General features: G+C 68.3%; 34 protein-coding genes. 19 read left to right on the top strand and 15 right to left on the bottom strand.

Translation table 11 applies throughout. The features are described 5' to 3' along the window. The 5 genes from HUX88_RS31000 to HUX88_RS30980 all read right to left on the bottom strand — a co-directional run. Positions 1-1,177 (bottom strand): methyl-accepting chemotaxis protein (locus HUX88_RS31000; RefSeq protein WP_176364257.1); only part of this gene is annotated, 1,177 nt, incomplete at its 3' end. Between the two features lie 216 nt (positions 1,178-1,393). Then, the gene (locus HUX88_RS30995; protein WP_176364256.1) at positions 1,394-1,909 is read right to left on the bottom strand and encodes a GNAT family N-acetyltransferase; all 516 of its coding nucleotides are present in this window, start codon (positions 1,907-1,909) and stop codon (positions 1,394-1,396) included. Then, positions 1,906-2,427, bottom strand: a complete 522-nt coding sequence (locus tag HUX88_RS30990) for a GNAT family N-acetyltransferase (protein WP_117011830.1) — start codon at positions 2,425-2,427, stop codon at positions 1,906-1,908. Before HUX88_RS30990 ends, HUX88_RS30995 begins: the two co-directional genes overlap by 4 nt. Positions 2,428-2,489: 62 nt before the next feature. Further along, positions 2,490-3,764 carry an amidohydrolase family protein gene (locus HUX88_RS30985; protein ID WP_176364261.1) on the bottom strand — a complete coding sequence of 425 codons (1,275 nt, stop codon included), beginning with the start codon at positions 3,762-3,764 and terminating at the stop codon, positions 2,490-2,492. Between the two features lie 25 nt (positions 3,765-3,789). After that, complete coding sequence (locus HUX88_RS30980; RefSeq protein ID WP_116990587.1) at positions 3,790-4,041, bottom strand: DUF2164 domain-containing protein; 252 nt, start codon at positions 4,039-4,041, stop codon at positions 3,790-3,792. Between the two features lie 259 nt (positions 4,042-4,300). Here HUX88_RS30980 and HUX88_RS30975 point away from each other — a divergent pair, with 259 nt between their 5' ends. From HUX88_RS30975 to HUX88_RS30950, 7 genes are all read left to right on the top strand, one after another. Continuing rightward, positions 4,301-4,855, top strand: a complete 555-nt coding sequence (locus tag HUX88_RS30975) for a phasin family protein (protein WP_229219627.1) — start codon at positions 4,301-4,303, stop codon at positions 4,853-4,855. Further along, positions 4,776-5,036: a hypothetical protein gene (locus tag HUX88_RS32870; protein WP_229219626.1), complete on the top strand. Its 261-nt coding sequence runs from the start codon at positions 4,776-4,778 to the stop codon at positions 5,034-5,036. The genes HUX88_RS30975 and HUX88_RS32870 overlap by 80 nt, the downstream gene beginning before the upstream one ends. 75 nt (positions 5,037-5,111) lie before the next feature. After that, positions 5,112-6,866: an ABC transporter ATP-binding protein gene (locus tag HUX88_RS30970; RefSeq protein WP_176364255.1), complete on the top strand. Its 1,755-nt coding sequence runs from the start codon at positions 5,112-5,114 to the stop codon at positions 6,864-6,866. Further along, entirely contained in the window at positions 6,856-8,658 is a 1,803-nt protein-coding gene (locus HUX88_RS30965) for an ABC transporter ATP-binding protein (RefSeq protein WP_176364254.1), read from the top strand. Before HUX88_RS30970 ends, HUX88_RS30965 begins: the two co-directional genes overlap by 11 nt. Positions 8,659-8,829: 171 nt before the next feature. Then, positions 8,830-10,995 carry a GGDEF domain-containing protein gene (locus HUX88_RS30960; protein WP_176364253.1) on the top strand — a complete coding sequence of 722 codons (2,166 nt, stop codon included), beginning with the start codon at positions 8,830-8,832 and terminating at the stop codon, positions 10,993-10,995. 43 nt (positions 10,996-11,038) lie between these two features. Beyond that, a complete protein-coding gene (locus HUX88_RS30955) occupies positions 11,039-13,450 on the top strand; it encodes a diguanylate cyclase domain-containing protein (RefSeq protein ID WP_373886863.1) in 2,412 nt (803 codons plus the stop codon). Positions 13,451-14,669: 1,219 nt separating this feature from the next. After that, positions 14,670-15,284: a GGDEF domain-containing protein gene (locus tag HUX88_RS30950; RefSeq protein ID WP_176364252.1), complete on the top strand. Its 615-nt coding sequence runs from the start codon at positions 14,670-14,672 to the stop codon at positions 15,282-15,284. A 6-nt stretch (positions 15,285-15,290) separates the two neighbouring features. Here the strand turns inward: HUX88_RS30950 and HUX88_RS30945 are convergent, their stop codons facing one another. From HUX88_RS30945 to HUX88_RS30935, 3 genes are all read right to left on the bottom strand, one after another. After that, positions 15,291-15,644, bottom strand: coding sequence for an apolipophorin (locus HUX88_RS30945; protein WP_229213040.1), 354 nt, complete (start codon positions 15,642-15,644; stop codon positions 15,291-15,293). 76 nt (positions 15,645-15,720) lie between these two features. Then, entirely contained in the window at positions 15,721-16,188 is a 468-nt protein-coding gene (locus HUX88_RS30940) for a cache domain-containing protein (RefSeq protein WP_117011836.1), read from the bottom strand. Positions 16,189-16,228: 40 nt separating this feature from the next. Next, the gene (locus HUX88_RS30935) at positions 16,229-16,675 is read right to left on the bottom strand and encodes a hypothetical protein (RefSeq protein WP_117011837.1); all 447 of its coding nucleotides are present in this window, start codon (positions 16,673-16,675) and stop codon (positions 16,229-16,231) included. Positions 16,676-16,838: 163 nt separating this feature from the next. On the opposite strand from HUX88_RS30935, the gene HUX88_RS30930 reads away from it, so the two are divergent. Together HUX88_RS30930 and HUX88_RS30925 are read left to right on the top strand one after the other, a co-directional pair. Further along, on the top strand, positions 16,839-17,915 hold the full coding sequence (locus tag HUX88_RS30930) for a hypothetical protein (protein ID WP_117011838.1): 1,077 nt from the start codon (positions 16,839-16,841) through the stop codon (positions 17,913-17,915). A 55-nt stretch (positions 17,916-17,970) separates the two neighbouring features. Beyond that, positions 17,971-19,677, top strand: coding sequence for an Ig-like domain-containing protein (locus HUX88_RS30925; protein ID WP_176364251.1), 1,707 nt, complete (start codon positions 17,971-17,973; stop codon positions 19,675-19,677). Here HUX88_RS30925 and HUX88_RS30920 read toward each other — a convergent pair. Continuing rightward, complete coding sequence (locus HUX88_RS30920; protein WP_229213041.1) at positions 19,674-20,615, bottom strand: LysR family transcriptional regulator; 942 nt, start codon at positions 20,613-20,615, stop codon at positions 19,674-19,676. The genes HUX88_RS30925 and HUX88_RS30920 overlap by 4 nt on opposite strands. Before the next feature lie 107 nt (positions 20,616-20,722). On the opposite strand from HUX88_RS30920, the gene HUX88_RS30915 reads away from it, so the two are divergent. After that, the gene (locus tag HUX88_RS30915; protein WP_176364250.1) at positions 20,723-21,562 is read left to right on the top strand and encodes a phytanoyl-CoA dioxygenase family protein; all 840 of its coding nucleotides are present in this window, start codon (positions 20,723-20,725) and stop codon (positions 21,560-21,562) included. Next, complete coding sequence (locus tag HUX88_RS30910; protein WP_176364249.1) at positions 21,562-22,380, top strand: TIM barrel protein; 819 nt, start codon at positions 21,562-21,564, stop codon at positions 22,378-22,380. The genes HUX88_RS30915 and HUX88_RS30910 overlap by 1 nt, the downstream gene beginning before the upstream one ends. Here the strand turns inward: HUX88_RS30910 and HUX88_RS30905 are convergent. Continuing rightward, complete coding sequence (locus HUX88_RS30905) at positions 22,368-24,302, bottom strand: CHASE domain-containing protein (protein WP_176364248.1); 1,935 nt, start codon at positions 24,300-24,302, stop codon at positions 22,368-22,370. The genes HUX88_RS30910 and HUX88_RS30905 overlap by 13 nt on opposite strands. A 16-nt stretch (positions 24,303-24,318) precedes the next feature. Next, complete coding sequence (locus tag HUX88_RS30900) at positions 24,319-25,434, bottom strand: HD-GYP domain-containing protein (RefSeq protein WP_176364247.1); 1,116 nt, start codon at positions 25,432-25,434, stop codon at positions 24,319-24,321. Positions 25,435-25,551: 117 nt separating this feature from the next. On the opposite strand from HUX88_RS30900, the gene HUX88_RS30895 reads away from it, so the two are divergent. From HUX88_RS30895 to HUX88_RS30885, 3 genes are read left to right on the top strand one after another with little or no spacing between them, the layout of a single operon-like run. Next, positions 25,552-26,013 (top strand): MarR family winged helix-turn-helix transcriptional regulator, encoded by a 462-nt coding sequence (locus HUX88_RS30895; protein ID WP_117011845.1) that lies wholly within the window; start codon positions 25,552-25,554, stop codon positions 26,011-26,013. Between the two features lie 8 nt (positions 26,014-26,021). Continuing rightward, a complete protein-coding gene (locus tag HUX88_RS30890; RefSeq protein WP_176364246.1) occupies positions 26,022-26,768 on the top strand; it encodes a 2OG-Fe dioxygenase family protein in 747 nt (248 codons plus the stop codon). Positions 26,769-26,823: 55 nt separating this feature from the next. After that, a complete protein-coding gene (locus HUX88_RS30885; protein WP_117011847.1) occupies positions 26,824-28,179 on the top strand; it encodes a hybrid sensor histidine kinase/response regulator in 1,356 nt (451 codons plus the stop codon). Positions 28,180-28,337: 158 nt separating this feature from the next. On the opposite strand, the gene HUX88_RS30880 is transcribed toward HUX88_RS30885, so the two are convergent. After that, positions 28,338-29,609: a DUF1501 domain-containing protein gene (locus HUX88_RS30880; protein ID WP_176364245.1), complete on the bottom strand. Its 1,272-nt coding sequence runs from the start codon at positions 29,607-29,609 to the stop codon at positions 28,338-28,340. A gap of 19 nt (positions 29,610-29,628) precedes the next feature. Beyond that, positions 29,629-31,083 (bottom strand): DUF1800 family protein, encoded by a 1,455-nt coding sequence (locus HUX88_RS30875; protein ID WP_176364244.1) that lies wholly within the window; start codon positions 31,081-31,083, stop codon positions 29,629-29,631. A 167-nt stretch (positions 31,084-31,250) separates the two neighbouring features. On the opposite strand from HUX88_RS30875, the gene HUX88_RS30870 reads away from it, so the two are divergent. From HUX88_RS30870 to HUX88_RS30850, 5 genes are read left to right on the top strand one after another with little or no spacing between them, the layout of a single operon-like run. Further along, a complete protein-coding gene (locus HUX88_RS30870) occupies positions 31,251-31,943 on the top strand; it encodes a CerR family C-terminal domain-containing protein (protein ID WP_176364243.1) in 693 nt (230 codons plus the stop codon). 2 nt (positions 31,944-31,945) lie between these two features. Next, on the top strand, positions 31,946-33,376 hold the full coding sequence (locus tag HUX88_RS30865) for an efflux transporter outer membrane subunit (protein WP_176364242.1): 1,431 nt from the start codon (positions 31,946-31,948) through the stop codon (positions 33,374-33,376). 12 nt (positions 33,377-33,388) lie between these two features. Next, positions 33,389-34,552 carry an efflux RND transporter periplasmic adaptor subunit gene (locus tag HUX88_RS30860; RefSeq protein ID WP_176364241.1) on the top strand — a complete coding sequence of 388 codons (1,164 nt, stop codon included), beginning with the start codon at positions 33,389-33,391 and terminating at the stop codon, positions 34,550-34,552. A 9-nt stretch (positions 34,553-34,561) separates the two neighbouring features. Beyond that, complete coding sequence (locus HUX88_RS30855; RefSeq protein ID WP_176364240.1) at positions 34,562-37,696, top strand: efflux RND transporter permease subunit; 3,135 nt, start codon at positions 34,562-34,564, stop codon at positions 37,694-37,696. A 15-nt stretch (positions 37,697-37,711) separates the two neighbouring features. Then, positions 37,712-38,170, top strand: coding sequence for a GyrI-like domain-containing protein (locus HUX88_RS30850; protein ID WP_117011854.1), 459 nt, complete (start codon positions 37,712-37,714; stop codon positions 38,168-38,170). Positions 38,171-38,180: 10 nt separating this feature from the next. On the opposite strand, the gene HUX88_RS30845 is transcribed toward HUX88_RS30850, so the two are convergent. Next, positions 38,181-39,560, bottom strand: coding sequence for an efflux transporter outer membrane subunit (locus HUX88_RS30845; protein ID WP_373886862.1), 1,380 nt, complete (start codon positions 39,558-39,560; stop codon positions 38,181-38,183). Positions 39,561-39,577: 17 nt separating this feature from the next. Further along, the coding region (locus tag HUX88_RS30840) for an HlyD family secretion protein (RefSeq protein WP_229219625.1) at positions 39,578-40,717 on the bottom strand (1,140 nt) is incomplete at its 5' end.

Raw genomic sequence — 40,717 nt, 5'->3', positions numbered from 1 at the left:
CGCGCGCCGCCTCCACCGCCGCGTTCAGCGCCAGGATGTTGGTCTGGAAGGCGATGCCGTCGATCACGCCGATGATGTCGACAATCTTGCGCGACGATTCGTTGATCGACCCCATGGTCCGCACCATCTGCTCGACCGCGTCGCCGCCCTTGGCCGCCACGCTGGAGGCGGTGTCGGCCAGCTTGCAGGCCTCGGCCGCGTTGGCATTGTTCTGCTGCACGGTGGTGGTCAGTTGCACCATGGCGGCCGCCGTTTCCTCCAGCGAGCTGGCCTGCTCCTCGGTGCGGCCCGACAGATCGAGATTGCCGGCGGCGATGTCCACCGCCGCGCCATGAATGGCATCGGTGCCGACGCGCACCTGGCCGACGATGTGGCTCAGGTTGCCCTGCATGCGCTTGAGCGCGCCCAGCAAGGCCCCGATCTCGTCGGTGCTGCGGACGTGCACCTCGCTGCTCAGATCGCCGGAAGCCACGATCTCCGCCACGCTGACCGCCTCGTGCAGCGGCACCGTGATGCTCTTGATCAGCCACAGCACCGTGACGCAGCCGACCACCAGCGTGACCAGCAGCGTCACGCCCATGGCCAGCATCGCCCGCGCATGCTCCGCCTGGTTCTCGGCCTCCATCTCGACGATCATGCGCTGCGACTCCTTGCCGATGAAGGCGACGATGTCATCGATCTTCCTGGTCGGCTCGCGGTCCATGCCCTTCACCAGCGCGTCGACCACGTGGGCGCTGTCCTGGCTGGCGGGATCGTATTTTTCCAAGGCCCCCATATAGCGCTTCACCAGCTCGTTCTGGGTGGCGATCGCCTCGTCCATCAGCGGCGTTTTCAGGTCCAGTTTGGCCAACAGCGCGTTCAGCTTCTGCAATTCTCCGCGGGTGGTCTCGCCGCCCTTGACGAAGGCCTTGCTGTACTTGTCGAAGTTGGCCGGATCGTTGCCGCGCAACAGAGTGTTCTTCCACTCCTGCACCTGGATCTTGAATTCGACCTGGGCGCTGCGCGCCATGTCGACGGCCTGCGTCAGCGCTTGCATGCGTTGCATGGCGACGGCATTGGCCGCGTTGCTGGAATCCAGCGCACGCCAGCCGCCGGTGGCGACCACCAGCAGCGCGATGAAAAAGAAGGCTCCCAGCAAACCCAGTCGCACGCCTATCTTCAGGTTGGCGAGTTTCATAAGTTTCCCTTTCGGTAAAAATTCAATCCGTACAAGACTCACGCGACGGTACGACCGCCGCGGATGTGTGACTTATATTGTTTGAATTGCCGCCGTTTTTTGGGGACCAAGCAACCTTTAGTTCTTTAAATCCATCATGCGCCCACGCGCCGAAAAATCCAAGCCACGCCTCTCAAAAAATCTATCGAATTCCCACCGGTGCAACAGATCAAGTGATCAGTCCCGCAACTCGATGCGGTAAATATTGGTGGGACGCTCATGCGGCGGCAGCTTGCGCAGCTCGACAAATTCCAGCCCCAGCTTTTGCAGCAGCCGGATGGAATTGACGTTGCCCGGGTCGGTCAGGCCCAGCAGGCGCTTCATGCGCAGCCGGTCGCGCGCGTAGGCCACCACGGCCACCGCCGCCTCGTAGGTGTAGCCCTGGCCGAACCAGGCCGGGCGGATGGCGTAGCCGATGTCGACGTCGTCCAGGCCGTCGCGCTTGATCAGGCCGCACAAGCCCAGCGGCACGCCGTCGCTCTTGCGCTCCATCACGTACAGCGAATGGCCGCGCTGCTCCTGCATCGCGCGCGGCCCTTCGACGATGGCCTTGCGCGCATCGTCGATGCTACGGATGCCCTTGTCGCCGATAAATTCCAGCCAGGTCGGATCGTTGACCAGCTCGTAGTAAAACGCCGCGTCGTCGATGGTGATGGTGCGCAGGCTGAGGCGTTCGGTGTCCAGTATCTTCATGCATCGGGCCAATGGGAGGGATCGTCCAGCAGCTGGTACATGACGTACACGTCGACATACCCGAGATGGGCGTGATAGTAAGCGCGCGGCAAGGTGCCGACGATGGTGAAGCCCAGCTTCTTCCACAGCAGCACGGCGGGAACGTTGGAGCTGACCACGTAGTTGAACTGCATCGCCAGGTAGCCCTGCGCGCGGGCCCGGTCCAGGCAGTCGCCGCCCAGCAGCTTGCCCACGCCGACGCCCTGCGCCGCCGGGCTGACCATGAAGGAGGCGTTGGCCACGTGCGAGCCGCGGTCGCGCTGGTTGGGGATCAGGCGGTACATGCCGACCAGCCGTTCGCCGTTCAGGACGGCCACATACGATTGCACGCCGGGACCGAACCAGTATGCGTGGCAATCCTCGCGGCTGGTGTCGGCGGCGAAATAATAAGTGTCGCCGGTGGCGATCAGTTCCTGGAAAATTTCCCACATGGCGCCGAAGTCAGCTTCCGAGGCGGGACGGATGGCGATTTCTTTCAAGTCGGCTCCAGGCGGGTTAAACAGTGTTCGATTGTCATGTATTTCCGATGGCAAGTCCAGCCTCAGCGCCCCAGGCGGAAATCGACCGTGGCCGGCCGCCCCGGCAGGCTCAGGCGCGCCTGCGCGCGCGGCGCCTCGGCGATCACCTTCCCGCGCCGCATCACCATGCGCCGCGCCGCGCGCAGGCGGATCGCCTCCACCGGATCGGCCGCGTCCAGCAGCACCAGGTCGGCGTGGCAGCCCACCGCCACGCCGTAGTCGCGCAGGCCGAGGATGCGGGCCGGCGCCGCCGTCACTGCCTGGTAGCAGGCGCGCATGGCGTCCTGCCCGGTCATCTGCGCCACGTGCAGGCCCATGTGCGCGACCTCCAGCATGTCGCCCGAGCCCAGGCTGTACCACGGGTCCATCACGCAGTCGTGGCCGAACGCGACCTCGATGCCGGCCGCCAGCAGCTCCGGCACCCGCGTCATGCCGCGCCGCTTCGGATAGCTGTCGTGGCGGCCCTGCAGCGTGATGTTGATCAGCGGGTTGGCGATCGCCGCCACGCCCGCCTCGCGGATCAGCGGCAGCAGCTTGCTGACGTAGTAGTTGTCCATCGAATGCATGGACGTCAAATGCGAGCCGGCCACGCGGCCGTGCAGGCCGAGCCGGTGGCTGTGGTAGGCCAGCGTTTCGATGTGGCGCGACAGCGGATCGTCCGACTCGTCGCAATGCATGTCCACCATCAGGCCCTGCTCGGCGGCGAACTCGCACAGGATACGCACCGACTCGGCGCCGTCGGCCATGGTGCGCTCGAAGTGCGGGATGCCGCCCACCACGTCCACGCCCATGCCGACCGCGCGCTTGAGGTTGGCCAGCGCGGTCGGGCTGCGCAGCACGCCGTCCTGCGGGAAGGCCACCAGCTGCAGGTCCAGGTAGGGCGCGACCAGGCGCTTGACCTCGAGCAGCGCTTCCACCGCCAGCAGGCGGTCGTCGCAGATGTCGACGTGGGTGCGGATCGCCAGCAGGCCGCGCGCGGCGGCCCAGTCGCAATACTGCAGCGCGCGCCCGACCAGCGCCTGCTGGGTCAGCTCGGGCTTGAGCTCGCCCCACAGCGCGATGCCTTCCAGCAGCGTGCCGGAGGCGTTGACGCGCGGCAGGCCGTAGCTGAGCGTGGCGTCCATGTGGAAGTGGGCGTCGACGAACGGTGCGCTGAGCAGGTCGCCGCCGGCGTCGATTTCCTGCGCGCCCCTGAGCGGCAGCGCCGGGCCCACGGCGGCGATGCGGCCGTGCTCGATGGCGACGTCGATGCCGCGTTGTCCATCGGCCAGGCTGGCGTTCCGTATTACCGTCTCGATCACCGCATCCATCCGCGCTCCCGGTTTATTTTTTGGTCCAGTATGAAAATTCCGACTCGTAGCAGATCGTTTCGATCTCCGCGATCTTGTCCTGCATCGCCGCCTGGGCGTCGAGGATGGCCTGATTGTAGACAGACGGGCCGATTTCACGCAAACAATAATCGAGCAGCAAACGCGCCTTCAGCTCGCCGACCTCCTCGTCCATGTTCTCCGCGCAGTAGCGCTGGATGGAACCCAGCAGGCGTTGCTCGACTTCCTTGTTCAGTTTGATGGCCATGCGTTTCCTTTTTCATTGAATTCGATAATTTGTTGCGGCGCAGTAATTCAGACTTTTTTTCCTGTCTGCATTGCGATAGATCAATATCCGTGCGGGTAGTATCCATGCGGCATGTTTCCTTGTTGCCGGCTTTGCGACATGGCAGATAAAATAACTTTCCAAGCCCGGCTTTCGCCGCTAGAATGGGCATATTGCAATGCATCATAACGCACCCCGCGTGCGCAGCTTGACCGACATTCTAATCGTCTCAGGAGAAACCATGTCTTCGATCACCGAACAGTTTTCCGCAGCTACGAAGTCCCAGTTGGAAGCCCAATTCAAGATCTTCAACACGTTTGCCAGCACCGCCGTCGAGAGCGCGGAAAAGGTCATCGCGCTGAACATCAGCACCACCAAGGCTTCGGTGGAAAAATCGTCGGCAGCGGCGAAAAAACTGCTCGGCGCCAAGGATCCGCGCGAATTCTTCAGCCTGAGCACCGCCGAACCGGCCAGCTTCGACAACCTGCTGGCCTATGGCCGTGAGCTGTACAGCATCGCTTCCGGCGTCCAGAACGAGTTGATCCAGAGCGCGCAGTCCACCATCAAGCAAGTCTCCGACCTGGCCGCCGCGCCGGTCACCGCGCTGAAGGCCGGCGTCAAGGCGGTTGCGCCTGCCGCCGCGCCGGTTGCCGCAGCTCCCGCGGTTGCCGCGCCAAAGCCGGCCGCCGCCGCGCCGGTCGTGGTTGGAGCCGCCGGTGGTCGTCACCACGGCGGCCGCCAACGAGCCGGTCGCCACGCCGGAAGCCAAGCCCGCCAAGGCCGCGGTCAAGCCTAAGGCCGAGGAAGCACCGGTGCAGGAAGAAACCAAGGCCGCCGCCAAGCCGTCGTTCCCCGCGCCGCCGGCCAAACCGGTCGCCGCCGCCGACAGCAAGCCGGAACTGAAATCCGTGCCATCCGCCAAAGCCAAGCCGACCGGCAAGCAGCTCGACATGTTGGGCAGCAAAACCAAGAAATAAGCCGATCGCGGTGACGCCGGGCACGTCCGGCGGGCATGTTGTATCCTAGCGGACTACGCGCTAATCCGAGTCAACATGTCTACACTTTCCGGGCTGATCGGCGGCTTCGTCCGCCAGCACAGCCGTGCCTACGCCCTGTCCGGCGCCATGCTGGCCGGCGTGGCCATCCTCACCATCTGGGTGCCGCGCAAGGTCGGCGCCATGATCGACGGCCTGGCCGCCCACACCCTCGGCGGCAACGCGCTGCTGATGGAGCTCGGCGCGCTGCTGCTGATCGGCGCCGGCATCTATTTCCTGCGCGTGGCCTGGCGCCAGATCCTGTACGGCGCCGCCTACCAGCTCGGCGTGTCGCTGCGCACCCGCCTGTACAACCGCCTCACCGTGCAGGGCGCCGCGTTCTACCAGCGCCAGCGCACCGGCGACCTGATGGCGCTGGCCACCAACGATATCGACGCCATCGAGATGGCCGCCGGCGAAGCCATGCTGGCCGGCTTCGACGGCGCGCTGACGCTGGTGATGGTGCTGGGCGTGATGCTGCTCGGCGTCGACTGGCGCCTGGCCTGCATCGCGCTGCTGCCGTTCCCGCTGATGGGCTGGGCGTTCTGGTACATCTCCGGCCACATCCACACCGCCTCCACCGATTCGCTCAAGCGCTTCAGCGCCCTCAACGACCACGTGCAGGAAACCCTGTCCGGCGTGCGTACCCTGCGCGCGCTGGGCCTGGAGCAGCGCAGCGCGCGCCAGTTCGGCGAGCTGGCGCAAAAGGCGTCCGACGCCAGCCTGCGCGCCCAGGTGTGGGAGGCGGCCTACGAACCGGCCGTCGGCCTGACGCTGACCGCCGCCGGCGGCCTGACCCTGGGCCTGGGCGGCTACCTGGTCTGGCAAAACCAGCTGACCATCGGCGCGCTGACCAGCTTCACCATGTACCTCGGGCAGCTGATCTGGCCGATGTTCGCGGCCGGCTGGGTGCTGTCGCTGATCGAGCGCGGCCGCGCCGCCTGGCAGCGCCTGCACCCGATGCTGGACGCGCCGCTGGCCATCGCCGACCACGGCACGCTGGCCGCCGTGGCGCCGGGCGCGCTGTCGCTGCACAACGTCACCTACGCCTATCCCGAACAGGGCGCGCCGGCGCTGGGCGGCATCACGCTCGAACTCAAGCCGGGCCAGACGCTCGGCCTGGTCGGCCCCACCGGCTGCGGCAAGTCGACCCTGCTGCGCGTGCTGCTGCGCCAGCTGACGCCGCAAACGGGCAGCGTGCGCTGGAGCGGCCACGCGCTCGACGAATACACGCTGCACGCGCTGCGCGCCGCCATCAGCTGGGTGCCGCAGGAGTCCTTCCTGTTCTCCGCCTCGATCGCCGACAACATCGCGCTGGCGCGTCCCGGCGCCACGCGCGCGCAGGTCGAGCACGCGGCCACGCTGGCCGCCATCCACGACGACATCCTGCAATTCCCGCAAGGGTACGAGACCGAGGTGGGCGAGAAAGGCATCACCTTGTCCGGCGGCCAGCGCCAGCGCGTCGCCATCGCCCGCGCGCTGCTGGCCGACAACGACCTGCTGCTGCTGGACGACGCCCTGTCCGCCGTCGACACCGGCACCGAAACGCGCATCCTGCAGCACCTGGAGCAGCTGCGCCAGGCGCGCCACGGCCGCAGCGCCGTCATCGCCAGCCACCGCCTGAGCGCGGTGGTCAACGCCGACCTGATCGTCGTGCTGCGCGACGGCCGCGTCAGCGAAACCGGCAGCCACGAACAACTGCTGGAGCAGGATGGCTGGTACGCCAGCCAGTGGCGCTATCAACAATTGGAAGCCAGCCTCAATGCCCTTTAAGCCCGAACCCACCTCCGCGCGCCGCCAGACCTGGCAGGCGTTCTCCCTGCTGCGCCGGGCCGCCCTGCCCGACCAGCGCCACCTGGGCTGGGCCGTGCTGTGGCTGGTGCTGGCCGCGCTGCTGGAAGTGTCCGGCCCGATCATGGGCAAGGCGCTGATCGACGAGCACCTGCTGCCGCACCACCTGGACTGGCCGCGCATGGCCGCGCTGCTGGGCGGCATGGTGCTGACCGGCTGGATCGCCAGCGGCCTGCGCTACCTGCAGCTGGTGCGCCTGTCCGGCCTGGCGATGCGCTCGGTGATGCGGCTGCGCGAGATGGTCTACACCCACGTGCTGCTGCTGCCGATGGCCTTCTTCGACCGCGCCATCACCGGCCAGCTGGTCTCGCGCGTGACCAACGACACCGAGGCCGTCAAGACCTTGTACATCCAGGTGCTGTTCGTGATGCTGGACTCGACCATCGTGCTGGTCGGCACGGTGGCGGCCATGGCCTGGCTGGACTGGCACCTGATGCTGATCGTGCTGGCGCTGCTGCCGGCGGTGCTGCTGATCGTCTGGCTGTACCAGCGCTGGAGCGCGCCGGCCGTCACCCGCGCCCGCGCGCTGCGCAGCGACATCAACGGCCAGATGGCCGAGTCGATCGGCGGCATGAGCGTGCTGCAGGCGAACAACGCCGAGGCGCGCTTCAGCCAGCGCTTCGCCGCCACCAACCAGGACCACTACACCGCCCGCCTGGCCGAGCTGCGCGCCAACGCCTGGCTGCTGCGCCCGGCGCTGGACCTGTTCAACATCATCCTGCTGGCGGCGGTGATCTACCTGTTCGGCCAGCGCGCCATGACCGCCGCCGAGGTGGGCGTGCTGTACGCCTTCATCAGCTACCTGGCGCGCGTGATCGAGCCGCTGATCCAGATCACCATGCAGTTCAGCCAGTTGCAGCAATCGGTGGTGGCCACCGCGCGCGTGGCCACGCTGCTGGACGAGGCCACCGCCACCGAGCACGCCGCCCACGGCCACGACGCCGGCCTGGCCACGGCCCGCACCGCCGCCAACGACGCCGACGCGCCGGCGGTCGCCATCCGCCACCTGAGCTTTGCCTACAACGAAGGCCATCCGGTGCTGCACGACCTGTCGCTGGAGATTCCGCAAGGCGCCTTCGTCGGCATCGTCGGCCACACCGGCAGCGGCAAGTCCACGCTGCTGTCGCTGCTGCTGCGCTTTTATCCGGTCAAGCACGGCGGCATCGCCATCCACGGCATGCCGCTGGACGCCATCGCCAACGAGCGCTTCCGCGCCGACGTCGGCCTGGTGCCGCAAGACCCCTTCCTGCTGGCCGCCTCGGCGCGCGAGAACATCGACATGGGCCGCGGCCTGACGCAGGCGCAAATCGAGACCGCCGCGCGCGCCGCCCACGCGCACGACTTCATCGCCGCGCTGGACCAGGGCTACGACACTCCGCTGGGCGAAGGCGGCTCGCGCCTGTCGGTCGGCCAGAAGCAGCTGATCGCCATCGCCCGCGCGCTGGCCGGATCGCCGCGCATCCTGCTGCTCGACGAGGCCACCTCGCACATCGATTCGCAGACCGAGCAGATCGTGCAGACCGCGCTCGACGAGCTGCGCGGCACGGTGACGGTGATCGCCATCGCACACCGCCTCTCGACCATCCGCGACGCCGACCGCATCATCGTGCTCAACCACGGCCGCATCGCCGAGACCGGCCCGCACGAGCAGCTGATGCGGATCGACGGCGGCCTGTACCAGCGCCTCTACCTGCTGCAACAGCTGGCCGCCTAGCTTTCATGTTCTGACAACTTTGTAAAAAACATTGCTATTCAACTGGCAATATCGACCATTTTCTTGCCATTTCCGCCACGAATAGTGTGCATTTTCGGGTGAAAAATCACGGTTTCGCGGGCTTTCTCGTCTGCAACAAGAATATAATTGTCTAGACACTTTGCACGTGCAATGGACAACCGGGAGCGTCAGTTGGCGGGTATCAGAAATGGCTGGTGGCTAGTCCACGCGGGACCGCGTGCCCTCGCGGCCGCCGTGGCACTCGCCCTGACGCCGGCGGCGCCCCACGCCGAACCCGCCTCGCTGTATGCCCGCATCCTCGAAGTACGCGAACAAAGCCGCTTCGTGCCGGACAAGGCCTTGACGCAGCTGCTCAAGCTGCGGGCCGAGGCGGTCGACGCGCCGCCGGCCACCCAGGCCGAGCTGCTCAACCAGCTGAGCGTGGCCAATATGCGCGCCGGCCACAGCGACGCCGCCCTGGCCGCCGCCAACCAGTTGATCGCCTACGGCAAGTCGCTGCGCGACGACGCCATCGTCGCCAAGGGCCAGATGGCCAAGGGCTACGTGCTGTTCGACCGCGCCGAGGTCGAGGCCTCGCACCAGCTGTCCTTCGACGCCGAGAAGACCGCCGCCACCAGCAGCAACCTGGCCCTGCGCTCGCAGGTGGCGGTCACGGTCGGCCAGACCTATGCCGAGATGGGCAACTTCCCGGCCGCGCTGGTCAAGCTGCAGAACGGCGTCGACATGGCGCGCCAGGTGAACGACGATCCGGTGATGCTGGTCGGCGCGCTCAACGCGCTGGTCACGCTGTACACGCAGATGAAGGAATACGACAAGGCCTCGGCCGCGCTGGAGGAACTGCTGACCGAGACCGAGAAGCTGCGCTCGCCGGGCCGCATGGCGATCGCCAAGAACACCGAGTACGGCCTGGCCATCGACTCGGGCCAGCCCAAGCGCGCGCTGCGCGCGCTGCTGCAAAGCCTGGACCTGGAGCGCAAGCTGGGCGCCGAGCGCATGATAGGCGTGACCCTGGTCAACCTGTCCGACAGCTACCTGAAGGAGCACGACTACCCGCGCGCGGCCCAGTACGCGAACGAGTCGCTGCGCTCGACCCAGCTGACCAACGACAAGTCGGTGGAGGCCACCGCGCGCGTCAACCTCGGCCAGGCCTACCTGGGCATGGGCCGGGTCGCCGAGGGCAAGAAGCAGTACGAGGCCGGCATGGCGCGCTACGAGCAGGAGAACAACAAGCCCGACCTGCAGGCGGCCCTGCGCGAATACGGCGAGGCGCTGGAGCGGGTGGGCGACCTGGGCGGCGCGGTGTCGGCCTACCACCGCGAGCGCGCGCTGTCGAACGAGCTGTTCGAGAAGCAGCGCCGCCAGGCGATGCTGGAGCTGCAGGAAAAATACGAGACCGAAAAGAAGCAGCGCCAGATCCAACTGCTGCGCCAGGAGAACCAGGTCAAGGGCGCCGAGATCGACAACCGCCGCCTGCAGCAGCGCGTGTGGTGGCTGCTGGCCCTGGTGTTCGCGCTGGCGTCGGTGGTGGTCGGGCTGTTGTACCGCAAGGTGCGCCACGCCAACGCCCAGCTGGAGGTGAAGAACCTGGAGCTCAAGGCGCAGTCCACCCTCGATCCCCTGACCTCGCTGTACAACCGCCGCCACTTCCAGGACTTCATGCGCGAGCGGCCGCACGCCGACCAGCCGCCGGAGAAGCGCGCGCCGCACGGCGACGACGTGGTCGGCGCGCTGTTCCTGCTGGACGTCGACCACTTCAAGCACATCAACGACCGCTACGGCCACGCCGCCGGCGACGCCGTGCTCAGGATGATCGCCGAGAACCTGCGCGTGGTGCTGCGCGAGACCGACATGATCGTGCGCTGGGGCGGCGAGGAATTCCTGGCCTTCCTGCCGGCGATCCCGCGCCACGGCGTCGACGAGGTGGCGCGCCGCATCCTGTCCGGCATCTCGTCGCAGGTGATCCGCTACCAGGAGCACCAGATTTCGGTGAACGTGTCGGTCGGCTTCTCGCCGTATCCGCTGGCGCCGGCCAACGAGGCGCTGCCGTGGGAGCGCGCGGTCAACCTGATCGACATGGCGCTGTACCTGGCCAAGGCCCACGGACGCAACCGCGCCTACGGCGTGCGCGGCTTCAACAACTTCCAGCGCACCTCGATGGAGCAGATCGAGCAAGACCTGGAGGGCGCGTGGCGGGCCGGCTTCGTCGAGTTGAGCGTGGTGCTGGGCGGCGACCAGGAACCGCGGCCGCCCGGGCACAGCAACGTGGTCCCACTCAAGCGCCCGTCGCCGGAAGCCGCGCAGAACTCCCCCCTATAATGCGTATCTCGGGAAATTTTCAAGTCGGGGGGCGGAGTTGGCGGTGACGACACAAAGCGGTTGCTTGACATGGGTGCGGGCGCGCGGGCGGCTCGCCGCCGCCTTGCTGGCGGTGGCGCTGGCGCCGGCGCCGGCGCTGGCGCTGTCCGAGCTGGACCAGCGCATCGCGGACTTGCACGAGCAAAGCCGCTTCGATCCCGAGAAGGCGCTGGCGCAGCTGCTCGAACTGCAGCCGCGCATGGAGGCGGCGCCTGCGGCCACCCGCGCCGGGCGGCTGGTCCAGATCAGCGCCGCCCAGGAGTTCCTGCGCCGGCACGACGCGGCGCTGGCCACGGCCGACGAGCTGATCGCCTACGGCCGCGCGCAACATGACGACGTCATCGTCGCCCAGGGCATGCGGGCCAGGACGATCGCGCTGAACGGCAGCGGCAAGGCCGCCGAGGCCTACCAGCTGGCGCTGCAGACCGAGAGGCTGGCCGCCACCGCCGGCAACAAGAGCGTGCAGGCGCAGGCCGCCACGACCGCCGGCACGCTGAGCGCGGCCCAGGGAAATTTCCTGACCGCGCAGGACCAGCTGCAGGCGGCGGTCCTGCTGGCGCGCCAGGTGCAGGACGAGCCGTCGCTGCTGGCCGCCGCGCTGCAGCAGCTGGCCTATCTCCAGGTCCGCACCGGCGAGCGCGACAAGGCCTACGCCGTGCTGGGCGAACTGCAGAAGGCGACCGCGGCGCGGCCCTCGCCGGCGCTGTCGTTCGACAGCAGGCTGGTGGAGTACGAGGTGGCGCACCGCTTCGGCCAGCCCCGGCGCGCGCTGCAGGCGCTGCTGGACAACCTGGAGCTGCTGCACAAGCTGGGCGCGCGGCGCCTGCTGGTCTCCACCCAGGTCAACATCTCCAACCTCTACCTGCAGCAGCAGGACTACGCCGCCGCCGCGCACCACGCGTCCGAGGCCTTGGGCGAGGCGCTCGCCAACCAGTCCGCGCTGGGCGCGGCGAAGGCGCGCATGAACCTCGGCCACGCCTATCTGGGCCAGGGGCGCGTCGCCGAGGGCAAGAAGACCTATGAGGCCGGGCTGTCCGCGCTCGACCACATCGGCCGCAACGCCGACCTGCAGGAAGCGCTGATGGAATACGGCCAGGCGCTGGAACAGGCCGGCGACATGGCGGCGGCGGTGCAGGCCTATCACCGCGAACGCAAGCTGTCGGACGAGATGGAGGAGCAGCAGCGCCGCACCTCCATGCGGGAACTGCAGCAGAAGTACGAGACCGAGAAGAAGCAGCGCCAGATCGAGCTGCTGCGGCGCGAAAACCAGGTCAAGGGCGTGGAGCTGGAGAACCGCCGCCTGCAGCAGCGCGTGTGGTGGCTGCTGGCCCTGGCGTTCGCGCTGGCGGCCGGCGTGGTCGGCCTGCTGTACCGCAAGGTGCGCCAGGCCAACGCCCGGCTGGAGGTGAAGAACATCGAGCTCAAGGCGCAATCCACGCTGGACCCGCTCACCGCCCTGTACAACCGCCGCCACTTCCAGGACTACATGCGCGCCGTGGCCGACCAGCAGCGCGACGCCGGCCGCGGCGGCGCGCACGGCGACGACATCGTCGGCGCGCTGTTCCTGCTCGACGTCGACCACTTCAAGCACGTCAACGACAGCTACGGCCACGCCGCCGGCGACGCCGTGCTCAGGATGATCGCCGAGAACCTGCGCGTGGTGCTGCGCGAGACCGACATGATCGTGCGCTGGGGCGGCGAGGAGTTCCTGGCCTTCCTGCCGGCGGTCCCGCGCCACGGCGTCGACGACGTCGCGCGCCGCATCCTGGACGGCATCGCGGCGCAGACCATCCGCTGCCAGGACCAGGACATCTCGGTCAACGTCTCGATCGGCTTCGCGCCGTTCCCGCTGGCGCCGGCCGGCGTGCCGCTGCCGTGGGAGCGCGCGGTCAACCTGGTCGACATGGCGCTGTACCTGGCCAAGTCGCACGGCCGCAACCGCGCCTACGGCGTGCGCGGCTTCGGCAACGTCGAAGAGACGTCGATGGAAGCGATCGAACAGGACCTGGAGCGCGCCTGGCGCGCCGGCTTCGTGGACCTGAGCGTGGTGCTGGGCGGCGCGCCGGAACCGCAGCCGCCGGTGCCGTCGAAGCAGGACGGCGGCGCGGTGCCGCACGCACCACGGCGAAAGCGGTGCTTGCACGGTGGCGGCGGCGCAACGCCGGGCGCGCGCCGCCGCTGCAGGCGCGCCTGGCCCGCGGCGCTGGCGGCCGCCTGCGTGGCGCGATGGCGCCAACGCCCGCGCTGGCGCTGCCGGCGACGGCGCAGCGCCTCATCGAACTGCGCGACCAGGTCCGCATGTTCCCGGACACGGTGCTGGCGCGGCTGCTCGCGCTGCAGCCCGAGATCGGCGCCGAACCGCCGCGCGTCCAGGCGGAACTGCTGGCCCAGATCAGCAGCGCCCGCGCGCGCCTGAACCAGCACGACGCGGCGGCGGCCACCGCCGACCAGATCGTCGCCTACGGGCGCGCGCTGAAGGACGACGCCATCGTCGTCAAGGGCCTGCTGGCGCAGGAGGCGGCGGCGTACGCGCGCGACGACAACCAGGCGGCGCAACGGTATGTGTTCGAGGCGGAAAAGCTGGCGCTGCGCACCGGCGACCAACGGCTGCGGGCCGAGGCCGGGCTGGAGGCCGGCGTCGCGCGCGCCGAACTGGGCGACTTCCCGGGCGCGCTGGCGACGGTGCAATCGGCGATCGACGCCGCGCGCACGCTGGAGGGCGATCCGATGCCGCTGTTCCACGCGCTCAGGGCGCTGACCCGCCTGCACATCCAGACCAAGGACCGCGCCAAGGCCTACGCCACGCTGGCCGAGCTGACGGCGCTGGCGGAACAACAGCGCCTGCCGCTGCAGATGGTGCTGCTCAAGACCAGCGAGTACATCGTCAACGTCAGCTTTGGCCGGCCCGAACGCGCGCGGCGCGCGCTGCTCGAATGCCTGGCGCTGGAGCGCAAGCTGGGCGCGCGCTACATGCTGCCCTCCACGCTGAACAACGTGGCCGACAGCTACCTGAAGGCGCACGACTACCCGCGCGCGGCGCAGTACGCGGCGGAGGCGCTGCGGGCGGCCAACGGACTCAACTTCACCGGCAGCGACGCGGCCGCGCACTCCAACCTGGGCCAGGCCTACCTTGGCATGGGGCGCATCGCCGAAGGCAAAAAACACTTCGAGGCCAGCCTGGCCTGGTTCGAGCAGACCCAGAGCAAGCCCGACCTGCAAAGCCTGCTGCTGGAGTACGGGCAGGCGCTGGAAGACGCCGGCGACATGACCGGCGCGATCCAGGCCTATCACCGCGAGCGCGCCATCTCCAACGAACTGTTCCAGGCCAAGCGGCGGCAGGCCGTGCTGGAGCTGCAGGAATGGTACGCGGCCGACCAGAAGCAGCGCCAGATCGAGCTGCTCAGCCGCGAGAACCGCATCAAGGACGTCGAGCTCGACAACCGCCGCCTGGCGCAGCGCCTGTGGTGGCTGCTGGCCATCGTGTTCGGCCTGGCGTCGGTGGCGGGCGGGCTGCTGTACCGCAGGGTGCGCCAGGCCAACGGGCAGCTGGAGGCGAAGAACCAGACGCTCAAGGCGCTGTCCACGCGCGATCCGCTGACGGGGCTGGCCGCAGCCGTCGCCGCCGCTTCCCGACCATGGACCGCTACCGCGCGCCGCACGGCGACGACGTGGTCGGCGCGCTGTTCCTGCTCGACATCGACCACTTCAAGCACATCAACGACCGCCACGGCCACGCCGCCGGCGACGCCGTGCTGAAGGCGGTGGCCGAGACCCTGCGCGTGACGCTGCGCGAAACCGACCTGATCGTGCGCTGGGGCGGCGAGGAATTCCTGGCCTTCCTGCCGGCCGTCCCGCGCGGGCGCGTCGACGAGGTGGCGCTGCGCATCCTGCGGGGCGTGTCGACGCACGCCGTGGTCCACCAGGGGCGGGACATCGCGGTCCACGTGTCGGTCGGCTTCGTCCCGTTCCCGCTGGCGCCGGGCGGCGTGCCGCTGGCGTGGGAGCGCGTGCTCAACCTGGCCGACATGGCGCTGTACCTGGCCAAGAAAAACGGCCGCAACCGCGCCTACGGCGTGCCGGCCCTGGAGCATGTCGGCGCCGCCGCGCTGGCGGCCATCGAACGGGATCTGGAGCGCGCGTGGCGCGACGGCCTGCTCGAGCTGACCGTGGTCGATGGCGGGGCGCCCGCCCCGCAGCCGCCGGACGCCGGCGACGCGGCGCCGTCCAGGCAGGTCAACACCGGCCGGTGACGCGGCTTACTTGGCCGGCGCGCTGGCCTCGCGTTCGCGGGCTTTCTCCTGCATTTTTTCACCGGCCTGTTCCAGCTTCTTGCCGGCCTGCTCGGTGGCCTGGTTGAGTTTTTCGCCGGCGGCCTCGGTGGCCTTGTCGATCTGCTGGCTGGTTTCCTTGGCGGCGTCGGTGATCTGCTGGTTGGCCTGCTGCGCGGCCTCGGTCAGCTGGCGGCCGGCCTTGTCGGTGGCCTGGTCGAGCTTGCGGCCGGCCGTCTCGGCCGGGCCTGGGGCCGATTCATCCTTCTTCTGGCAGCCGCCCAGCAGCGCCAGCACCACCATCGCGGCGGCCGCGCCGCGCACCGTTGTCATCGCCGTCATCGCCATCTCCTCAAGGAATCAAACATTCCCGACAGCATACAACGCCCGGCGCCGCAACGGCGCGCCGCTGATGGCCTTATTTGTAGATGCCCACGCCGATGACGTAGTCGCCGACTTTTTCGACGTAGGTGTTTTTCTCTTCGAGGTTCTTGCTGATCGAGTTGGGCCACATGTACTTGACCCAGCCCTTGCCGGCCGGGCTGGCCGCGATCTTGAGGAATTCCTTGATCGGATAGACGCCGCCGGCGCTCAGCTCCATCAGGTTCTTGTTGACCATCTTGGCGTTCTGGCCGTGCGCCAGCGCCACGCCGGCCTTGTCGAACATGAACACGTACAGGTCGCCCTGGATGAACTCGCCCTTGGGATCGTTGAACGCGGCCACCGCCTTGTCCTTGCCGTTCTTTTGCAGGTAGTCGCCGGCGCGCTTGACCATCGCCACCGCCTCGTCGGCGGTGCCGCGCCTGGGCGCGTCCTGCGCCGAGGCGGCGCCGGTCAGGCCCAGGGTCAGTGCGGCGGCCAATAACAACTGGAACAGATGCTTCATCGTCAATCTCCTCAGTGCGTGGGCGCCGCGACGGCGTGGTTCAGGTGATCTTCTTGGGCGGGGGCGGCGGCGTGAAGACGATGTTCTCCGATTCCGGCGCTCCGTCGAGCGCGTCGGACGCCTCCAGCCACTTCATCAGTTTTTCCATGCGGCGGATCAAGATGCCCTTGCTGCTGATGTAGCCGACCTGCTCGAAATTCTCCGGCTTGCTGACCATCTTGGACACGGTCGGCAGGTTCTCGGCCAGGCGGTCGAAGGCCTTGCGCGCCTTCTGCTCCCATTTGGCCAGGTTGGGTTCGTTGAAGCGGTTGCTCTCGTAGTAGATGGTCAGCGTGCGGTCGTGGTTGCCGAAGCCGACGATCGCCGCCCCCTTGCGCACCGTCTCCAGCACGTCGTCCTTGATGTTCGCGGTCGGCACGAACAACGCCGCGCGGCCGGTGGTGTCCGGTCGCTCCAGCGGCAAATCCTGTCCCATTATTACGCTCATCACGCTTCCTGTTGTCGTCGCCGGAGTTGCTGCTAGGCTATATTTGTGATTCTATATCGCGCCCCTGCCCAATACAAGGAGAAACCGCGCGGGCGTGGCGTGGCGGGTAATCGGCCCTGCCGAGCCCGTATAATGCGGGCTGATCCTTTTTGACCGCCACGCCATGATGTCCACCCTCCCCGCCGGCTCCCGCTTCGGCGCCATTCCCGAACACGCGGTCGACACCGCCGAGCGCAACGTGCGCGACACGCTGGCCGTGGCGATCGGCCACGCCGCCCCGCACGCCGCGCTGATCGTGCACGACACCCGCACCGACCTCAACCGCGCGCTGACCGAAGCCTACCGCCGCGTGGTGCCGGACGCCGCGTTCGTCGACTTCGACGGCACCACGCCCGAGCAGGTGCTGGCCGCCTTCGCCCGCCTGCGGGCCGGCGACCTGGTGGTACTGATCCAGTCGACCAGCTTCCGGCTGGAGGCGTTCCGCATCCGCATCGAGCTGTTCAAGCGCGGCCTGAAGGTGATCGAGCACGTTCACCTGTCGCGCATGCCCGGCGAGCAGGGCCTGCACTACATCGCCTCGCTGGCCTACGACCCGGCCTACTACCGCGGCGTCGGCCACGCGCTCAAGGCGCGCATCGACCGCGCGCGGCACGGCGTGGTCGACAGCGGCGACGGCGCGCGGCTGGTGTTCGGCTCGCCGTTCGAATCGGCCAAGCTCAACATCGGCGACTACAGCGGCATGAACAACGTCGGCGGCCAGTTCCCGCTGGGCGAGGTGTTCACCGAGGCGCGCGACCTGGAGGCGGTCAACGGCCGGGTGCGGATCTTCGTGTTCGGCGACACCAACTTCCTGGTCAACCAGCCGGCCACGCCGGTCACGCTGATCGTCGAGAAGGGCCGCGTGGTGGGCGCCGAGAACGCCACGCCGGAGTTCGACAACATGCTGGCCATCATCCGCGCGCACGAGGGCGAGGTGTGGCTGCGCGAGCTGGGCTTCGGCATGAACCGCGCCTTCTCGCGCGAGCGCATGGTCGACGACATCGGCACCTACGAGCGCATGTGCGGCATCCACCTGTCGCTGGGCGCCAAGCACGGCGTGTACGCCAAGCCGCAGTTCAAGCGCAAGGACGCGCGCTACCACGTCGACGTGTTCGCCGTGACCGAGGCGGTCTACCTGGACGACGAGCGGGTCTACCAGGACGGCGCCTGGCGGCTCGACGCCACCCAACAAACCGGATAAAAGTTTAATAGATTATAATAATTCTTTCAGGAAATCATTCTTAGAAAGAATTATTTTGCGCCATTCATCCGTCCCCCTTCTGTCCACCGTCGCCCTGCTGCTCAGCGCCTGCGGCGGCGGCTCCGGTTCCACTCCCGCCTCCACGCCAGCGCCGGCCCCCACGCCGGTGCCGGCGACGCCATTGGCGGTCGGCGCGTCCATCCCGGCGCCGGGTGGCGCCAGCGGCACCGACGCCACGCCCAGCCTGATGTTCAACCAGGCGCTGGACGCGACCACGGTGAGCGTCGCGGCGGTCACGCTGAGCAGCCCCATCGGCGCCGTCAACAGCGGCCTGGCGCTGAACGGCAACACCGTCACGCTGACGCCGACGCAGCCGCTGGTCTGGGGCAGCCACTACCAGCTCAGCGCCGCCACCACGCTGCGCGCCACCGCCGGCGGCGTGCTGGCCGCGCCCTACAGCACCGGCTTCGACACCCGCATGCCGACCTGGAGCGCCATGGTCAAGTCCCCGGTCAGCAAGCCGGCCATGGGCAACCTGCAGACCGCCGGCGCGCGCAACGGCGATGTCGTGGCGGTCTGGACCGAGGTGGGCGCCAACGGCGCCTCGCAGGTGACCGCGACCCGCTACACCGCCGCCACCCAGAGCTGGGGCACGACCGCCTCCATCCAGGGCACCGAACAACGCGGCGAATCGCCGGTGCTGCGCGCCGACGACGCCGGCAACGCCTGCGCGGTGTGGGAGGAGCAGCTGGACAACGGCAAGTACGCGATCAAGGCCGCGCGCTACAACGCCGCCAACGGCCGCTGGTCGGCGCCGGCGATCGTGTCACGGCCGGGCGAATATTCGTCGCACTACTCCGGGGCGACCGTCGCCATCGGCCGCACCGGCGACATCATCGTCGCCTGGAAGCAGTACCACAGCACCGTGGTCAGCCAGGCCACCATCGATATCGCCCGCTTCGACGCGGCCAGCCTGCAATGGACGCCGGCCCGTTCGCTGCAGGACAGCCCGGCGGACACCGACTTCCCGATCGCCGCCATCGACGCCGCCGGCAACGCCATGGTGGTGTGGTCGCAGGCCGCCCCGAACGGCGGCGCCGACCAGGCCTACGCCGCGCGCTACGACGCCCGCGCCCGCGGCTGGGGTCCGAACAGCCTGGTCACGCCGAACGCCGCCGGCGGTTCAAGCGTCCAGCAGCTCGCCTTCGATGCCGCCGGCGACGCGCTGGCGACCATCAGCCTGCCGACGCCGCAACGCCCCACCTCCCTGCACGTCATCCGCTACACCGGCGCCAGCAACAGCTGGGGCCAGCCCGAGCTGATGGACACGGCCTACAGCGCGGCCACGCTGGCGGTCGACGCCGCCGGCAACGCGCTGCTGGTGTGGCCGACCTACACCGTCCCCTCGACCTTCAACATCAACAGCCGGCGCTATCAGCGCTCGACCGGGACCTGGACCGCGCTGCCCAACATCTCCAGCTACACCAGCTCCATCATGCCGCTGGCGTTCGACCCGGCCGGCAACGCGGTCACCTCGTGGGTGAACTACGACGGCGGCGTCTATTCGATGGTGACCATGCGCTTCAACGCCGCGGCCGGCAAATGGGATGCGCCGGTGTCGCTCGCCTCCGGCACCTCGGCGATGGGCCAACCCGCGCTGTCGCTGGACCAGAGCGGCCAGGCGATGCTGCTGTGGGCGCAGTTCGCCAACCTCTACAGCTCGCCCGTGCAAGCGGCCTACGCCCGCCTGACCGGCCGCTAGGCCAGCAGGCCGTGGGAGCGCAGCTCGCGGTCCCACGGCGGCACCGGCTGGTATTCGGCCACCAGGAAATCGATCAGCGCCCGCACCTTGGCCGACGGCTGCCGGCTGGCCGGATACAGCGCGCTCAGATGGTTGAGCGGCAGCTCCCAGTCGGCCAGCACCGGCACCAGCGTGCCCTCGATCAGCGCGCGCCACGCCAGGAAGGTGGTGTTGTAGACGATGCCCAGCCCGCGCTGCGCGGCGCGTTGCAGCACCACGCCATTGTTGGCCGTGAACGCCGCCTGCACCCGCACCGTCTGCCGCTCCGCGCCGCGCGTGAAGTGCCATTGCGTGCCGTCAGTCAGGTGGCTGAAGTGCAGGCAGCGGTGCTGGTGCAGATCCTGCGGCGCCTGCGGCACGCCGTGGCGCGCCAGGTAGGCCGGCGACGCGCACAACACGCCCCGGCACGGCGCCAGCTGCCGCATCGCCAGCGCATGCACGTCGGGGATGCCGCCCACCCGCACCGTCAAATCGAAGCCATGCTCGATCGGATCGAGCAGCGCGTCGTCCACATACAGCATCGGCGCCAGCTGCGGATGCGGCACGCTGAAGCGCGCCACCGCGTCGGCCAGCCATTCGCTGCCGAAACTGGACGGCGCCTGTATCCGCAAGGGTCCCGCCAGTTCGGCGCCGGCCTGGGTGGCCTGGCTCAGCGCCCGCGCCGCCTCCTGCGACTGCTCCACCGTCGCGATGCACGGCGCCAGATAGGCCTGGCCGGCGTCGGTCAGGCTCACCTCGCGGGTCGAGCGGTGCAGCAGGCGCGCCTGCAGCTTGTCCTCCAGCTGCAGGATATGCTTGCTGACCATGGCGCGCGTCAGCCCCAGGCGGCGGCCCGCCTCGCTGAAGCTGCGCTGCCGCGCCACCTCGATGAAAATCTCCATTGCGCGTAATTGATCCATATCACATTGTCTTCATTCCGGAGACAATGTGTCAACCTTTTACGGATTGTCCCGCTCCGGTGCGCGCCCTACAATGCGTTATCCCTTCCCGCACCTCGGAGCCCGCCATGCTGACAGACGCACAGAAACAACAATATCAACGCGACGGCTACATCGTCCTGCCCAACTTCAAGACGCCGCAGGAGATCGCCGCGCTGCGCGCACGCGCCGCGCAGATTGTCAACGATTTCGACCCCAGCGCCAAATCCGGCATCTTCAGCACCGTCGAACAGGAAAAGACCAACGACGACTACTTCCTCGGCTCCGACAACACAGTGCGCTGCTTCTTCGAGGAAGAGGCGTTCGGCCCGGACGGCCAGCTGAAACAGGACAAGTCGCTGTCGATCAACAAGATCGGCCACGCCATGCACGACCTGGACCCGGTGTTCCGCGCCTTCTCCACCGACGTGCGGCTGCCCGCCGTGGCGCGCGACCTGGGCCTGTCGCAGGCGCAGGTGTGGCAGTCGATGTACATCTTCAAGCAGCCCGGCATCGGCGGCGAGGTGCGCTGGCACCAGGACGCCACCTACTTCGACACCAACCCAATCAGCGTGACCACCTTCTGGTTCGCGCTGGAAGACGCCACCCTGCAGAACGGCTGCATGTGGGCCGAGCCGGGCGGCCACCGCGGCCCGATGCGCGAGCGCTTCCTGCGCAACGGCGACGAGGTACGCATGGAGAAGCTGAGCGACATGCCGTGGCCCGACGACAGCACCGCCGTGCCGCTCGAATGCAAGGCCGGCAGCCTGGTATGCTTCCACGGCCTGCTGCCGCACTACAGCGCGCCGAACCGCTCGGCCGTCTCGCGCCACGCCTACACGCTGCACGTGACCGACGCCGCCACCGAATACTCGCCGCAGAACTGGATCCAGCGCGACGCCGCCTTCCCGGTGCGGGGCTTCCTGTAATGCGGGTGCAGTTTTTCGCCGCCCACTGGGGCAACAACGAACTGGCGCCGCAGGTTTTCATCGACCGCGTCAAGCAGGCCGGCTTCGATGGCATCGAGATGTCGCTGCCGCTGGACGCCGCCGCCCGCGAGGACTGGACCGGCCGCATCGCCGCCGCCGGCCTGGGACTGATCGCCGCCCAATGGGAGACGGTGTTCCATCCGACCTTCGAGCCGCACCGCGCCGCGCTGGCCGAGCTGCTGCACAACGCCTGCGCCGCCAGGCCGCTGCACGTGAACTCGCACACCGGCAAGGACTACTTCACGCCGGCCCAGAACCGCGAGCTGCTGGAGCTGGCGGCCGCCATCTCGCGCCAGCACGGCGTGCCCATCGTGCACGAGATCCACCGCAGCCGCTTCAGCGGCCATCCGATGCTGCTGCTGCCCTACCTGGAGCGGATGCCGGAGCTGGAGCTGACCGCCGACCTGTCGCACTGGTGCTGCGCCTGCGAATCGCTGCTGGAGGACCAGCCGCACACGCTGGCGGCGACGCTGCCGCACGTGCGCCACATCCACGCGCGCGTCGGCCATGCGCAGGGGCCGCAGGTGGCCGACTTCCGCGCGCCGGAAGCGCAGGCCGCGCTGCAGGCGCACCTGGCGTGGTGGGACGAGGTGATACGGCTGCGCCGCGCGGCGGGCGCGCAGCGCATGACGCTGACGCCGGAATTCGGCCCGGTGCCGTACACGCAAACGCTGCCCTACACGCAGAAGGAAGTGTCGAACGCGTGGGAGCTGAACGTGGCGATGCTGGAGCTGCTGCGCGCCCGCTACGCTTCCTGAGACTCGGGCGGCGCCTCCTGCGGCGCCCGCATCGGCAGCATCAGCGTGACGGTGGTGCCGGCGCCGGGCGAGGAATCGACCCGTATGGTCCCGCGCAGCACGCCGGTGACAATGTTATAAACGATATTCATCCCCAGCCCCGAGCCACCCTGACCCAGCTTGGTGGTGAAGAAGGGATCGAAGACCTTGTGCAGCGTGCCGGCCGTCATGCCGGCGCCGTTGTCGGAGAAGGTCAGCTTCACCGTGTCCGCGCCTTCGCGGCGCGCCTCGACCGCGATGGCGCCGTGCCCGCGGCCGTCGAAGCCGTGCAGCAGCGCGTTACCGATCAAATTGCTCAGCACCTGGCTCAAGCTGCCCGGATAGGAATCGAACTCCAGTCCCGGCGGCACGTCGACGCGCACCTCGCAGCCGTTGCGCCGCAGCTGCGCCGCGTAGGTGGCCAGCGTGTCGTGCACCACCTCGTCGAGCTGGAAGCGGCGCCGCTGGCCGCTGGCCTGGTCCACCGCCACCTGCTTGAAAGATGTGATCAAATCGGCCGCCCGCGTCAATGAGCTATTCATGATGTCGCAGGCCTTGCGGGCGTCGTGCAGGTGCGCCTCCAGCACCGAGCGTTTCAGGCCGCCCTCCGCCACCAGGCGCCGTTCGAAATCGCGCACCATGTCGCTCAGCGCGCTGGCGGTCAGCAGGCTGTTGCCGATCGGCGTATTGAGCTCGTGCGCCACGCCGGCCACCAGCGCGCCCAGCGACGCCATCTTCTCCGACGTCAGCAGGTTGGTCTGCGCCTGCTTCAGCGTTTCCACCACCACCGCCAGGTCGCTGCGCGCCTGCTCCACGTTGGCCTTCTGCCGTTCCAGTTCGGCCAGGCTGTATTCCAGCCCGTGCTTGGCGTCGACCACGCGCCGGGTCGACACCAGCAGCGCCGCGATCAGCGCGCTGATGATGAAGCCCGCCACGCCGATCAGCAGCACCGGCAGCGGCGAGCGGCCGTACCGCCCGCCGCCGTAGCCTTCGAAGCGCATCAGCCAGCGGCGCTGGCCGACCATCAGCGCTTTCTGCGACACCAGGCCGTCCAGCGGCTCGCCGCGCGGCGGGCGCATGCCGGACGTGCCGGCGCTGTTGTAGAGCAGCGTGTCGGCGCTGGACGCCGGCGCCGCCTTCGCGTCGAAATAGCCGTCGTCGTCGATACGCACGTGCAGATGCTCCAGCAGCGGCGCGTCGATCACCTCGCGCATCAGCGTGCCGACGCGGAACACGATGGCGACGAAGCCCACCAGCGCGTCCCGCCGCTGTTCGACCGTCCGCTGGGGCGGGCCGCCGCGGTAGACCGGCGCGCGCGCCACGAAACCCGGTTCGCCGGTGGCGTCCTGCACCAGCGTGATGCGCTCGGTGGCGACGATCTCGCCGGTGTCGCGGCCCAGCTCCAGCGCCTTCAAATGCGGCGGCAGCGCCGACAGGTCCAGGCCGAAGGCGTTCTCGTTGCCCTTCAGCGGCTCGGTGTATTCGATGATGAAATGCGGGTCGCGCAGATTGGCCGGGTGGACCAGGAAGCCGGGATAGCCGCCGGCCTCGATCGAGGTGTCGCCCTTGACGGCGGCGACGAACGGCGCCAGCCGCGCCTGCGGCACGGCGCGCACGAACTGGATCGCCTGGAAGCCGGGATAACGGCGATCAAGCTTGAGCTCCGCCACGAAGCGGTGGAAGCGCAGGCGGTCGATGTCCTGCTCCAGCGCGTACATGCCCTTGATGGCCAGCAGCACGTCGAAGTAGGTTTGCAGCCGCACCTCGGTGTCGTGCGCCACCTTGTCGACGTCGCGCTGGAAGTTCGCCTGCACCTGCTGGCGCTGCGTCATGGCCACGAAGCCGCAGGTCGCGGCGGTGACGCAGATACCTACGATGAACGCCAGGTAGCCGCGCGATCGCATGGCATCGGGGCGGCGTCTAGGCCGCGATGTGCGGCGTCGCCGCGCCGCTGGCCGGATGGTCGCTGTAACGCTCTGCGATGGCCATGAATTCCTCTTCGATAGTCAGCATGGCGTCGACCACGTCGGGATCGAAATGCTCGCCGCTGCCCTGCCGTATCATCTCCATCGCCGTCTCGTGGGTGAAGGCCGGCTTGTAGACGCGCTTGGAGATCAGCGCGTCGTAAACGTCGGCCACCGCCATCAGCCGCGCCGACATCGGGATGGCGTCGCCCGCCAGGCCTTGCGGATAGCCGGAGCCGTCGTACTTCTCCTGGTGCGAGTAGGCGATCTCGCGCGCATAGCGCAGGAAGGTGTTGGTGTAGCCCAGGTGGTTCTCGACGTTGACGATGGCGTCGCGCCCGTACACGGTGTGCAGCTTCATCACGGCGAACTCCTCGTCGGTCAGGCGGTCCGGCTTGAGCAGGATGGCGTCCGGGATCGACACCTTGCCGATGTCGTGCAGCGGCGCGGCCTTGAACAGCGACTTGATATTGGCCTCGCTCAGCTCCTCGCTGAAGCGCTTGTGCGATTGCAGCTGGCGGCCCAGCGCGGCCACGTAGTGCTGCACGCGGCGCAGGTGGTTGGCGGTTTCGTATTCGCGCGTCTCGGCCAGCGAGGCCAGGGCCCAGATCATCGCGTCGAGCATCTGGCTCAGCTCCGCCGTGACTTCCTCGACCACGTGCTCCAGCAGGTTGCGCTGCTGCTTGAGCAGCTCGCGCGAGTGGCGCAGTTGCAGATGGGTGTCGACCCGCGCGCGCAGCACGTCGGCGACGATCGGCTTGTGGACCACGTCGGCGCCGCCGGCGCGGAAGGCGCGCGCCTCGTCGGCGTGACGTTGCAGAAAAATGACAGGGATGTCGGCCGTGTCGGGGCTGGACTTGAGCTGCTGGCACACGCTGTAGCCGTCCACTTCGGGCAGCGCGGCGTCCAGCACCGCCAGGTGCGGGCGCGGCACCTGCTGCATGATGTCCAGCGCGGCGCGGCCGCTGTTGGCCAGCCTGACCTCGTACTGGTCCTGCAGCAGGCCATGCATCAGGATCAGGTTGTCCGCCGCCTCGTCGGCGACGAGCACGATGGCCTTTTTGATATTCATCCGCCCCTACTCCCGATATTGGTCTCTGTCGATAGCATCATAACCGAGGCATTTTGCCTGCAAAACATTTTTCTCGGTTAGCTTGCAATTGTATAGTGCACTACCTATACTGTGGTCATGGATACCAAAACGCCCCCAACCGCCCCTTCCGCCGTGCCCCAGCTGGACGGCCAGCTATGCTTTGCGCTGTACTCGACTTCGCTCGCGATGAGCAAGCTGTACCGCAAACTGTTGCGCGGCCTCGGCCTCACCTATTCGCAGTACCTGGTGATGATGGTGCTGTGGGAGAAAAACGAGCTGACCGTGTCGGAGGTGGGCGAGCGCCTGTTCCTCGACTCGGCCACGCTGACGCCGCTGCTCAAGCGCATGGAACAGGCCGAGCTGCTCACCCGCACCCGCGCCGCCAACGACGAGCGCCAGGTCATCATCTCGCTCACGCCGCACGGCGACGCGCTGCGCCACGAGGCGGCCAAGCTGCCGCCGTCCATCCTGCAAGCGACCCGCTGCACGCTGGACGAAGTGGTCGGCATGAAGCAGCAGCTCGACGCGCTGCGTACCAGCCTGATGTCCGCGAGCTGAGCGCGCCGATGACGACCTCGAACCCGATCTACACCCATCCCCTCCATGTGGCCGAGGCGCTGCGCAAGGACGGCTACGCGGTCATGCCGCCGCAGGACGTGGCGGCGCTGGCCGGCGTGACGCTGGCCGAGCTGAACGCGCTGGCGCCCAGCTGGGACGCGCTGGAGCTGGACAACTACCTCAAGGACGGCGGCCGTTACCGGCGCCGGCGCCACTCGTGCTTCGTGCAGGACGGCGCCGAGCTGACGCAGTCGCCGCACCGCGCGCACTGGCAGCCGCTCGAATACAACGCCCTGCACGGCGGCATGAACCGCCTGTTCGAGCCGATCCTGCCGGCCACCGTGGCGCAGCCGGCGTGGCAGGCGCTGGTGCGCGGCATCGGCCGCTTGTGCAGCGCGGCGCGGCGCAGCAGCGCGCCGTGGTATGTTGAGGCGCACCAGTTCCGCATCGACACCACCGACGGCATCGGCCGGCCGACGCCGGAAGGCGCGCACCCCGCCCGCGGCGATTTCGTCGCGGTGCTGCTGGTCGGGCGCGAGGGGATCAAGGGCGGCGAGACTCGCATCTTTGAAGCCGACGGCCCGAACGGCAAGCGCTTTACGATGACCGAGCCGTGGACCATGCTGCTGCTGGACGACGCCGCGGTGATCCACGAATCGACGCCGATCCAGCCGCTGGCGGACCACGGCCACCGCGACACGCTGGTGCTGACCTGGCGCGCGGGCGGCTTCCAGGGGCAGGAAAACGCCCCCTGACGGGCTAAATCCGATATAGTCACACCAGCCAAATACGCAATCAGGAGGGTCGTCCGTGGACACCAGCTACGAAATCCAGCCCGACGAAATCGAGATCCTCATCGTTGAAGACAGCCCGACCCAGGCCGAGCGTCTGCGGCGGCTGATCCAGTCGATGCGGTACGGCGCGCGGGTGGCCGGCAACGGACAGCTGGCGCTGGAGGCGATCCGCGAGCGCAAGCCGGACCTGGTGCTGTCCGATATCGTGATGCCCGAGATGGACGGCTACACGCTGTGCCGCGCCATCAAGACCGACCCCGATCTGCGCGACATCCCGGTGATCCTGGTGACCTCGCTGATGGACCCGAAGGACATCATCCGCGGCATCGAATGCGGCGCCGACAATTTCATCCGCAAGCCCTACGCCGAGGACTACCTGCTCAACCGCATCGGCCACATGCTGATGAACCAGAGGCTGCGCAGGAACCAGAACATGGAGATCGGCATCGCCCTGTACCTGGGCGACCAGAAGCACTTCATCAACGCCGAGCGGCAGCAGATCCTCGACCTGCTGATCTCCACCTACGAGCAGGCGGTGCAGGTCAACAGCGAGCTGCAGGCGCGCGAGCGCCAGGTGATCGAGCTGAATATGCGGCTGGCGCACCACGCTGGCGAACTGGAAACCATCAACCGCGAGATCGCGCTCAAGAACCTGGAACTGGCCGAGGCGAGCCGCATGAAGTCGGCCTTCATCGCCAACATGTCGCACGAGCTGCGCACGCCGCTCAACGCCATCATCGGCTTCACCGGCGCGCTGCTGATGAAGCTTCCCGGTCCGCTGACGAACGAGCAGGACAAGCAGCTCAACACCATCCGCACCAGCGCGCGCCATCTGCTCTCGCTGATCAACGACATCCTGGACGTGGCCAAGATCGAGGCGGGCAAGGTCACGCTGGAGCTGGAGACGGTGCAGTGCCAGCACCTGGTCAACGACGTGGTGGACACCCTGCGGCCGCTGGCGCTGCAAAAGGGACTGGGGCTGGAGGTGGAGCTGGCGGCCGACGCCATCGTGCTGCAGACCGACCGCCGCGCGCTGACGCAGATCCTGCTCAACCTGGCCAACAACGCGATCAAGTTCACCGAATCGGGCCAGGTGCGGGTGACGCTGTCGAAGCGGCCGGGCGATGGCCACGACATCGTCGAATTCTCGGTGGCCGACAGCGGCGCCGGCATCCGCGAGGAAGACCAGGCCAAGTTGTTCCAAGCCTTCTCGCAGCTGGATTCCACCTCGACGCGGCACGCGGAGGGTGCGGGCCTGGGGCTGTACCTGTGCCAGAACCTGGCCAACCTGATCGGCGGCTCGCTGTTCTTCAAGAGCGATTTCGGTCAGGGCAGCACCTTCACGCTGGCGCTGCCGCTGCGCGGCGCGTGAGCAAGCTTGGCTTTTTTATACTGTAGAAACTTGGACACCGTAGTTCTACGGTATTGCACCGCAACATAAATCGGCATATAGTTGGAACTGTCTCCTCCAACCGTTCGCTGAACATTGGAATTAAGCCCGCCCCGTCAAGGTAGCGGGCATTTTTTTTGTCAGACGAGATCGAGCCGCCCGGCGCGCGGCAGCGACGGGAACACCTGCACCAGCTGCTTGTCGCCCAGGCGCAGATGGCGCTCGGCGATGGTGGCCAGCACGGTGCGGAAGTCGGTCGTCACCGGCAGGTCGCGCCCTTCGTTCAACTCGGCGTCGCCGACGCCGCGCCAGTCGCCCAGCACCTTGCCGCCCTTGACGCCGCCGCCCAACACCCACATCGCATTGCCATGTCCATGATCCGTGCCGCCGTTGCCGTTCTCGCGCGCGGTGCGGCCGAACTCCGACATCACCACGATGGTGGTCTGGTCGAACAGTGGCCCGAGCCGCTGCGCCAGCACCGCCAGGCCCTGCCCCAGCGGCTGCAGGCGGTTGGCCAGCTGGCCGCGCGCCGAACCCTGGCTGGCGTGCGTGTCCCATCCGCCCAAGGCCACGAAGGCCAATTGGATGTTCGGGTCGTTGCGCATCAGCGCCGCCAGCCGCGCCGCATCGTCGGGGAAGCCGTTCGGCAAAGGCGCGCCGCCGTTCGCGGCCTGCATCTCGGCCGACATCGCGCCGCCCATGCCGCCGCCGGCCATCTTGCCGGCCGCCGCGTCCATCACTTCCCGGTGCGCGTCCTGGCCCTGCTGGTAGGCGGCGCCGAAGCGCGCGTTGTCCGCGTACAGCTGGTCGAAGGCCTTGCCCACCGCCGGCCGGTCCAGCACATTGGCCTTGGTGCCGGCCGCGCCGTTGGCCAGGTTGACCGCCGCCGCATGGCCCGACAGGATGCGCGGCATGGTCGGGCCGATGCTCAGCGCGCGCGTCGGCGTGGTGGTGCCGGGCAGCGTCGCCACCAGCCGGTTCATCCAGCCGTCCGCCGTGCTCTTGACGCCGGGCGTGGCCGATTCCATGTAGTCCTGCGCGTCGAAGTGCGAGCGGGTGATGTCCGGCGAGCCGCTGGCGTGGATGAAGGCCAGCTTCTTCTGCTCCCACAAGGGCAGCAGCGGCGCCAGCGCCGGATGCAGGCCGAAGTAGCCGTCCAGGTTCAAGGCGCCGTTGTCCTCGCCCGGCCGGCCCAGCGCGATGGTCGGACGCAGGCGCGCATAGTTGGCGTCGGCCACCGGCGCCACCACGTTCAAGCCGTCCACCGCGCCGCGAAGCATGATGACGATCAGCTTGCGGCTGGTGGCGTCGGTGTTCGGCGTGGCTGCGGTCGCGGCCCAGGCGTAGCGGCCCAGCGGTATCATCAGGCCGGCGCCGGCGGCCAGCGCGTTGAGGAAGTCTCTGCGTTGCATGGTGTTCTCCGTCTGGTGATTAGCGCTGCATGAAATCGGGACTGCCGAGCAGCATGGCCGCGCGCAGCGGCGGCGGGCTGCCGGCGATGGCGCTCTGCGTCTTCGGCGAGATCGAGCCGGCCAGCGTGGCCTGCAAGGCTTGCGCGTCCAGCGCCGGCGACAGCTGCGTGGCGAAGGCGATGCGCCGGCTCAGCGCATCGGGATTGAGCCACGCATCCTGCGTGTTCTTGTAGCCGTCAGGCGTCTGGCAGCCGTACAGCGGCATGCCGAGGCGGTTCAACACGCCCAGTGTCTGCTTGATGTCCTGCGGCGCCGTGTCGCTGGCGCGCGCGGCCGAGATCACGTATTGATACGGCGTCTTGAACTTCGCGCCCACCGCTTCCGGCGCCATGAACTCGGCGCTGGCGAACAAGGTCCGCAGCACACTGCGGATGTCGCCCTTGCTGTCGATGTAGGTCTTGGCCATGCGGTCCACCAGCGCCGGCGGCGGTTGGTCCTGCACGAAGTACTGCGCCAGCTGGAAGCTCAGGTGATGCGCGGTGGCCGGCAGCATCGCCAGCACGTCCAATGCGTACTCGCCCTCCTCCTGCCCGCCGGACTTGATGCGGCGGCCCAGCCAGACCTTGTCGTCGCGGTCGTGGCGCGCGGGGTCGAAGGCGAAGGTGCGGTTGCGCTTCACCAGCTCGCGGTTGTCGTAGGTCCAGCCGGTCAGCATGCGCGCCAGTTCGGTGACGTCCTTCTGCGTGTAGCCGCTGTCGACGCCCATGGTGTGCAGCTCCATCAGCTCGCGCGCATAGTTCTCATTCAGGCCGCTGCTCTTGGCTTTCTGGCCGCCCTGCTTCTTCCCGCGAGGGACGTAGCCGTTGGCGGTGGAGACCCAGTTATCCAGGTAGTACAGCATGGCCGGATGGCGCGCGGTGGCGCCCAGCAGGTCGCGGAAGTTCCCCAGCGCGTAGGGGCGGATCGCGTCGCGCTCATAACTGGCGATCAGCGCACGGTCCACGCCCTTGCCGGAGAAGACGTTGAAATGGTTGAACCAGAAATCGACCATCACCTCTTCCAGCTGGTTCGGGCTGTCGACGGCGCGGGCGATGCGCGCCTCCGCCGTCTGCTGCGCGATGGCGGTGACCACCTCGCGGCGCTTGGCCTTGTCGCCGTCCGATTCGTCCTTGGCCATGGCGCGCACTTCCAGGAAGCGCTGCATCACCACGCCGGCCGGCTGCTGCGCCGCATCCAGGCCGGCCAGGCGCGCGCTCAGCGCCGGCGGCAGCGGCATGCCCGCGTTGAGCTGCGCGTCGATGTAGCGCTGCACGCCCATCTGCGTCACCCGTTCGATGTCGCCCGGCTTGGGGCCGTAGGCGATGCGGTTGAGCACATGGGCGGCGGCCTGCTCGGGCGTCAGCGGCTCGGCGGCGATGGCGGCGGTCGCGGAGGCAGCCATGGCGGCCACGGCGATCCAGCGGGTGAAGTTCATGGCGGCGCTCCTGTCGAAAAATATATTTACTTTATAACGCAATATTGTTGCTCCTCAAACGACTGCCATGTATCGGTTGTAAGCGGCTGTTAGCGTTGCTTCATAAATAAATTAAACAACTGATTTAGTTATATCAATTGTTTAATTTATGTGTTGTAATGCCGCCCATGAACGCTAAACACACTTCCATCGATACCAGCCAGCCAGCCGACGACGGCCGCAAGCCACGTTCGGACGGCGAGCAATCGCGCGAGCGGTTGCTGCTGGCGGCCATGCGCCTGTTCGCCGCGCAGGGCTTTTCCAAGACGTCGACGCGCGAGATCGCGCAGGCGGCCAATGCCAACGTCGCCGCGATCAGCTACTACTTCGGCGACAAGGCGGGGCTGTACCAGGCCTGCTTCAGCTTCATGTGCCAGCCGGAGCCGGACAACATCGCGCAGTTCGCGCAGCCGCACTTCACACTGCTGCAAACGCTGGAGGGCTACTACCGGCAGATGCTGGCGCCGCTGACGGCGGGCGGCGACGCGCAGCTGATGCTGCGCTTGTTTTACCGCGAGATGCTGGAGCCGACCGGCCTGTGGCAGCAGGAGATCGACAACAACATCAAGCCGGAACACCTGGCGCTGGTCGAGGCGTTGTGCCGTCACCTGGGCGTGGCGCAGCCGACCGACGATGTGCACCGGCTGGCCTATGCGCTGGTCGGCATGGCGGTGCAGATGATGGTCGGACGCGACATCATCGCCTCGATCACGCCGCACCTGCTGGACGGACCAGAAGCGATAGAAACGTGGGCGAAGTACCTGGTCGGCTTTGCCGAGGCCCTGGTGCTCGCCGAGAAATCCAAACTTCAACAAGGATGAGCATGAAGATATTCCTACGGGTGGCGGCGCTGGCCGTCGCCGCGTCGCTGAGCGCCTGCGCCACGCAGGCTCCCGCGCCGCACGTGGCCGCGCAAGCGCCGCAGCAATGGCAGGCGCCGTTGCCGCACAACGGCAGCCAGGCCGACCTGGCCACGTGGTGGAGCCATCAGGCCGACGCGCTGCTGGTGCAGCTGATCGAATCGGCACAGGCGGTCAGCCCGACCATCGCCACGGCCGGCTCGCGCATCGCGCAATCGCGCGCCGAACGCGTGGCCGCCGGCGCCGCGCTGGCGCCGTCGCTGGACGCGACGGCCAGCGTCAACCGCTCCAACCAGCAATCGTCGCTGCCGATGGGGACCACCTCGCAGGCGGCCTTGCAGGCGTCGTGGGAGATCGATCTGTTCGGCGGCAACCGCGCCGCGCGCGACGCGGCCCAGGCGCGCCTGGACAGCGCGCACGCGGGCTGGCACGACGCCCGCGTGTCGGTGGCGGCCGAAGTGGCCAACCAATACTACGGCCTGCGCGCCTGCGAGCAGTTGCTGGCGGTGGCAAAGCAGGACGCCGCATCGCGCGCCGACACCGCGCGCCTGACGGAGCTGAGCGCCAAGGCGGGCTTCCAGTCGCCGGCCAATCTCGCATTGGCCCGCGCCAGCGCGGCCGACGGCAGCAACCGCTACATCACGCAACGCGCCGCCTGCGACGTCAACGTCAAGGCGTTGGTGGCGCTGACCGCCGTCGCCGAGCCTGAGCTGCGCCGCAAGCTGGCCGACGGCGCGGCGGCAGCCGCCGGCGCCGCGGCCAGCGCGCCGTCCATCGCCATCGCCGAACTGCCGGCGCAAACACTGAGCCAGCGGCCCGACGTCTTCACCGCCGAACGCGAAGTGACCGCCGCCAGCGCCGATGTCGGCAGCGCGCAGGCGCAGCGCTATCCACGCCTGGCCTTGTCCGGCTCCATCGGCTACGGCAACTTCCGCGCCGGCGGCGTCAACACCGGCACCGACACCTGGACCATCGGCCCGGTCTCGATGTCGCTGCCGATCTTCGACGCCGGCAAGCGCCGCGCCAACGTCGACGCGGCCAGCGCGCGCTACGACGCCGCCGTCTCCAGCTACCGCGCCGCCGTGCGCCAGGCCGTGAGCGAAGTGGAACAGGCGCTGGTCAACCTGGACGCCACCGGCGCGCGCGCCACCGACGCGCAGGCCGCGCTGGACGGCTACCGCGTCAACTACACCGCAGTGGAAGACCGCTACAAGAACGGGCTGGCCAGCCTGTTCGAATTGGAAGACGCGCGCCGCACCCGCCTGGCCGCCGAACAAACCGTCATCAACCTGCAGCGCGAACGCAGCGCCGCGTGGGTCGCGCTGTACCGCGCGGCCGGCGGCGGCTGGACCGCCCCGACCGACGGCGCCCCCGCCGTCGCCAGCGCCAACTAACCTGTGCCCATCATGAAAACACTCAAAACCAATCTGAAGCCCGTCGCCTACGCACTGCTGGCGGTATTCGTCATCGGCGGCGCCGGCATGGCGTTCTACCCGTCCGCCACCCAGGCCGCCGATGACAAGAAAGCGGAAACCGCCAAGCCGGCATTGACCGTCACCACCACCAAGCCCTCCGCCGCGCGCCTGCCGATCAAGCTGGCCGCCAACGGCAACGTCGCCGCCTGGCAGGAGGCCAGCGTCAGCAGCGAATCGAACGGCTTGCGCCTGACCGAAGTGCGCGTCAACGTCGGCGACGTGGTCAAGGCCGGCGACGTGCTGGCCGTGTTCTCGGCCGATACCGTCAACGCCGACCTGGCGCAGGCCAAGGCCGCCGTGCAGGAGGCGGAAGCCAACGCCGCCGACGCCGTCGCCAACGCGGCGCGCGCGCGCACGCTGCAAAACACCGGCGCCCTGAGCGCGCAGCAGATCAGCCAATACACCACCGCCGAGCAGACCGCCAACGCGCGCATCGCCTCGGCCAAGGCGGCGCTGGCCAGCCAGCAGCTGCGCCTCAAGTACACCAGGGTCGTGGCGCCGGACAGCGGCATCATCTCCGCCCGGACCAACAACGCCACCGTGGGCGCGGTCTCCGGCCCCGGCACGGAACTGTTCCGCATGATCCGCCAGGGCCGCCTGGAATGGCGCGCCGAAGTGGTGGCCGCCGACCTGCGCAACCTGAAGACCGGCACCGGCGCCGTCGTCAAGGCGGCCAACGGCAGCGAGGTGACCGGCAAGGTACGCATGATCGCGCCGACCGTCGACGCGCAGACCCGCTCCGCGCTGGTCTACGTCGACCTGCCGGCCAGCGCCGGCGCCAAGGACGCGCCGTTCAAGGCCGGCATGTTCGCCAGCGGCCAGTTCGAACTGGGCACGTCCGACGCGATGACCGTGCCGCAGCAATCCATCGTGGTGCGCGACGGCTTCAGCTTCGTGTTCCGCCTCAACGCCGACCAGCATGTCAGCCAGATCAAGGTGCAGCCGGGCCGCCGCCTGGGCGACCGCATTGAGGTGCTGGGCGGCCTGACCGCCGACACGCAGGTGGTGGTGCGCGGCGCCGGCTTCCTCAACGACGGCGACCTGGTACGCAACGTCGCCGAGACCGCGCCGGCCGCCAAGCTGGCCGCGAAGTAAGGACGCGCCATGAACTTCTCCTCCCTATCGATCAAGAACCCGATCCCGGCGATCATGCTGTTCGCGCTGTTGACGCTGGCCGGGCTGTTGGCCTTCAAGGCCAATCCGGTGCAGGACTTCCCGGACATCGAACTACCCATCGTGACCGTCACCGCCACGCTGGACGGCAGCGCGCCGGCCCAGCTGGAAACCGAAGTGGCGCGCAAGATCGAGGATTCGGTCGCCACGCTGCAAGGCATCAAGAACATCTACACCACGGTGCTGGACGGCGTGTCCACCACCACCGTCGAATTCATTCTTGAGAAGCCGATCTCCGACGCCGTCAACGAGGTGCGCGACGCGGTGGCCCGCGTCAAGGCCGACATGCCGGCCGAGCTGCGCGATCCAACCGTGACCAAGGCCTCGACCGCAGGCCGCGTGATCATGACCTTCACCGCCGCAGCGGCCAAGACGCCCGGCGAGCAGATGGACAACCAGGAACTGAGCTGGTTCGTCGACAACGCCGTCTCCAAGCGCCTGCTGGCGGTGCCCGGCGTAGGCGCGGTCAAGCGCGTGGGCGGCGTGAAGCGCGAGATCCGCGTGGAGCTGGACGACGCCCGCATGGCCGCGCTGCGCGTGTCGGCGCTGGACGTGTCGCGCCAACTGCGCCTGGTGCAGAAGGAAGCGCCGGGCGGACGCGGCGACGTCAGCGGCGCCGAGCAATCGGTCCGCACCATCGCCACCGTGCAGAGCGCGGCCTCGCTGGCCGCGATCGAACTGCCGCTGACCGACGGCCGCCGCGTGCGCCTCGACCAGGTGGCCACCGTGACCGACACCGTCTCCGAGCCGCGCGCCATCGCGCTGCAGGACGGCGTGCCGGTGATCGGCTTTGAAATCTTCCGCACCAAGGGCGCCAGCGAACTGGCGGTCGCCAAGGGCGCGCGCGCCGCCGTCGCCGAACTGGCCCGCGCCAATCCGCGCGTGGAACTGAAGCCGGTGATCGACAACGCCTTCCCGGTCGAGGAAAACTTCAACGGCTCGATGGAGCTGCTGTACGAAGGCGCGCTGCTGGCGGTGCTGGTGGTGTGGTGGTTCCTGCGCGACTGGCGCGCCACCCTGGTGGCCGCCGCCGCGCTGCCGCTGTCGGTGATGCCGGCCTTCCTCGGCCTGTACCTGTTCGGCTACACGCTCAACACCGTCACGCTGCTGTCGATGGCGCTGGTGGTGGGCGTGCTGGTGGACGATGCCATCGTTGAAATCGAAAACATCGCGCGCCACCTGCGCATGGGTAAGACCCCGATGGAGGCGGCGATGGAAGCGGCCGACGAAATCGGCATGGCGGTCATCGCCACCACCTTCGCGCTGGTCGCCGTGTTCCTGCCGACCGCCTTCATGGGCGGCGTGCCCGGCCTGTTCTTCAAGCAGTTCGGCTGGACCGCCGTGGTGGCGGTGCTGGCGTCGCTGGTGGTGGCGCGTCTGCTCACGCCGATGATGGCGGCCTACATCCTCAAGCCTGTCGTCCACGCCGAGGAAAAGGATGGCTGGCTGATGACGCGCTACATCCGCGTGATGCGCTGGTGCCTGTCGCACCGGCTGGTGACGGCCATCGCCTCGGCGGCCTTCTTCATCGGCTCGATCATGCTGGTCGGGCTGCTGCCGACCGGCTTCGTGCCGGCCGCCGACCGCTCGCAGACCCAGATCAACCTGGAACTGCCGCCCGGCTCCACGCTGGCCGAAACCCGCGTGATCGCCGAGCGCGCCCGCAAGGCCGCGATGGAAGTCAAAGGCATCAAGGCCGTGTTCAGCTCCATCGGCGGCGGCTCCAGCGGCGACGCCTTCGCTCCCGGCGCGGCGGCCGAGGCCCGCGCCGCCGTGCTGACGCTGACCACCGTGCACCGCAACGACCGCAAGGAATCGATGGCGGACCTGGAAGGCGAGATCCGCCAGAGGCTCGGCGCCATCCCCGGCGCGCGCTTCAAGGTCGGCCCGCCGGACAACGGCGTCAAGATGCAGCTGGTGCTGCGCAGCGAAGACCCGGTGGCATTGAAGGAAACCGCGCAGAAGGTGGAGCGCGAAATGCGTACGCTCAAAGGCGTGGGCAACGTGCGCTCCAGCGCCTCGCTGGTGCGGCCCGAGATCATCGTCACGCCGGACTTCGCCAAGGCCGCCGACCTGGGCGTGACCGCCGCGTCGATCGGCCAGACCGTGCGCGTGGCCACCGCCGGCGACTACGACACCGACCTGACCAAGATGAACCTGCCGGAACGCCAAGTGCCGATCCGCGTCAAGCTGCCGGACGCCGTGCGCGCCGACCTGGAAGCCATCGGCCGCCTGACGGTGCCGGGCAAGAACGGCCCGGTGCTGTTGGCCACCGTCGCCACCATCACGATGGAAAGCGGCCCGGCGCAGATCAATCGCCTCAACCGCAGCCGCAACGTGACGCTGGAAGTGGAGCTGGGCAAACGCTCGCTGGGCGAAGTGAACACCGAGGCGCGCGCGCTGCCGACCATGATGAACCTGCCGCCGTCGGTGCGGATCGCGGAACTGGGCGACACCCAGGAGATGGCGTCGCTGTTCGCCAGCTTCGGCATCGCCATGCTGATCGGCGTGGTCTGCATCTACTGCGTGCTGGTCTTGCTGTTCAAGGACTTCATGCAGCCGGTGACGATTTTGTTCGCGCTGCCGCTGTCGATCGGCGGCGCCTTCGTGGCGCTGCTGGTCACCGGCCGCGCGCTGTCGATGCCGTCGATGATCGGCCTGATCATGCTGATGGGGATCGTTACAAAGAACTCAATCTTGTTGGTTGATTATGCTATTCTGGCGCGTCAGGAAGGCATGAGCCGTTTCGAAGCTTTGGTCGACGCCTGCCACAAGCGCAGCCGCCCGATCCTGATGACCACCATCGCGATGGGCGCCGGCATGATGCCGCTGGCGCTGGGCTGGGGCGCCGATCCGAGCTTCCGTTCGCCGATGGCGATCACGGTGATCGGCGGGTTGATCACATCGACGTTACTGAGCCTGCTGGTGATACCGGCCGTGTTCACCTACATCGACGATCTCGAACACCTGCTCAAACGCCTGATGGGCAAGCTGCGCCGCGAGCCGGCGCCGGCGCCTGAAGAAGCCGTGCAACCGCTGCGCAAAGTCGCCGGCGGTGGCCACTAACACGAGGAGATCATCATGGAATATGAAGTCAAAGATTTACCGGCGGTGCGCGTCGCTTACCTGCGCTACAAAGGCCCGTTCGGCGCGCCGATCGGCGAGTTCTGGAAAGAGGTGTTCACGCCGTGGCAGAAGGCCTTCGGCCTGGTGAACAAGGTCACCTACGGCGTGGCGCAGGACGATCCGTCCACCACGCCGCCGGACCAGTGCCGCTACGACGCCTGCGTGGAAGTGTCGGCCGACTATCCGGTCAAGGAGCCGGCCAAGGAGGCGACCATTCCTGGCGGGCGCTATGCCGTCGCCAAGTTCAAGGGCACGGGCGACCAGGTCCCGCAGGTATGGGGCGAGTTCTTCGGCCAGTTGCAGGCCGAAGGCAAGGTGGTCGCCGGCGCCTGCTTCGAGCGCTATCCGGCCGACTACGCGATGGACCCGGCCACCGGCGTGTTCGAAGCGGAGTTGTGCATCCCGGTGAAATAAGCCACCGGACTTACGGCGGCGCCCAGCCGCCGCCCATCGCGCGGTACAAATCCACCGACGCCACCAGCATGCGCGTCTTCAGCTGCAAGCGGCCGACGTCGGCGTTGTACAGCGTGCGCTGGGCATCCAACTCCTCCAGATACGAAGCGTAGCCGTTGCGATAGCGGTTGTGCGCGATGCGCAGCGTTTCGGCCGCCGTGGCGCGGCGCGCATCGTTCTGCACCGCCTGTTCCTTCAGGCGCGCCAACGCACCCAGGCTGTTGTCGGTTTCGGCGAAGGCGGTTCGCACGGCGTTCTCGTAGGCGTACACCGATTGATCGCGCTGCGCCGCCACGGCGTCGGTCTGGTGCTGCACGCGGTCGCCCTCGAACACCGGAGCCGCCACCGCACCGGTCAGGCGCCACAGCGCAGTTGGGGCGTTGACGAAATCGTGCCACTTCAGGTTCTGCACTCCTCCCACCATCGTCAGCTTGAACGACGGCAGCAGCTGGTCGCGCGTGGCGGCCAGGTTGGCGTTGGCCGCGACCAGGTTCAATTCGGCGCGCGCGATGTCCGGCCGGCGGCGCAGCAGTTCGGATGGCAGCCCCGCCGGCACGGGCGGCGCGGCCAGCTGCGCCAACTCCAATCCGCGCGCGACCGGGCCGGGATTGCCGCCGGTGAGTATAGCCAGCGCGTTTTCCTGTTCGAAGATGGCGCGCTTGAGCTGTGGCACCTGCTCGGCGGTGGTCTGGTACTCGGCCTGCGCCTGCAGCCATTCCAGCCGCGAGCTGTAGCCGACGTCGAACTGGCGCTTGGCCAGGTCGCGCGATTCTTCGCGCAGCTTCAATGTGGCTTCGGTCAGCGCCAGCTGGGCGTCCAGGCCGCGCAGGTTCAGGTAGCCCGATGCCACGGTGGCGGCGATCGACAGCGCGGCCGCATCGGCGTTGGCCTGCTCCGACTGATAGGTGGCGGTGGCGGCGTCGGTCAGCGCGGCCAGGCGGCCCCACACGTCGACTTCATAACTGGCCTGGAACTCGGCCTGGTAGACGTTGGTGACGTAGGGGACGCCGTTGTAGGCCAGCTGGCGGGTGCGCGTCGGCGCGGTGTCGACGATGACGTTGGGCTTCTGGCCGGCGGCGGCCACGCCCACCAGCGCGCGGTACTGCGCCACGCGGGCGCGGGCGATGCGCAGGTCGCCGTTGTGTTCCAGCGCGGCGGCCACCAGCGCGCTCAACGCCGGATCGCCGAACGCTTGCCACCATTGGACTTCGACAGCGGCGCCCTGCCCGGCTTCGGCGGCGGTGCGCCAGGCGGCCGGCATCTGCAAGGACGACGCGGGCGCCGGCGGCGCCTTGGCTGCGCAGCCGGCCAGCGCCAGCATCACGGCCAGCGCCGCAACGGCCAAATGCACCGTTACGTCCCGCTCCATCATGGCTTGGCTCCCGCATGCTTGGCCGGCGCGGCGCCCGCGTCATCCAGCACCGCCGACGTGTCGATGCTGACCACCACCGACATCCCCGGCGCCAGCCTGCGCGCCTTGGCCTGGCCCGGATCGATGCGGATGCGTACCGGGATGCGCTGCGCGATCTTCACGTAATTGCCGGTCGCGTTATCGGCCGGCAGCACGCTGAACTCCGACCCGGTGGCCGGCGAGATCCGCTCCACCTGCCCGGTCAACAGCGCCCCGTCCAGCGCATCGACCTTGAAGGTGGCGCTCTGGCCGACCTGCACGCCGTTCATCTGCGTCTCCTTCAGGTTGGCGATCACCCACAACTGGCGCGGCACCAATCCCATCAACTGCGCGCCGGTGTTGACGTAGGCGCCCTTGCGCACCGTGACCTGCCCCAGCTGCCCATCCTCCGGCGCCGTGATGCGCGTGTTATCCAGGTCCACCTTGGCCGCATTCAGCGCGGCCGTCGCATTGGCCACCGCCGCCTCCAGCGACAGCTTGTTGACCACCACCGTCTGCACCTGCTGCTTCGCGATCTCCAGGCTGGCGCGCGCCTGCGACACCGCCGCCGCCGTCTGCGCCTTGGCGGCCTTGGACGAATCCTGCTCGCGCACCGACAGCGAGCCGTCGGCCGCCAGCGAATTCACACGGCTCAAATCGGCCACCGACTTGGCGGCCTGCGCCTCCGCGTTGGCCAGCGTGGCCTGGTTCAGCGCCACGCCCGCCTCCGCCGTGCGGCGCGCCTGCTCCCAATTGGCCAGCGCCGCCTTCTGCGCAGCCAACTGCGCCTGCGCCTGTTCGTAGCGCTGCTGGTAGATACGGTCGTCGATCAGCACCAGCAAATCGCCCTGCTTCACCTGCTGGAAATCCTGCACCCGCACGTCCACCACATAGCCGGGCAGCTGGGTGCCGATCAGCGTGACCTGGCCGCGCACCAGCGCGTTCTCGGTGGAGACGATGGCGCTGCTGAACGGCGGCAGCCGCCACGCATACAGCACGATCAGCACCCCGACCAGCGCCACGAACGAGAACGCGATCGCCGACAGGATCTGCGCGCGCCGGTCGGGCGCCGGCGCGGTGGGCGCGGCGGCCGGCCCCGCGGGCCCCCCCCCCGGGGG

The organism is Duganella sp. BJB1802 (assembly GCF_013369445.1).
GTDB classification, from domain to species: domain Bacteria; phylum Pseudomonadota; class Gammaproteobacteria; order Burkholderiales; family Burkholderiaceae_D; genus Rugamonas; species Rugamonas vulcania_A.
The sequence above is the reverse complement of the archived record's forward strand: the minus strand, read 5'-3'. Positions and strand labels throughout refer to the sequence as shown.

Excerpts from the sequence above, each read along its gene's own strand:
- HUX88_RS30995 (WP_176364256.1), bottom strand. The coding sequence starts at position 1,909 with ATGAAGATACTGGACACCGAACGCCTCAGCCTGCGCACCATCACCATC.
- HUX88_RS30980 (WP_116990587.1), bottom strand. The coding sequence starts at position 4,041 with ATGGCCATCAAACTGAACAAGGAAGTCGAGCAACGCCTGCTGGGTTCC.
- HUX88_RS30975 (WP_229219627.1), top strand. The coding sequence starts at position 4,301 with ATGTCTTCGATCACCGAACAGTTTTCCGCAGCTACGAAGTCCCAGTTG.
- HUX88_RS30970 (WP_176364255.1), top strand. The coding sequence starts at position 5,112 with ATGTCTACACTTTCCGGGCTGATCGGCGGCTTCGTCCGCCAGCACAGC.
- HUX88_RS30965 (WP_176364254.1), top strand. The coding sequence starts at position 6,856 with ATGCCCTTTAAGCCCGAACCCACCTCCGCGCGCCGCCAGACCTGGCAG.
- HUX88_RS30960 (WP_176364253.1), top strand. The coding sequence starts at position 8,830 with ATGGACAACCGGGAGCGTCAGTTGGCGGGTATCAGAAATGGCTGGTGG.
- HUX88_RS30950 (WP_176364252.1), top strand. The coding sequence starts at position 14,670 with ATGGACCGCTACCGCGCGCCGCACGGCGACGACGTGGTCGGCGCGCTG.
- HUX88_RS30945 (WP_229213040.1), bottom strand. The coding sequence starts at position 15,644 with ATGACGGCGATGACAACGGTGCGCGGCGCGGCCGCCGCGATGGTGGTG.
- HUX88_RS30940 (WP_117011836.1), bottom strand. The coding sequence starts at position 16,188 with ATGAAGCATCTGTTCCAGTTGTTATTGGCCGCCGCACTGACCCTGGGC.
- HUX88_RS30935 (WP_117011837.1), bottom strand. The coding sequence starts at position 16,675 with ATGAGCGTAATAATGGGACAGGATTTGCCGCTGGAGCGACCGGACACC.
- HUX88_RS30930 (WP_117011838.1), top strand. The coding sequence starts at position 16,839 with ATGATGTCCACCCTCCCCGCCGGCTCCCGCTTCGGCGCCATTCCCGAA.
- HUX88_RS30920 (WP_229213041.1), bottom strand. The coding sequence starts at position 20,615 with ATGGATCAATTACGCGCAATGGAGATTTTCATCGAGGTGGCGCGGCAG.
- HUX88_RS30915 (WP_176364250.1), top strand. The coding sequence starts at position 20,723 with ATGCTGACAGACGCACAGAAACAACAATATCAACGCGACGGCTACATC.
- HUX88_RS30910 (WP_176364249.1), top strand. The coding sequence starts at position 21,562 with ATGCGGGTGCAGTTTTTCGCCGCCCACTGGGGCAACAACGAACTGGCG.
- HUX88_RS30905 (WP_176364248.1), bottom strand. The coding sequence starts at position 24,302 with ATGCGATCGCGCGGCTACCTGGCGTTCATCGTAGGTATCTGCGTCACC.
- HUX88_RS30900 (WP_176364247.1), bottom strand. The coding sequence starts at position 25,434 with ATGAATATCAAAAAGGCCATCGTGCTCGTCGCCGACGAGGCGGCGGAC.
- HUX88_RS30895 (WP_117011845.1), top strand. The coding sequence starts at position 25,552 with ATGGATACCAAAACGCCCCCAACCGCCCCTTCCGCCGTGCCCCAGCTG.
- HUX88_RS30890 (WP_176364246.1), top strand. The coding sequence starts at position 26,022 with ATGACGACCTCGAACCCGATCTACACCCATCCCCTCCATGTGGCCGAG.
- HUX88_RS30880 (WP_176364245.1), bottom strand. The coding sequence starts at position 29,609 with ATGCAACGCAGAGACTTCCTCAACGCGCTGGCCGCCGGCGCCGGCCTG.
- HUX88_RS30875 (WP_176364244.1), bottom strand. The coding sequence starts at position 31,083 with ATGAACTTCACCCGCTGGATCGCCGTGGCCGCCATGGCTGCCTCCGCG.
- HUX88_RS30870 (WP_176364243.1), top strand. The coding sequence starts at position 31,251 with ATGAACGCTAAACACACTTCCATCGATACCAGCCAGCCAGCCGACGAC.
- HUX88_RS30865 (WP_176364242.1), top strand. The coding sequence starts at position 31,946 with ATGAAGATATTCCTACGGGTGGCGGCGCTGGCCGTCGCCGCGTCGCTG.
- HUX88_RS30860 (WP_176364241.1), top strand. The coding sequence starts at position 33,389 with ATGAAAACACTCAAAACCAATCTGAAGCCCGTCGCCTACGCACTGCTG.
- HUX88_RS30855 (WP_176364240.1), top strand. The coding sequence starts at position 34,562 with ATGAACTTCTCCTCCCTATCGATCAAGAACCCGATCCCGGCGATCATG.
- HUX88_RS30850 (WP_117011854.1), top strand. The coding sequence starts at position 37,712 with ATGGAATATGAAGTCAAAGATTTACCGGCGGTGCGCGTCGCTTACCTG.